This is a genomic window from Nostoc sp., from assembly GCF_036917395.1.
Lineage (GTDB): Bacteria > Cyanobacteriota > Cyanobacteriia > Cyanobacteriales > Nostocaceae > Nostoc.
Genome location: NZ_JBALDI010000016.1, coordinates 1 through 57,671 on the forward strand (window position 1 = coordinate 1; position 57,671 = coordinate 57,671).

Here is a 57,671-nt window from a genome sequence, read left to right on the forward strand (position 1 = left end):
TAATCCTTCTTTCTATTCACTCTACTTTAGTTCCTATGTACTACTAAAGAGACTTTTTATTGATGTGTGACAGTTAGGGTGCGGAAGGTGGGATACAATGCCATTGTTAGTCGAAACAATCGCATTGTTAACCGATACAATCGCATTGTTAGCCGATACAATCGCATTGTTAATCGAAACAATCGCATTGTTAACCGATACAATCGCATTGTTAGTCGATACAATCGTATTGTCAGTCGATACAATCAAATTGCAAGAGATTACCAGCACTTACGCACTTGTACAGTAACTCTTTATTTATCGCTGTGCCTTGCTTTGTGTCATCTAGAGTGTGAAGGCTGGAATCTCTAGCGTTCAGACTAGAATCAGCACAGAAAACTTACAGGCTGCATCAACACAAATTGTTGCAAGTCTAAAGGGGGTAAGGCCCGCCCATTCGATTTGCTGATGGCCGTAACAACAACTGGAATGCGCCTCCAGCCGAGACAAGGCACTTATAGGAACACGTCCCCATGTTGACTGTCGGTTCGCTGATTATAATAGCGCTTCTGTGTTGAGTCCAAATACAGACCTAACAAGAACAGCCCCTTCCCTACTTGCGTTGGGGAGTAAGATTCAAAGCCTCTCTCCTTTTCCCTACTTGCGTTGGGGAGTAAGATTCAAAGCCTCTCTCCTTTTCCCTACTTGCGTTGGGGAGTAAGATTCAAAGCCTCTCTCCTTTTAGGAGAGAGGTTTGGAGAGAGGTCAAAATATACGCTATACACAAAGCATCCAAAAAAGGCAATGATTTGCAAAGTAGCACATTAGTTTCCTGGCGCTAGAGTTCCAGAATTCCCAACGGGTGCTTCGGTGTATTCGCAAAAAATATTCAAGCCGATTTTGAGGATATATAAAACAATAACAGTTGCGAGCGCTGGATCAATTGGCAAACCGTGTGCCGTCGCTACACCAACAAGGGAGATAATCAACCCTGTCAGCAAGGGCGAACTCCCTGGATTCTTCGTGTAATCTTTAAGTTGACCGCGAAAACCTTCATCGCCACAGAGTTCTTCACGCAATACCTTTAGTGTTACTTGCCAAAGTGATTTACTTTGCTGCATCAACGGTTGTCCATTTTTCTCAGTCCACAAATCCTCAAAAGCGGTTTCAACTTTGCCATTGTGTTTTTCCAAGTGATTCAATGCGTGCTGTGCAGGGTCGTAATCTTGTAAAATCTTCCGTGCAGCATTCATTTCCGTATGACTTAATTGACCATCCATCATTTATCCTCATTTTTTAGTTTGTCATTAGGTATGGGGCATTAGTTATTATTCTCCCTTGCTATTTTGCTTCCCCACTCCCCGCAAGGGTTGAAACTACGTCAAAATTTAGATAAATGCGATCGCACTTACCGACAATGCAGATTACCCAAAGTCTCCATACAGCAATTCTTGTCACTGACTTAGAACGCTCCGAACACTTTTATGGCAAAGTATTGGGATTATCTAAAATAGATCGTTCCCTGAAATACGCTGGTGCATGGTATCAAGTCGGCGACTATCAAATTCATCTGATAGTCGCACCTACTGTCCCCACTGAAAACCCAAACGAAAAATGGGGACGCAATCCCCACGTCGCCTTCTCAGTAACTGACTTAGACGCTGCTAAACAGCAATTCCTCAATCATAATTATCCCATTCAAGCCAGCGCTTCCGGTCGCGCTGCCCTATTCACTCAAGACCCTGATGGAAATATTATTGAGTTGAGTCAGCAATGAGAGAAAGTGGGGAGTGGGGAGTGGGGAGTGGGGAGTGGGGAGTGGGGAGTGGGGGAATTATTGAAAAAGTCTCTACCTTGTTTTGTCCCAATGACCAATGACCAGTGACCAATGACCAATGACTAACGACTAATGACTAATGACTAATGAAAATCATTGCCTACTCTTATACTAATCCGTTATTAGAATCTGCTCCCGATCAAGCTGATTGGGGATGGGAGGTGGATCGGGTTTATGAAGATTTGGGTAAGTCAGAGTCCTCCAGACACGCTACGCGAGAGTCCTCCAGACACGCTACGCGAACGCAATTACAACAATTATTTACCGATTGCCAAACCGAACCAGCAGATTATCTCTTGATTCGTCGGTTGGAAGAATTAGGGGATACTGTAGAGGAAATTAGCGATCGCTTGAATGAACTCGAAGCAATGGGAGTAGCGATCATCGCCACAGAACAGCCCTACACTTCCGAAAATTACCCTCTGGGCGCTAACTTACTGAATTTGCTACACGCAATCCAACGTCAACAACGTAGTCGTCGCATCCGTGAAGGACACGCCCGTAATCGTCTCGATGTTGTACCGCCACCTGGCAAAGTTCCCTACGGCTATCGCAGAGGTAAGGGAAAATATACCATTGACCGCAGTACTTCACCAGTAGTCAAAGATTTTTTTGAACACTTTTTACTCTATGGTTCTCTGCGGGGTTCAGTTCGTTACTTGGCGAAAAAATACGCTAAAAAAATCTCTGTCACCACAGGAAGACGCTGGCTAACTAATCCAGTTTATCGCGGCAATACAGCTTACCAAAATGGTGAAATTATCTCCAATACCCATATTCCGATAATTTCTAAGGAAGAAGCAGCCCAAGTTGACCGACTTTTACGCCGTAACAGCCGTTTACCATCCCGAACTGCTAGTGCGCCACGTTCTTTAGCTGGGTTGGTTGTCTGTGCTGAGTGTCAGTCACACATGACAGTTACTCGTGTCACTCAACGCAATCAAGATAAGGAGTATCTTTATTTACGTTCTCCTAGCTGTCCTCAAAGTCCCAAGTGTAAGGCTATTCCCTACCAAGAGGTTTTAGAACATACAATTGAAACGGTTTGCCGTGACTTACCCTTAGCTGTAGCGGGGATGAATTTTCCTCAATTGGATGTAGTGAAGAATAGTTTAGGGCAAGCGATCGCTCGTCAGCAAGAAATACTTGCTCAGTTACCCGCTTTAATTGAAACTGGAATTTTAGATGTTGAAACAGCAAAGTTAAGAGCTTACAAACTCCGCACAGAAATTTCTGCACTCGAAGCAAAGTTGGCGACTCTTCCCCCAGTTAACTTGCGTTCTGTTGCTCAAGCTGTTTCTATACCACAATTTTGGTTAGATTTGTCGGAAACTGAGCGACGATTTTACTTTCGAGAATTCATCAAGCAAATTGAAATTACTCTTCAAAATAAAGAATTAAAACTACAAGTTATTTTTATTTTTTAAGTTAAAGGGGCGGTTATACCAATTCTGTATGAAGATGCGCCATATATAAGGAACAAACCGCATACTCCTACAAAAAAGCAAGCTACGCGCAGCGTCTCCAAGAGTTGAACGCATAGACACAAAGTGGTGAAGCAGCGCGGTCTTCTCCCAAAGGGAGAGGCTAGCGCCAAGGGGGTTTCCCCCATGAGCGACTGCTGTTAGCGCAGCGGTAGCGACGTAGGAGCGTCACCCGGAGGGCTTCCCACAGGGTAGGACACAAAGAAAGAAATAAGAAGCCAATAAAATTTGGCGCAGCCTCACAAAGAAATGGTATTAAACCCCTTGTAAATTGACCAACAGTCTGATTCCATTGCCCTAGCTTAAGTTGATTATTTCAGAGACGGTTGATCCTTAGTATACGCAACAGGTTTTGGCCCGGCATTTCGCACATTGATAATTTTATTGAGGATATCAAACCAAAAAGGCGCACCCATAGCAATAGCTAAACCACTCAGTATCCAACCACAAATTAATTTAAAAACCTGCCAAATTCTGATGTAAACACTATTCAAGTCTCTATTATCTAATGGCTCAAACTGTTGATTGATATTTTGCCATCCAATGGGTACAGAAGCATTTCCTAATAGTCTCTCGATTTCCTTTCTGGCTTCTGAGTCCTTGATATAATTGGTTTGCTCACTTGCACTTTGAGTAATGGTAGAGCGGATAACTGAATCCCGCGACAGTCTTTTTATCAGGTGAAACGAATCAGTATTGGTTAATATCGCAACTGATATTCCAATTAAAATTGCAGTTCCTTTGGCATTACGTTTATAAACACCACTAGCTCGATCCATAGAGCGATCAAACCATGTTTCGACTTCATTTTTAAACTGATTCGCTTCTTCTGTGAGGTCGTTAATCTTTATCCTGCTACGTTTAGCAATCACACCAAGACTCGTAATTAAATTATTAGGTACGTAATCAGGTAGCTCATTATTAACAAAATCTATAAAGTTTTGGTCAAAATCTCCATAAACTTGTTTAATTTTTTTGTAACTTTCACTATTAGGATCATTAATTCCTGTTTTAAGTTCTTTGTAAGATGCTAATATCATGTGCAAGTTAGTTTGAGATTCATCACTAGGATGTTTCACATAATTAATTAACTGGGGAATTTTTAAAGCATCTAATAAGCTAATTGCAAATGTTTCCGAAGGCAGATAGGAAGGGCCACTTTGTTTTTCTCCTAGTGCTTTGTTTTTACCAATATTTTTCCTCCCTTCCCGTAACTGCTTTTCTACTTTATTTTTGGCTTCTTGATTCAATGTATTAATCAAAGGATCGCTATAAAGTTTCTGTACCAAGTTTTTTGCTTTGATAATATCTGAATCTTCACTTTCGCTACCACCTGCTAAAAGTAATTCAATTGAATTTTTTAAATGTTTAGCTCTCCATTGTAATAATGTGGTAATCAACTCCTGAATTTCAGAAGCCAGCAAGCTCAAAATCAAGTAAATAAAAACTAAGCCAAGAGTAACATCCACAACAACAGGTAAATTCATTGATAGGCTCCAATAGTTTTTTAGGGGCTTTTTTTTGTAAAAAATGCTATTAGCAAATTGTATAGCACACATATTTCAATGAAATAATCGCTTAATGAAATTTAAGATACTAAAACTTGCTAATTTGGAATAATTTTAATCAATAATTATCTCTATAAGAATCATAAATTGTTTGTGAAAGTTGAAAATCTTGTATTTAGTCCTCTTGAGAGGAATGCAAGCTATTAGCCTCAGAATTTATTTTCAGGCAGGATACTAACAAAGTGGAAGATTAAAATATGTTAGTAATTACTATCTAAAAAGATTACAACTAATTTATTTAAGTGTTCAGCACGCTATTGAAACCCTGTAGCAATTGTTTCATATTTTTTAAATTAAGCCAAATGAAAACTAAGTAGATAAAAATTAAACTAACCGTCACATTAAGAAGAAAATATAAGTTTATTTACGGATTACACAAGAGGTAATAAATAATTTATATGTTGTATTATTTTTATCATTGCTCAGCTTAAATGTTCTTTAAATAACCAAGATAAATTTTTCAAAAAATAGCGCTAATTAAAGAAAGTTGAGTTAATCTTGGAAACTAGCAATTGTTAATAACATACGTTGTTACTGGGTGCAACATTGGAGATTTGCTCTGGTCTCTATGTAATCAAACCAGCAAGTAAAATGATTAACATAGAATATGCAAGAAGGAAGCTTTATTTGGAGTCATCTAGAAAAACAGCATCGCACGGTTGGCAAATGGATTGATTGGGTATGGCTAATAGTATTGCTGTTGGCAGCAATGTTACTGTTTAGCATCAATCTGGGAGGATTGCCGCTGCGAGATTGGGATGAAGGGACTGTGGCACAGGTTGCTCGTGAAATTTGGCACGCTCCAGCAGGTTCAATGCGTTGGCTTTACCCAACGCTAGGAGGCGAACCATACTATAACAAGCCGCCTTTGATGCATTTGCTAATAGCTTGGGCTTATTCTTTAGGAGGCGAAAATGAGTTGACAACGCGCCTACCTGGAGCAATTTTTACAGCGACATCTGTACCTTTACTGTATTGCATTGCTCGAGAGATATTTCGCCAACGTTGGGCAGCAATTTATAGCGCCTTGATTTATCTAACAATGTTACCTGTGGTGCGTCATGGGCGGCTGGCAATGTTGGATGGGGCGATGGTAAGTTTTTTGATGGTGATGATGTTGTGCGTGTTGCGATCGCGCCGGGATTTACGTTATTGCCTTGGTGTTGGTATTAGTTTTGGGTTGATTTGCCTGACTCAAGGATTATTAGGCGTATTACTAGGTGCGATCGCGATCGTATTTCTGTTTTGGGATACGCCACGACTGCTCACCTGTTACTATCTGTGGATAGCAATCTTAATTGGTATTCTGCCTGTAGCTGGTTGGTACAGTGCCCAACTAATTCACTATGGTTACACTTTTGCTCAAATTGGCCTTGCAAACCCATCACTAGACCGAATTAGCTCTGTTGTAGAGGGGGATTCTGAACCACCTTGGTACTATGTTATTGAACTTCTCAAGTACACATGGCCGTGGTTATTATTCTTACCGCAAACTGTCCGCTTAACCTGGGAAAATCGTAACCTTAGCTGGGCAAAACTAGTAATGGCGTGGAGTGGTGTTTATCTGCTGGTAATTTCTTTCATGATTACCAAAGTTCCCTGGTATCTATTCCCGATTTACCCTAGTTTAGCCTTAGCTTTTGGTATCCAATTATCAGAGACAGAAAATTCGCCTTTACTCACATCCTATCCCCGTGCTTGGGTTGCTGGTTTGGCAATCCTTGCTGTAGTCGCTTCTGCTGGTAGCATTTATTTCAGTTGGGGTACAACCCCGAAAACAGACTTACAACTGATTTTTGCCGCAGTAGCTTTAACTATGACTTTAGCAGCTATTTTGGCAGAGCGAGGCGACGGGCAATTTCTGAAGATTTTGTTTTGGGGAAGTTATATTTCGCTGCTACTGTTAATGAAATCTAACTACTGGGTTTGGGAATTATCTGAAGCTTATCCAGTTAAACCAGTCGCTGCCATGATCGTGCGGGCAAATCCAGCTACGAGGAAGATTTACACATCTTTTCCCTACCATCGTCCCTCGTTGGATTATTATAGCGATCGCACCATCATTCCCGCTTCTGTTGGCGAACTGGAATATTATTGGCACTACAACGGCCAACCCTATTTCCTGCTTCATGCATCTGCTTTGAACAATCTCGAATTAGAGTCGATGAAGCTAATTGACCAAGCTGAAGGCTGGAAGTTAGTTACAAAAGATACAAATCGATTGTAAATGTCGGGCATGGGGCAGAAGAGGCAGAGGAGAAAAACTTACTACAATTTCTCCCCCGCCCCTCATCTTCCTCATCTCCTCCTGCGTTTACGATTACCTACCCAAGCATGTATGGGAATATCAGTACAATTTCGCCATAATAGCTAGGTGCATTCTGTTGCTGATTGATTTCCGGCGTGAAATAGTCCAAAAATCCCATAATAGGCAATTTCAGGACTTAGGCACGGGTCATGGAAGAACGAACCACAGAGACACAGAGTACACGGAGGAATGAGAGTTTGAGAGGTTTTTCACGTAAGTCCTAAATTTAATAGATTATTGAAGGCAGAAATGCGCCTGCTGGCTCGTTGTACAGTCCCATACTCATCAATGTCATTGGTCGAACTACGTGTAATCCTTTCTCTAAGCACCAGTGCAATAACTCAGTATTGCGGGTTGGCAATAGAAATCCTGATTCGGAAATTACTGTTGCAGCGCCGAGGAGGGCCTTGAGGTCTTGATTACTCTGTGCAACTGCGTGTCCATCAAAGCCAAGTACAGTTGTGTATCCTGTAATGTTACCGTTATGTTCAACTACTGTAAGCGTTTGTTGCTCAATTGCATCAAGTAATTCGAGGTGACGAACATGACCATGAACTTGAAAACAGAGTTTGTTGCAGATATCAATATCTGCTAAGGTTGCTGTACGAACCACATACCCTAAAACTTCAAGTTGAAGCGTCGTACCTTTTAGGACTGCAAGCGGTTCTCGTACATGAAATCCGAGCTTGGTATATAAGGATAATGAACTACTATTATAGGCAGCTTGCACTAACCTCACACCTGCAAACTTCTGCTGCCGTGCGTAATCTAAAACGTATTGCATGAGATGTTTCCCGATTGAACGTCCTTGTGTCATCGGGCTTACTGAGAGTGGCCCAATTCCCGCAATTGCTCCATTACTCCAGAGGAAATTGCTGCCGACAATATGTCCATCTAGTTCAGCTACAACCGAGTAAATATTTTGACGCTTAAGTAGAGAGGAAAACGACTCAATTGTAGCTTCGACTGAAGCCCAGTCTATGGGAAAATTATGTTGGTCATTGAGTATCTTAAAGGCTTGGTAACAGATTGAACCGCAGTCATGGGCGTCTTCAATTCTTCCCTCTCGTAAAATGAAGTTTGTGCTTTTCATAATTGGTAGACTAGCCGTTCCAATTTTGTTGCTTACCAGATTTATCAAACTGCCTTTTCAGCTTATTTTGTCCCTTACTATGAGTCGTTGTGGGCAATGTTTTCATACCTTGTATTACCATCCGGGAAATTATAGATCCTCTGGTATCCAGATTTTCTACATTGTTTAGCTAGACTTATAGGATCTGCTGTACCCCGCAAAAAATTAAGGAATCATCGCTACCTTAATAACCTGACGCGCCTTCATCTCACAAAACACTTGTTCTAAATCTTTTAATGGCCGCTGTTCACTAATAAGTAACTCAAAGGGAATTTTGCGACTAGCGATCAGTGCCAGCGCCTCCCGCACATATTTTGGTGTATTATGAAATACGCCTTTGATGGTCAGTTCGCTGTAGTGTAGCTGTTCTGTATTGACGATAATGCTGGTATCTCGTGGACATCCACCGAATAAGTTGACTGTTGCACCAGGACGGGCGCAGGCGATCGCAGTTTCCCAAACACTTGGTACACCAGTTGCTTCAATCACCACATCTGCGCCCCATCCTTGGGTGAGTTCTTTCACCACACTGGGAATATCCGGGATTTGACGATAATTAAAGGTCTGGGTTGCACCCAATTTCTGACCAATTTCTAGCCTGTGCTTATTACCTCCCCACAGCAACACCTCAGCTTGACTACTCAACGCCGCCACAAACATCAACCCGATCGCCCCATCTCCTAAGACGACTACTTGATCTTTGGCTTTGACGTTAGAACGGGCTACACCATGCAACACACAAGCTAGAGGTTCTGTCATCGCTGCCAATTCCCACGGCAACTCATCAGGAATCTGTAACAAATTATGCTGTACTATAGCTGCGGGAATTTTCAGATATTCCGCAAAAGTCCCATTATTCCAGGTCAGATTCGGACATAATGAATACTCTTGGCGTTGACAAAAAAAGCACCGACAGCATGGGGCAGAATTATTAGCGACGATGCGATCGCCTACTTGCCAACCACTGACACCTGCGCCCAAGGCAACAATTCGCCCAGCAGCTTCGTGACCAAACAGCGTCGGCGTTTTCAGCATTTTGGCATGACCACCACGCCGCCAGACTTTCAAATCTGTACCACAAGTTGTTGCCGCCCCCACTTGAATCACAACTTCGCCAGTCGCCGGAGTGGGGTCAGGAACTTCCTCTAAGCGGAAATCTTCTTGACCATAAAGTAACGCTGCTAACAAAGCTTTAAACCTATCAATTAGCTCCACCTGATTTTACCAGTTGAAGCTAGTTGATAGGTTTAAACAAATCAGTCTTAATTTCTAGTAGGCTTTTATTAATCTAAAATGCCGTGAAACTAGGAATTCACCACTGGCTGAGGAACCACTCCGGTGTTCCGGGTTTCCACATTCGGCAAACGAGTAACACTTAATAGCGGTACTTCTTGTCGGCACGACAGGCAAAACCAATATAGTTCACCATGACGGGCATGACGCAGCAGGGAACCACCGCAGCATGGGCAGGTGTCGGCTCTCGTACTCATACCAATGTTCTCCTTAAAAAAAGTTATTGTTTAAACTAGATAAAAAAGCAATTGATTAAAACTGAATGTTAGCTGCATGAATGCGGCCATTCGATTCTATGCGGTCTTTAATAATTTGTCTGTAAACAGCTTCATATCCGTTAACCATTTGGCTAACAGTAAAGTTGTTTTCTACATATTCTCGACAGGTTTGACGATTGAGTTCCAAAGCTAATGGAATCATCGCTGCCATTTCTGCATAGCTTTTGCAGACAAAACCTGTTTTACCGTGAGCAATCACCTCAAGTACGGAGCCGAAATTCATGGCAATCACTGGTGTACCAGCTGCCATTGATTCAATCATTACTAACCCAAAAGGTTCTTGCCAGTTAATCGGGAAAAGAGTTATGGCTGCATTGCCCAGAAGTTCAGCCTTTTCGGTGTGGTTAATTTCGCCTAGATATTCAATTTGTTGACCATCTATATGGGGGACAATCTCTTGTTCAAAAAACTTAGAATCTACAAGATCAACCTTTCCTGCCATCTTCAAGCGCCAACCACTCTGTTTAGCAATAGCGATCGCATGTTGTGGCCCTTTCTCTGGCGAAAAACGACCTAAGAATGCTAAATATGGAGGTTCTGACGGTTGGGCTACGAATGGGTAATCTGCTAGCTCAATTCCGTTATAAACCGTACCAATATAATTCAGATCGATTTGACGCTGCGAGTTACTAATACTGATGTATGGTTGCTTTTGGTGGTAGCTAAATGCGTGACGGTTGTCCTTTGTAAAATTACCGTGCAGGGTGTGCACTGTAGAAGTTGCTGTTATCAAACTCGCTAAAGGTAGTGCCGAAATCCCTACATGAGAATGGATAATATCGAATTGGGTAGCACTTTGGTAAACTTGGCTCAGTTCTAACATTTCGTACACTGCATACTCTTTGACACTTGGGTCTAAGCGCAATGCCTGCGGATAAACTGCTTGTAAATGAGCCAAAGTTTGAGAATCGCCAGAGGCAAATAAAGTTACCTCATGACCGCGACGAACAAGTTCATCAGTTAAGCGACTCACTACCAGTTCGATTCCTCCATAATTTGGAGGTGGAACCCTCTCCCATAAGGGGGCAACTTGAGCGATTTTCATAAGTTTTTTTGGTTCAGTCTATGAAATTGTCCTCATCCAATAATGAGTTACATGATTATTGTATGAGGAAAGAGAATTTGTACTTACTCTTTTGACATTTAAATTAATCTAATAGGCTACCAAAAGCGCAATAACGGCTAACCGTACCGCAAATTCTCTACCGACAAATTTAAGAACAATCGGCAAAAGTCAACTAAAATCTATACTTCTAGCCTATAGCAAATCAATTACTTGTTGCATCTGTCTTGGGTATCATAATGAGTTAGAATATTTGGTAGCATAACTTACAAAATTGAATATTTTGTAGCTGATAATACTAAAATCTTCAATGGGATCAAATCATTAAAGCTTCGTTTAAACGTAATTGGGAAATGGAACAGAAATTATAAATATTAAGTAATTGTACAAAAATTACATAATGTGTAATTAGTAATTTGCAAAAATTTTGATAACTAACTAATGAAAATCGCTACTTGGAACGTCAACTCAATTCGCACTCGCCTCGAACAGGTTACCGATTGGTTAACTAACAATCCGGTTGATGTTCTCTGCTTGCAAGAAACCAAAGTTGTAGATGCCGAGTTTCCGCGATCGCCTTTTGAGCAGTTGGGCTATAACCTTTATATATCAGGACAAAAATCCTATAACGGCGTAGCCTTGATTAGCCACCAGCCACTTATAGACGTAAGTAGCGGGTTTAGGGCGATTTTGACCGATTTACACCCTGAATGGGATGAGCAAAAGCGGGTAATTACAGGTGTAATTAATGGTGTTCGGATTGTTAACTTATATGTTCCCAATGGCGCAGCAGTCGGAACTGAAAAATATGAATACAAACTGCGCTGGTTGATAGCGCTACGCGAGTATTTGCGATTGTTGGTGCTGTCACAACCTGCGATTTGTGTGTGCGGTGACTTCAACATCGCCTTAGAAGACAAGGATATTCACGAGCAAGTGAGTACAGAAAATCACATTATGGCAACAGAAAAAGAGCGCCAAGCTTTACGGGATGTTCTGGAACTAGGATTTGCCGATGCTTTTCGCAAATTTACCACAGAAGGTGGAAATTATAGCTGGTGGGATTATCGCGCCGCTGCCTTCCGTCAGAACTTAGGTTGGCGGATTGACCATCACTATCTCACACCTATGCTGTATGAGCGTGCTAAAAGTTGTATTATCGATATTGCACCCAGAAAATTAACCCAACCCAGCGACCATACGCCGGTAATTGTAGAATTTTGAATGGGGCATTGGGCATTGGGTAGAGGCGCAAAAAAGATTAGAGTTTTTATGCTTGTTCACGAGTATCAAAGACTCGTCCATGAGTATCAAAGACTCATTAATGGAGTTCAAACACTCGTCCACGAGTATCAAAGACTCATTAATGGAGTTCAAACACTCGTCCACGAGTATCAAAAACTCATTAATGGAGTTCAAACACTCGTCCACGAGTATCAAAGACTCATTAATGGAGTTCAAACACTCGTCCACGAGTATCAAAGACTCATTAATGGAGTTCAAACACTCATCCACGAGTATCAAAGACTAATTCATGAATCTTAATTTATACCAATTTATAGTTATAAATCATTCTCCTGTGCCCCTCTACCTCCCCATTCCCGGTCAATCAATTTAAGGGGTAATATATATCCTTAGAACTTGGATTAAGATAAGGATGCTGTAAATCTATTAGGTGTTGTGTAAAGTGTTGGTCAATCATCCTCATCCGCTCCTCCATTGCATTCTTACCTTTTTGCCAAGCTTCTAATAAAGCATTAGCGACAATTTGGCAGCGGTTCATCCCAAAACTTTCCTGTGCTGCAAATTTTTGGATTGGTTCTTCGGCTAAACCTAATCCTGGTGCTAAAAATTTGGTAAACAAGGGAATTTCGGGCTGGAAATGGGATTGATTTTCTGGATAAATAGCCTGAAGGATTGTGCGAATTGCTGGATAGTCGGGGAGTTCAAAGTAGAGTAGCCCCGAATCATAGCGTCCGTATGCACAGGGATTATGAAGAACCTGAAAGTTAAAAGGAATCGAGGCTGCATTGAATTGCAGTGTCAGGCTTTCCATGAGAGCGATCGCACCAGATGGCGTAAAGTTAAAGTAAATTCGCCCTGCTCCCAAATCAGCATCGGGGTTGCTCTGGCGTTGCTGTCCGACATTACTAACTGCCAAGTAAGAGCCATTTTGCAGTCGATTTTTGGGCATCCAGATTGCTACCATGTCACCCGCTTTGGTAGATTTTTTACTGGATTCTAGATGGCAGTCTGGCTCAACATAAAGTGTTAAACCGCCTTTAGTCACTGCCATAGTACCATCAGGTTCTTTCCGCAATACCTGCCATCGAGGGTCAAAGTAACCGATGCCGTGATTACTGGCGTGCAGATGTTCGTAAAAGTCCCAATCAATTTCCAAAATGGAATTATCTGCTAAATTATGCTTTGGCGGGTGATTATTACTATCAGTATTGACTGCCAAAGTACTTTGCAGGGAGCCATTGTAATAAATTCCATAAAGAAAGTTTCGCAGCAGGAGAGTGAGATATTTCTGTTGTAAATCTACAGAATTGTGCTGAAATCTGTCAGCTATTTTAGTTGGCAGAGCAAAGGGTTGATAATTGGGATGGTAAATACAAAAATTTGACTCAATCTGGATATTCTTAGCAATATCAAATAGAGAATTTAGCGGTTGATTGATAGAGTAATTTAGCATTAATCCATTCAGAACTCAAACTTTAAAATCAAAAATTATGAAACAACTCTGGGGCAAAATATTCTGAGATTTATGATAGGGGAAATAATCCGCAGAACCATTCAAAACATCTAACTTTATTTGAAACCCAGCTTTTAAATTGTTCTGCTCCCTGCCATTAACAACCGCGAAGCCGAGTCTTTTCGTAATAAATCCGAAGTAGCTGTGGCTCCTTTACAGGCTGAGGAAGTTTATGGATTTTTGCCACAGGATTCAGGATTTCTGACTCTGATATCCCGAAAATAGTGAGTATAGCTTGCTGTGGCATAATGAGTAAACTTTTAGCCACTTGCAGCATACAGATATCAGCATTATTAAAGGATTTGCGGCAGGTAATCATATCCTGAATTTGATGAATCAGTGCTAGCCCCGCAAACTGGATAACGCGCAAAATAAAGTCACTGCGGTATTCCAAAATCATCGGGAAAGCATTTATATAAGCTCTAATTAGGGCAACAATTGAAGGTTGTAAAATCTCTAAAGGTGTCAACGCCAGATGTAGAGATTCTTCTAACTCAATGGTAGGGTCTACTACGAGGCTCTTGAGCCAAATTCCTAAATAGCTTGCTAGTAAAGTTCCTAAATCAAAGGCTGGATCTCCCCAAGAACAAGCTTCCCAATCAATTAGTCGTACTAGGCAATTGTCTAGTTTCTCCCACCTGGAATGAACCAAAATGTTGTTCAATTTTAGGTCGTTGTGAGTCAAGCAGCAAGGATTCCAGTCATATGCCAAATCTGCGATCGCTGATTCTAAACTCTCCGACTGCTGGTAGAGTAGATAGAATTTCAGCGCATCGGTGGGAACCGTTCCAAAAATCTCCGGCCCAATTGACTCTAACCCTTGCGCCGGATTGTAAAAGCCATAGCGAAACTCTCCTTCGGGAGCAGTTGCCATAAAATCCCTATATTCTCGGCGGTTATAGGTTGCCCGATGGAGTCCTGCCAAACTAGTGCCGATCGCAGAAGCAATTTGTGGTGGAAAAATCTCATTGTTGTGGTAGAATATCGCAAGCTCCAGATATTCACTCAGGTAATTGCGGACGAGGATAGAATTTTCTTCGTCAAAATGTACTACCAATGGTGCAATCGCAGAAATATTGCCAAGAACTGGAAACTGCTGGAGCAACCGATGAAACAGCCACTCCTGAAACAAATCATGGGGCGCAGCGTCTTTGTTATTAACGTTACGTTCTTGTTTAATGAGCAGTTTGCGATTATCTGCTAGAGTCACTAGTAAATTGAAATTGTTCTTACTACTTCCTGGCAACTCAGATTTGTCTGATGCGCCATCTTCTGAGCTACACAGCCCCGCATCTTGCAGATACTGGATAACGTTATGAGAAGACAGTGATAATACCATGTATTATTTCCTACTTCATTAAATTACTTAAACTTATCTATGTTGGTATTTGCTTGTACTTAGCAGTTATCGGTAGATAGTAACTAGGGTGTGAATAACAATAAAGATTTGTACAATCTACTAATATCCCATCTTTGGGATAAAAACCTGCCAAAATGGCACCAAGTCCTTTACAATTACTTTAAAATTTGCTCCCAGATAGCGTGACATCTTTACACTTTATCAACATAGTTATTTAGATACATCTAGAGCAAGTTTTATGGTAGAGCCTTTTGATGTAGCTGCATCTCCAGGTTTGTGGCGCAGAAGCATCCCCAGCAAAAAACTGATTGGCGGCAGATGTTGTTCGGTGTTTAGTAGTGATCCTGAAAGCAGCAAAGAATTTCAGTAATCCTTTGCAGAAGGAAGCATGACATTCAACGGTATTATTTTTATTTATCATCACAAAGCCAAAAAAACCGGACTTTTTAGGCAATTAGTAATTATTTTTTTCTTTAAGTTTCAGAATTTATGTCTGAAAACCTTGTGCTTACGTCATTTGTGCCACCGACAAATTGTAGATAACTATAGGCGATCGCAGATAACGGCTACATGAGTGCATCTTATGTAACTGTACTTCTGTCAAGTATGTTAAAAGACTTGCAAATAAAAAACCTTCCTCAAGAGCCTCAAGAGCTTATCTCAACCCTATTGGAAGCCCATCCCACAAGAGTTAACTCCTAGTTTCGATATCGTACAACTGGCATAAGGTGGGGAGTTTTTGCTTGAGGCGATCGCGCACATTCTCTGGAAATATCACTACACAATCGAGAGCTACTGGTAACACAAACGCAAATAGGGACTGGGATTTTGCTGTTTTTTGTGATGAAGAACAGCGTGAGGCTTATACGCAAAATAATAATGAATATGACGATATAGATCCGAAGCAAGTTTTTAAAGCAATTAGTTTCGCATTACAACAATATCCGCTTTCCGTGCGACAAATAAATAACTATTTGATTTCATTGGATATAGATAATGACTAAAAAAACACAAAAAGTTTTTTGTCATCTCCCAAAAATAACTCAAACTACCTAGCTCTTTATTTCAGTTTAAAAGGATTTTACTATAGTCTTTAACCTTTTCTCCAGTCACAAATTACGCTACAATCTTTAACCCCTGCTAGTTCTGTACGCTCCCCATATCCATCATGAAACACTATCAACAACAAACCAACGCTTTCCCCAGCGATTACCTAAATAACTTGTGGGGAGAAATTCAAGCTTGTTCTTACTTTGCTATCAACAACCTCAACCGTGATTTTGTTGCCACTAAAGGATTTTCCGTAGTATTTCAGCGTTCTGGATTAGCAAAAGTAGAACAGCAGTTTCCCTACTTCAAGCCTTACCTAGATTTAGCTCTCCAGCCGAATTGTAATGCTTTTTACCTTAATCCTTTACAGCTAAAAGAAGGCTCCCGTGTCGATCCGCATATCGATCGCTCCTTGCGTTCTTACTCCAAAACCATTGAACCACCTGCGGTTGTCAGTGTCCTCTATGTGCGAGTACCTCCCGATATGGAAGGAGGAGAACTGGTATTGCGATCGCACAAACGCCAACTTGGGCAAATTAAGCCACAAATCAATACTCTACTTTACTTTCAAGGTGATTTAACCCATTCTGTTAATGCTGTGAAAACCCCAGGTAATCGCTTAAGTTTAGTTTGTGAACAGTATAGTTTGAGTGAAGCTGAACTCCAGGAAATTCCAGAGTTCACTGTAGAGTCAAGAAGCACTCAGTCTACAACCAAAAAGAGAAAGTATGCCTCATAGTTTAGTATTGAATTTACTACTTCTCTACGAGAGGCTCCGCCAACGCGAACATGTCTATGCGTTCTTCTTTACGAGACGCTACGCGTAGCTTGCTTCTCCGTAGGAGTATGCGGTTCGTTTTTCTTTCTTGTACTTAAATTACGCCGCTTTAAACATTGACGAGATAAAGCTGAAAGTCTTTGATGATGTGGAGCATCTTGAAATCAGACACTAATTGGCTATGAGAGCCTTGTTGATAACACACGAGTGCGTTTTTCACCCGAAAGCTTTATGTCTAATGTTTTGGGACATTTTCTGACGGCGAACTCAGGTTAAAAAATAAAAAAGGTAGGACTTCCTACCTTTTACCCAAAAAAAGCATTTTGTAACCAAATACCAAATTAAATATCACACACGCTTTTGACGTGTCTATTGCAAAACTATGACGAGCGTATGACACTTAATTTGTAATGGACTTCGCTATTCCTCCCAATTGCAATCCAGCCGGATAGCTACCTTCCTCTTTGACCCGCTTAATTTCAGCATCCGTTATTCGCAAATTTAATTTCTGTGCCAACGATCGCACAATATCTCCCCGGTCAATTACACCAGCTACGGCACCAGCGGGAGAAAGCACGGTAATTCGAGGTAACTGCTCATTTTCTAGCTTGTTAATGACCTCAGCTATCGTTGTTGCTTCAGCAACAGTGGGTATTTCTGTCAGGGGATGCACAATGCTGTGTAAGGTTTGGGTTTCCCATTCGCTCCTTTGGGTCAAACGAAAATCGTCAATGGAAACTAGACCCCGGTAACGTCCATCAGAAGCAGCAAAATAAACCTGTGAGGGAGCGGTTTCCAATAGGTATAAATCGGCAAAGGAACGTAATGTCTGGTCAGCATCAACAACGCGAAAATCACGCGTCATCGCATCAGCCGCCACCACCTTGAGCAAGCTTTCTTGCAATGTAGTCACATTGTCATAGCTGTTAGCGTTGCGGACAGCAAACCAACCTAACAGCGCAATCCACAAACCAACTACTAACTCTCTGGTCAAAAAATCTACAACAAATCCTAGAGCGATCGCACCATAACCCAATATTTGCCCAGCCTTTGCCGCCCAGTGTACGGCTTGAAAACGATTACCTGTCATTTGCCATAGTGCTGCTTTTAACACTTGCCCTCCATCTAAAGGTAAGCCTGGAATCAGGTTAAATAGAGCCACCACCAAGTTAATTCTCGCCAAATCTCCAACCATAACACTGAGTGGACTAGTATCAGGTATTACAATTACTCCCAACCGGAGCAGGAAAAATAGTATGATACTCACCGAAGGCCCAGCGATCGCTACTTGAAAGGCTTTGAAAGGAGTTTTAGATTCTTCTTCAATAGCAGCAATCCCGCCAAACAGAAATAGGGTAATTGAATTAACTTTAATGCCTTGCGATCGGGCTACCAAGCTGTGACCCAACTCATGTAGCAACACCGAACCAAATAGCAACAGTGCCATAACTATTCCAGCACTCCAAGCTATGACGTTTCCCCATTCCTGATAAGCTACCCCAAAATTGAGAGTTGCCAACCCTAAAATCACAAACCATAACGGGTCTAAAAACAGGGGAATTCCAAATAAAGACCCAATTTTCCAATTTGTTTGCATTACATTGTCCTAAAACTAGATATCGCCAGTAGTTTTTATACCGAGATACTACACATAGTTGTATACACATTTATATTGAGCATCAATTCGGTAGTGCCGACGTGACGAAATGCTCTTATTTCTACAATAGACAATTAATGCCTGTGAGCAAAACTCTAGAGTGGGGCATGGGGGAGCCACTGCGTTGGACGGGTTTCCCGGCTTGTTCGCGTAGCGTCTCCCTTAGGAGAAGCAAGTGGCGTCATCGGGCATAAGTTATTTCTTCCCTACTCCCCCTGCCCAAAATCGTTTTTAGGAGTTTTGTATTGATCGTGGCGTTACTTGTAACGCCTTTGTCATTGCAAAACTATAGACGACCGATGTTAGTCAGTCCTAAAACGATGCCAATACCGATAACATGACCAAAAGCCATCGCTGCAACGAATGTTGGAACACTGATCGGCAGGATAGGGAACTTGGGGCCAACTAGGGGTTTTTCAATCCTAGTACTTAGTAAAAGCACTACTAAGCTGCTGATGCTGATGATGATCCCAACTGTAGGATTCCACGCAGGTGTTGCGGGAACAGATGCAGCGGCTGCTACTAAAATAGATAAAGTCAAGCTTTTGTCTCCTAAATGGAAAAGTTTATCTAGACCTACAAGATTATAAAATTACCAAGGCCCAAAAGTTTTTTAGATAGTTTAGACTTTTCAAATGATTATTTTAAATTTGTTAGATTTTCATGCGTGTTAAGATTTGCGGCATCACTCAACCACAGCAGTCTATAGCGATCGCCTCTCTGGGCGCAACGGCATTAGGATTTATTTGTGTACCAACCTCACCTCGCTACGTTACCGTATCCCAAATTCGGGCAGCAGTAGCAGAACTACCGGCAAATATTGACACAATTGGTGTTTTTGCCAACGCTAGTATCCCCGAAATCAGTCAGATTGTTGCTGATTCGGGGTTGACTGGTGTCCAGTTACACGGAGATGAATCACCAGACTTTTGCTACCAGTTACGTCAATCTTTATCCAATATCGAAATTCTTAAAGCGCTCAGAATTGGTAGTCTTGAGCATCTTGACACAGCAGATAATTACATAAAATACGTGGATACTTTACTACTTGACGCCTACCATCCGCAACAACTGGGTGGTACAGGCAAAACCTTAGATTGGACGATGCTAGAACAATTTAGCCCTAGTTGCCCTTGGTTTTTGGCTGGAGGACTAACAGCAGATAATATTGTGGAAGCCCTGAGTCAGGTTAATCCTAGCGGCGTTGATTTATCTAGTGGTGTGGAACGTTCACCTGGAAATAAAGATTTAGATAAAGTAGCCAAGTTGTTTGAGAAATTGGGGAGTAGGGAGTAAGGAGAGCAGGGAGAGCAGGGGGAGCAGAGGAGAAGTTGTAGTAAGTCTTTCCCCTTTGCCCTTCTGCCTCTTGTGCCTAATGCCCACTCCCCATTCCTTAAAAGAACGCTGCTTGGTGGCGAATCAAGTTAAAAAATTCTTCACGGGTTTTCTGCTCCTCTTGAAACACACCAACCATTGCGCTAGTCACAGTCCAAGAACCTGGTTTCTGGACGCCCCGCATCACCATACACATATGGCTAGCTTCCATCACAACGGCGACACCTTGAGGTTCTAGAATGGTTTGGATTGCTTCGGCAATTTGGCGGGTTAGCCTTTCCTGTACTTGCAAGCGGCGAGAATACATCTCAACAATGCGAGCCAGTTTACTCAGTCCCACAACTTTTTGGTTGGGGATATAAGCAACGTGTGCTCTACCCATAAATGGCAGCATATGATGTTCGCACAGACTAAAGAAATTAATATCTCTAATTAGTACCATCTCGTTATGTCCCTCATCAAAGATGGCATCGTTAACGAGTTCTTCAAGGGATTGGTTGTAGCCACTGGTAAGAAACCGCATTGCCTCGGCCACTCGCTTGGGTGTTTTGAGGAGTCCTTCGCGTTCGGGGTCTTCGCCAACTCCCAATATTAGTGTCCGCACGGCATCCTCCATTTCCTCCATCTGTTCCTCTTTGGGTGGGAATACATCCGCTTGTCGCCCGTTATTAGTATTGCGATCGGGTCTAGGAGTTATGGCTTCTGCCAAATCGGGAATTAGAGGTGATTGAGAGTAATTGGAACCGTTGGAACTAGCAATAGTCATGATTGAGTCTTGGTTATAGTTTGAATTTAGTTAGGAGTTGTGAATTATGAGTTAAAAATTCTAATTCTTAACTCCTAACTCCTAACTCCTAACTTCGCAATTAGAGTGCGCCAGCGCTGGGCATTAGGGTCAATTCATCAATAACTACCTGTTGTGGCAACAGAACTGTGTAAAGAATTGACTGAGCCACAATTTCCGGGGTTAACATCTTGGAACGGTCTAAGTTGGCATGGACTGTTTCTGTGTCCCAAAGTTCGGTATTGACTGCCCCAGGACAAATAACCGTGACACGAATGCCGTAGGTGCGTTCTTCTTGTGCCAGGGTTTGAGAGAGGGCGATCAAACCAGCCTTGCTGACGCTGTATGCTCCCCAACCGGGAAACAGTTGCTTGGCGGCAATTGAGGCAATGTTGATAATTGTGCCTGTACCCCGATCGCGCATTGAAGGCAAAATCCCTATAATGCACTGAAACACGCTGGTAAGATTCAAGTTAATTACCTGCTGCCAGTCCTCTAGGGGGGTTTGGCTCAAAGTAGCTGTATATGCTATGCCAGAACTGTTTACCAGAATGTCTATATCACCAAAGTCAAGGGCGATCGCTTGGATCTTTTCTTTTACTTCAAAGACCCGCTCTAAATCTACAACATAAGCTTTCGCTTCCACCCCAGTGTGCTGTACAGCTTCTCTTACCGCCTCCAACTTATCCAAAGAACGGCTGACTAAAGCCACATCTATTCCCGCTTTTGCAAAGGCTAAAGCCGTTGCTTTCCCAATTCCACTACTGGCCCCAGTAATCAGGGCGCGTCGTTTTTGCTCAACACTCATGGTGTCTCCCAATTTTTGGGCAGTTCCCAAAGCCTATTACCACCCCATTATTCACACTTCTCGGTTTGGATAGATTAAAGGAATCTAAAAATCTGATGATTTTCATTCAGCAACTGCTACAATGCAGTGCAATAGTCGGTATTTTATGGGTTTTTCCAGTAAAGACAACAAATCATCGCCCGTTAAATCACACCGTCGACTCAAATTAGATTACTTAATAATATAAAAGCTATTCAATCAACTTGAGTATATTTGCCAAACATGCGAATGCCTATGGCTAGATTGTTAAAAATCTTTAAGCACATAGGCAATTATAACATTGCTGCTCGGCTAATCTTAGTGGGCAACTTCTGTAAAAACACCAATTTTGCGGAATTTATCATACCGCAGTTGGCGGCGTTCTGGAGCGGTTAAACGATTGAGTTCGTCCAAATTTTCCAGCAGCACTTGCTTGAGAGTGGTAGCGGCTTTTAAAGGGTCAGAATGAGCGCCACCAGTGGGTTCAGGTAATATTTGGTCGATAATTCCCAACTTTTTCAGGTCGTGGGAAATAATTTTCAGAGCAACAGCGGCTTGGGGAGCCTTAGCGGCATCTTTCCACAAAATGGCAGCACAGGCTTCGGGAGTGGCAACGGTATAAACGGAGTGTTCAAACATTAGCAGGCGATCGCCTACACCAATACCGAGTGCGCCGCCAGAACCGCCCTCACCGATGACTGTGCAGATAATTGGCACATCTAAGCAGAACATTTCCCGCAAGTTGTAGGCGATCGCCTCTCCTTGACCTTGGTGTTCTGCTTCCACCCCAGACCAAGCTCCTGGCGTGTCGATAAAGGTTAGTATTGGCATACTAAACTTGTTGGCGTGTTCCATCAACCGCATCGCCTTGCGGTAGCCGCCAGGGTAAGGCATTCCAAAGTTACGGGCAATATTGTCTTTGGTATCGCGACCTTTTTGATGACCCAACATCACCACAGGTTGCCCACTCAGACGACCGACACCACCAACTAAAGCCGGATCGTCACCACCACAGCGATCGCCATGCAATTCCATCCATTCATCACTAATAGCCTGAATGTAATCGAGAGTACTGGGGCGACGCGGATGACGAGCGACTTGCAATCGCTGGGACGGGGATAGACTAGTGAAAATTTCCTCACGCAGTTGCATGGCGCGTGCTTCTAGTTGACGAATTTGACCAGAAACATCGACACCATTTTCTTCTGCAAGTTGCCGAATTTGATCAATTCGGGTTGCGAGTTCTGCTAGGGGTTTTTCAAAATCTAACAGTAGCGGTTTACGCTCGGTAGTTGCCATCGTAGGGGTTATAGTTACGAGTTATGAGTTATTTCTATCAGGACTGAGCAGTGAGAAGTGAGGAGCCAGGAGTGAGGTTTGAGAAGGTGTGGACTTATGAAAGTTATTAACTCTTAACTCCTGTACAGACGCGATTAATCGCGTCTCTACTCCTAACTCTTAACTGTTAAACCAGCAGTGGTCTAAATCCATGTTTTACTGACACCCGACCAATCTGCTCCATTTTGTCTACGGTAATCTGATTTCGCCCCCACGAAAAGTTCGTGTATAACTTCTCAAATTCCAACAGCATTGATTCGGCAAAACAAGCAAACAACTGGCGGGCTGGCACGTCCATATTGACTATTTTCATAATTTTCCAGTCAATATCCAGGGAATGTTCTACAATTCCACCATTTAACACGTGTACACCAGGATACTGAATTTTCGTTGCTAAGTTTTTAGGATAGCCACCATCAATCAACAAACAGGGTTGTTTCAAAGTCGTGGGGTCAATTTCCACGCCTTTGGGCATACTCGCAACCCAAACTACAACATCAGCTAGGGGTAGTGCTTCTGTCAAACCGATGATTTTTCCCCGCCCCAGTTCGCCTTGCAACTCTTTGAGACGTTCTTGATCACGGGCTATCAACAAAAGTTCTTTAACATCTGTTCTCGCATCTAGCCAGCGTGTAACTGCACTACCAATATCACCAGTTGCTCCACATATAGCAACTGTCGCGTTTGATAGATCAATTCCCAGTTGTTTTGACGCTTCTTCCACCTGCTTACAAATAATGTAGGCAGTGTGCGTGTTTCCTGTGGTGAAGCGTTCAAACTCTAGTTTGATGTTGCGGACTTGGCTAAACTGCTCTAACTTAAAATTTTCAAAAATAATCGAGGAAAATCCGCCTAAAGCTGTGATGTTAATACCGTGCTTTTGTGCATGGGCCATAGCGTTGAGGATTTTGCGCGTTGCAGCTTTGATGCGGCGACTAGCTAGCATCTCCGGCAGAAAGCAAGATTCTACATACCGTCCTTCAATTTGTTGCCCAGTTACACTAGTGACAATAATGCTATCAACAATTTGCGGCGGGGCGCTGCACCAGAAGTCTAGCCCTTGATCGGCATATTCTGGGTATCCCAATTCTTGAGCTACCGCTTGAGCGTGTTCTAAACTAGTCAGATGTCCAATTAGACCAAACATGTAATAATTATTAGGCTTATGCTGTCTTGAGCGCGTGTAAATTTTGTGGAGTTAGGAGTTAGGAGTACGATTCATAATTTCTCACTGATCATTCCTCACTGGAGGCGGAGCATTACCGGCTCCGCTTCTAACTTTTTATTAAGCGGCTATGAGTCCGTAAGCTGACAAGCGCATAATATCGCGAGTCGTGAAACCGATGTTACTCAATGCTTCACCATACTGAATCATAAAATCTTCTACTAAAGCATCTTTTTCCATTGCCATTGTGTGGGCATCACCCTCTACTTGGTTGAGCATTCTCCAGACGATGGGTAGGTTCTGGCGATTTGCTTGCTCTAGTTCAGCTTTGGATTCTGTAAAGTGTTCTTTCAACCAAACTTCTCCAAAGTTGAGGTGGCTATATTCTTCTTTTACTACTCCCTCAGTGATTTTACGGGCAAAATCATCGGCAACAGGGATGTAAATGTTATATGCAGCGATCGCAAAACATTCAATAATCAAAGACTGAATTAACAGACAAGTAACGACGTTACCGGATGCTGCCGCTGTTTGGAAATTTTGGTGTAGTCCAGAGAAAAACTCCTTGGCGAATTGCAAATCTGGAGTTACTTTCAAATTGCGCCCACAAGCTTCAAATCCTTTCTTGTGGCGACTTTCCATCTTAGAGAGGCGAATCAATTCATCATGAGATTCCGGCAGCAGTTGGGCTAGTGTGATGTAATTCTCATGGGCTTCTTGTTCCCCTTCAATCACGATCGCATTAATCCGGCTATAAGCATCTTTGTATGTTTCGCTCTTGAAATCTAATCCTTTAAATTCGTCTGTAAGCTGCTGCATGGTATGTTTACTCCTGTAAAACTGAATTATTTGATACCAGGATTCAATCTACCCTCTGAACTGAGGGTAACAATCACTGTGGTTTAATTTAACTTAACAAGTAGACTATGTTTATAGATTAATTGTTGCTGGGGGCAATGCTCTAGTACTAGCGAAACAAATGCTTTGCATCTTAAGTAATGTCCAAGCCAAACCCGAATCTGAAATCTGGGGATTTTTTGAGCCTAGTAGTCTTACTGCTAGGGGCATTTGTCGTTCTACTCCCTCTATTTGTAGTCTTTCTCACCTCCTTTGCACCGCCGGTAGCCAGTCTGGGAAATTTATCCAAAAATAACTGGTCTTTAGCTAATTACCGCGTTGCATGGCAACAGGGAAAATTTTTGCTGGCGTTTGCTAATTCTACCTTGGTAGCGATCGCTGTGACGGCGTTTCAGATTGTCACTTCTGCTTTGGCTGGTTACGCCCTAGCACGGCTAAAGTTTCGGGGACGCCAAGCGCTGCTATTGGTGGTTTTAGCAACTTTGGTGATTCCCTTTCAGTTATTGGTGATTCCCATCTTTTTGGTTTTGAAGTGGGGACACCTGATAAATACCTATGGGGCGCTGATTTTACCCACTGCTGTCAACGGCTTTGGGATTTTCTTGTTACGTCAGTATTTCCAGACAATTCCGGTGGAGTTAGAGGAAGCCGCAGCTATAGATGGGGCGAACCGACTGCAAATTTTGTGGCGAGTGATGTTACCTTTAGCCCGTCCGGCGTTGGTGACGCTGTTTTTGTTTACCTTCATCGGCGAATGGAATGATTTGTTTAAGCCTTTGGTGTTTACCACACGTCCCGAATTAAGAACGGTGCAACTGGCGTTGGCTGAGTTTCAAGAGCAATTTACGAATAATTGGCCTTTGATGATGGCGGCGGTGACGATCGCGACAGTTCCAGTGATGGTATTATTTCTCATCGGTCAGCGTCAGTTTATTCAGGGTATTGCTGCGACAGGGATTAAGAATTAGTAAAGCAAGTTATCCGAATTTTATATTTTGCGGAAAGTTTGAGCAAAGATTTTCACCACTCAGACTTCTCTCCATCCCGCAAGAAGTAGTTAGATATTTTTTTATTTGCAGGTCTCTTATAGATCAGCAATGCCTAAAGGAAATCCAGCAGTCAAATATTAAGTTTGATGACACTATGCGTAATTATTATTAGCCAAGCTGAAGCAACAATTATACATATCCTGTAGGAAATGGAAACAGTCATGAACCCTGAAACATTACAGCAGTTACAAGACGAAGTTCAACAGAAACTGCTTGAAAGCGTTAATAACGCTGGCTTATATGCAGTGCTTGAGAAGTACGGAGTATTAGATGATAGAGCTCTGGTAGTTCAGTGGCAGTGCAATCTTGATCCAAATAAAATCAAATCTGGTAATGCAGGCACAGAACAGGAAATTGTGCTAACGCAATATTCCTGGTGTATTCCTTGCCCAACTGGCAACCCTTACGGTTGTAACTGCTAAATAGTTTAGTCTCCGTACTATAAAGAGTTTATTATAGTGAGTATAAAAATGCTAAACTTTGCATTTACTAGTTAGGCTAAAGAGATAATCCTAAGTATCACCATACCTAATTAGCAAAGAGCAGTATTTCAATATACTCTTAGTTTTTGGGTGCAAGTTTGTGATGTCTCGATACCGAAGCAGTTGGTGCTGGGAGTTAGGCATAGTGAGTACTTTAGCAATTGCTGGAGTGCTCACTTTCTTTGAGAGTTTTGCCTTAGCCCAAATACAAAAAGATGGCACACTTGGATCTGAAAGTTCAATCATTACACCAAAACTAATCGATGGTCAGCCTACAGACCAGATTGATGGTGGGGCAGTTCGTGGTACAAATTTGTTCCACAGCTTTGAACAGTTTTCTGTCTCTGCGGGAAGGACAGCCCACTTTAACAATGCAGGAGATATTCAAAACATCATCAGTCGGGTGACAGGCAATTCTATTTCTAATATAGATGGCATTCTGAAAGCTAACGGCACAGCCAACCTGTTTCTAATTAATCCTAACGGCATTGTTTTTGGGCCCAATGCTTCTTTAAATATCAACGGTTCATTTGTTGCAAGTACAGCGAGTAGTCTGAACTTTGCTGACGGTACAAAATTTAGTGCTACATCTCCTCAAACTACACCCTTACTGACAGTAAGTATTCCCATTGGTTTACAATTCGGAGCAACTGCGGCTCCCATCCGCAATCAATCCCAAGCAAAACCAGGTGGCGCAACTAATTACTTTGGAAAAGGCGTTGGTCTACAGGTGCAGCAAGACAAAACGTTGGCACTTATAGGCGGTGATATAACGCTAGATGGGGGAAATATCACAGCAAACGACGGAAGCGTTGAGTTAGGAAGCGTCGCTGGTAATAGTCTGGTCAGTTTAAGTCCAACGAACCAAGGTTGGGCATTTGGATATGAAGGTGTTCCAAATTTCCAGAACATCGAATTAATCAAATCGAACCAAATTTCATCCACCATCGATACTCATGGAGACAGTGGTGGCAATATCCAGATGCAAGGGAAGCTTGTGTGGATAGCTGGCAGTTTCGTAATTCTAGCTTATCCCTTGCAAGATCAGTCAGGGGGGAATGTGACACTGAACGCCTCAGACTCTGTAGTAGTTGAGCAAGATGCCCAACTGTTTACTCAGAGTTTCTCCACCGAAAACTCTGGAAACATAAATGTCACTACTAAAAAGTTGGTGGTCAGAGATGGAGGACAATTGTACGGGCAATTGACCATAAACGCCTCAGATTCCGTGGAACTAATCGGCGGCACCTCCATTCCTGTCTTGCGAGATGGTAGTGATTTAATATCGAGTGGATTATTTAGTGCAACTTATAGTGATAAAAACGCTGGCAGCATCACAATTAATACTGGAAAGTTGCGTATCGAGGGAGGGGCAAGAATATCAACAAGCTCTGAGGGCATATATAAGTATATCATTAACCAACTTATACCAGCAAATACAGGAAAAGCAGGAAATTTGACGGTAAACGCCTCTGAATCAGTAAAACTAATTGGAACCTCACCAAATGGTTCTAGACTCAGTGGGTTGTTTTCTGGAACTGAAGGGCCTGGAGATGGCGGAAACTTGACTTTAACTACAGGGCGATTGATTATCAAGGATGGGGCTGCAATAACTGTGAGCAGCCAAGCTAGAAAAAATGTAATATATATCGGAGATCCAAATAACTTAGGGAAAGCAGGCGATTTAAATATAACCGCTCGTTCCATACTTCTGGACAACAAAGGGAAACTTACATCTGAAACCGAATCAGGTCGAGGCGGGAATATTACGCTACAGGTGCGGGACTTATTATTGATGCGCCGCGAAAGTAAAATAACCACTAACGCAGGTACAGCAAGGCTTAGTGGAGATGGCGGTAATATCATCATCAATGCACCCAATGGCTTCATCGTCGCGCCTCCCTCTGGAAATAGTGATATCACTGCCAATGCCTTCTCTGGCTCAGGTGGTAAAATCACAATCACCGCTAAGAACATCTTTGGTTTTGTGCCACGCACAGGTGCAGACGTAGAGAAGCTTGATTTAACAGGCAAAAAAAACCCGAATAACCTACCAACAAATGACATTACGGCGTTTTCTCAGCAAAACCCTTCATTAAATGGCACAGTCCAAATCAACTCACCAGATGCTGACCCCAGTAGGGGATTAGTGGAACTACCCGTAAATTTGGTTGATGCTTCGCAGCAGATTGTTGCTGATTGTAATTCGGGTGCAAAAATAGCCAGGAGTTCATTTATTAGGACTGGGCGTGGAGGACTAATAGCCGATCCCACGCAGCCATTGATAGCTGATGATGCGGTGCTGGCAAATTGGATCACACTCTCTCCAGAAAGTCAGAATCGTGCTGGCGGTATTCACAAAAGAGCGGTTGTTCAGGTGCAGCAAAATACAGAAGATAAATCACAGAAAGTTAATTCTGTCAATGAACCTACTCAAATTGTGGAAGCCCAAGGGTGGGTTATAGATGCTAATGGGAACGTGGTTCTGGTTGCTCAAGTACCCACGGCGACGCCCCATAACTCTTGGCTCAACACTGCATCTTGCGCTGCTAATTAAAAATTGAGATTCTCGTAATTTTTGTTAGTGCGATCGCACCTCCTACTAAACTCAGCTATGGGTGCAATCGCTAATTCGCTATCACCTTCATGCAAGCGATCGCACCTCCTACTAAACTCAGCTATGGGTGCGATCGCTCATTCGCTATAACCTTTATGCAAGCGATCGCCCTTTGTAATAAATTAAGCTGTGGGTGCGTTGGCGTAGCCCACCAAAGGTATCGCAGATTTCATCATCCTCAACACCCACACAAAAAACATATTTGATTTTGTGGCGGGATGAGAAAGATGAAATGGGTAATGGTAAGGCTTTAGCTTGTGGGCTTATGCAAACAGTAAGCAGAGTGTGAGAGTTGAGGAGGTATCAATTACTCAATCCTCTTGAGTGATCAACGGTTAGTAGCCAGATTTATGAATGCTTTAAGGAAATCCACCAGAAATATATGAAGTTTTATTACACAATACGAAATTATTACTAGCCAAGCTGAAGTCATAATTATCGGAGTTCGCAAGAGCAATAGATAACCTAATGCTTTCGTGCCACTCTAAACTCTGTATCGTTGATTCCTTCATTGCCAAACTGTACTAATTAAAGTCACGTTAATTTAGTACATCACAAGATAAGTTCACACATTTACCAGTCTGCAAGGAAAGTAAAATTTATGGAATCTCAAACTTCACAACAAGCATCTCTGGATTCTCAAAAGTTAGAGCAGTTACAAGACGAGATTCGGCAGGAAATGCGCGATATAATCCAGAATTCAAAACTAACTAAGGTATTAGAAAAGTACGGTATTTCAAAAAAGAATGCCTTGAAAATTGAATGCAGTATTAATCTAACTAAAACTCCATTGAATGATACGAACTGTTCATTCTTAATTCCTGGCAAACATATCGTATTATCGACATGCTGCCTTGAAGGTGAAATTTGTGTGAAGTGCAAACCATAATAGTTAATAATTATAGGTTGTGTTTCGCTGTTACTCTACCCAACCTACGCAAATTTAGGTTTGAGTTTTTAACTGAATATATTGAGCTATAACTCCTATTGCTTTGCTGGGAAATTCTTATCAAACTACTACGTTTGTCTCAACATAACACAACCTTTATTGTTTACCAAAGTCCCATTTGTTAATATAGGTGAAGTGTAACCATTGTTCATTAACTGGTAGTACTTTTGAGCGGTGCAATATCCTGTATGAGTAATCTTTGGAGCTTATTTAAAAGTTTAGGAGTTGCAATAGCTTGTGCAATAGCTTTCTCTGGAAAGTCTGTTATTGCTCAAATTATCCCAGATGATACTCTATCTCCTCCTTCTCAAGTTATACCACAGGGCAAGACCACAATTATTGAAGGTGGAACTTCAGTAGGAAGCTATTTGTTCCACAGTTTTAAAGAGTTTTCTGTAGGTAATGGGACTACTGCTGAGTTTAGAAATGCTGAAAGTGTTGAGAATATTATTAGCCGAGTAACGGGGAAGTCTCCTTCTAATCTTGAAGGCATAATTAAAGCTCAATACAAAGCCAACCTGTTTCTAATTAATCCCAATGGGATTATTTTTGGTCCCAATGCTTCTTTAAACATCGGTGGTTCATTTGTTGCAAGTACGGCGAGTAGTCTGAACTTTGCCGATAGTACTCAGTTTAGTGCTACAGATCCCAAAAGCGTACCTCTGCTGAGAGTAAGTGTTCCCATTGGTTTACAATTTGGAGCAACTGCTAATCCCATCCTCAATCAATCGTCCCACCAAGTAAAATCAGATAGTACAAGTTCTCCTATAACCGTTGGTCTACAAGTAGAGCCTGGCAAAACCTTGGCACTTCTGGGCGGTAATATAACTCTAGAGGGCGGCAGTTTAACAGCAGAGTCGGGACAAATTGAGCTAGGAAGTGTTGCTGGTAATAGTTTGGTCAATCTTAACTTAACAGACCAAGCTTGGGCTTTGGGATATAAAGATGTCCAAGATTTCCAGAACATTCAACTAATTCAGAGGCAAGCTGATGACGGTTCTAAAATTCCATCTATTGTAAGTACGACTGGCAATAGTGGCGGTAATATTCAGGTACAGGGTAAGACAGTAGAACTAGCTGGCTATGGTGTGCGTTTGGCAAGTCAGACTAGGGGTAACATACCTGGCAAAGACTTAACAATTAATACAAGGAAATTAATTGTTCGAGATAGCGCTCAAGTAGGTACTTCTACTATAGGCGAGGGTGCGGCAGGAAATTTGATCGTGAATGCCTTTGAATCTGTAGAGCTGATTGGTAGCTTTGTCAGACCAGATAATAAAACTATTGTTAGTACATTGTTTAGTACAACTGGCGCTGAGGGAAAGGCCGGTGACATAACGATCAAAACTGGGAGATTACTTATTCAAGATGGAGCAGAGATATCAGCAGATTCTAGTGGAACGTTACAGAACTCACAACGGATATCAGCTACAGGCAAAGGAGGTAATATAGCTGTGAACGCTTTCGAGTCCGTAGAGCTCATTGGAACCACAGCACAAGGTGACCCTAGCATCTTGTCTGCTACAACTTTCGGTCTTGGCGAGTCTGGGAAAATTACAATTACTACAGGGAAATTGATTGTCCGGGATAAAGCTGAAATAAACGTGAGCGTTTTAGGGGATGGACGCAACCTAGGAAGAACATCAGGTGACATCAATGTAAGCGTTCGCTCCATCCTGCTCGACAACGAAGGAAAACTCAAATCTGATAGTGAATCAGGTAAGGGCGGAAATATTTCGCTACAGGTGCGGGACTTATTACTGATGCAGCGCAACAGTCAAATAACCACTAATGCCGAAGGTAATGGAGATGGCGGTAATATCACCATCAATGTATCTAATGGCTTCGTTGTCGCCCCTCCCTTGGGAAATAGCGATATCACCGCCAATGCCTTTTCTGGCTCTGGTGGTAAAATCACAATCACCGCTAAGAATATCTTTGGTTTTGTGCCACGCACCCGTACAGACTTAGAGAGGCTGTTAAACACTAAAGACCCAGAGCAACTAAAACCAAGTAAGGTTCAAACGAACGATATCACTGCATTTTCTCAGCAAAACCCTTCATTAAATGGCACAGTCCAAATCAACTCACCAGATGCTGACCCCAGTAGGGGATTAGTGGAACTACCCGTAAATTTGGTTGATGCTTCGCAGCAGATTGTTGCTGATTGTAATTCGGGTGCAAAAATAGCCAGGAGTTCATTTATTAGGACTGGGCGTGGAGGACTAATAGCCGATCCCACGCAGCCATTGATAGCTGATGATGCGGTGCTGGCAGATTGGATCACACTCTCTCCAGAAAGTCAGAATCATGCTGAGAGTATTCCGAAAAGAGCGGTTGTTCAGGCACAGCGAAATACAGAAGATAAATCACAGAAAGTTAATTCTGTCAATGAACCTACTCAAATTGTGGAAGCCCAAGGGTGGGTTATAGATGCTAATAGGAACGTGGTTCTGGTTGCTCAAGTACCCACGGCGACGCCCCATAACTCTTGGCTCAACACTGCATCTTGCGCTGCTAAGTAGACATGAGTTCGATAAACCTCTCCCTATCTTAAACTAAAGTTCAAGCCTGTTCCTCTTTGAGTTGGAGAGGGACAGGTTTTGGTAGTAAAACCTCTTAGAGGTCTTTGTCTGAAGTTGTTTTAGGATGAACGCAATCAGCAATTGCGTAGGTGTAGCCAGCCGTAGGCATCGCGAAAATCGCAAATGCGTAGGCGTAGCCCGCCGCAGGCATCGCCGAAATCGCAAATGTACATAACTTACGCATTGACAGATGAGACAATCAATGCAACATAGAAAATCAGAAAAGAATAAGCGATGCCTACGGTGGTCACTTAGCTAGGAAACCACAGAAGTCTGTTAATGAGGTCGATGTGAGCAAATTATGGAAGAGTGCTGATAAGTTCCCCTCTATCGTTTCCCAGTGGTCGCGAGTGCGAGTGACGGGAGGCAGCGAGACGAGTAAGAGAAAATGTAATGATTCCAATCATCAATTTAAAGATTAAATATCCTACCTTCCCACTTTTTGACATTTCTTACCAATGGCAATGAGAAGAATCACCCTCACACCTTACAGGGTATGAGGACAATAGGGTATTGATACCCTTGTTTTTTGAATGCTAGTTTAAACTATTTGCTTGCTCAACAGCTTCCTTTAACTCTTCAAAGGTAATACTACCGTCTTTGTCTGAATCATAATTTACTAGTAATTCCTGGGGACTAGTGGTATTTGTTTCTGATGAGATGATTGCACTTAAACCAGGACTTAAAAAGAGATCATTAATGGAGATTTTGCCGTCTTGATCCCTATCTAAGGTATTAAAAAGAGTTTGAAGCTCTTGCTCGGTTGTCATAAGTTTCTATCTGAATTAATTTTTTAATTTAATATCTCAAAATTTTGACAAAGACGCAAGGAAAGTTAACAGAACTTACGCATTGACAAATTAGACAATAAATGGATTTCTGTAATTAGGAAAAGAATAAGCGATGCCTACGGCGGGCTACGCCTACGTTAGTCAGCAGGAACTTGAAAGACGACTGGCGTCCGGCGAGCCACTCTTGTTGCATATGGCGTCAGAGGCTTTGAATTTTTCCCCCTTCCTGAAACGGGAAGGGGGTTAAATCTGTTTGCATACCTGTACCTCACCAGATTGAAAATGGCTATATCTAGAGGCTTTACCGAATTTGACTAGAGAAAGAGCCTCTAGATGGGCATTCCCATCCTCCGCATGGGAACGAGATCATACTCCTAACTCGTCTCCTGAATTTGCAAACGAATAGTGTGTTCAGTCGCACCACTAAGTTGCAATTCCATGATTTCACCACCCAGAGGTTCCAAGCAATTGAGGAGCGATCGCAAGTTGGGTGTACTTGCGCCAGTATCTACATATAATCGATCTGCTAAATTACTGATCCGTTTCCAAGTCATGTAAAGTTTAGCGATCGTTTGTTCAATTTGAGATGCTTGATTTACCAAATCAGCAGCAATGCTCAAACAGCCGACTCTTTGCGCTTCTTCTAAGGCTGTTTCAATGTCAACATCTTCCTGCGTCAACGCCTGCACTTGAGCCGCCCCTTTGAGATATTTCGCCAAGTTACGCGCTTCATTAGTTACCTGTTTCAGGGTATCCACATCAGGGTTAGCAGCAATTTCCTTTTGAATAAATTTTTGGTGCGATTCTGGCAGTTTTTCCATTTCCTTCACCAATGGGGCGATGTAGCGTGGGGGAAGGGTGTTATCTGCTGCTTTTTCCTTAACTGCTTCCGGTAGCAAATCTGAGGACATGGCTGTCCATTCATCGCTGAGTTGACGTACTTCCCGCCTGGTGATGCGATCGCCTTTTTGTGCAGCTTCACTCACCATCTGTTGCACTTGGGGCGATGCTTTGGAGGTTTCAACAAAAGCCCGTTTACTGAAGTTGTTCACAGATCCTGGGTCAAGTTTACCGTCTTCGATCAGAGTATCGGCACTATTCGCCAATTGAATCCAGGCATAAGCTTGACTTTTGCTGATTTCCCGCTCTTTTAGCCATCGCAGAAAGCCAGTACCGCGTCCGTCACCACCGACTTTCTCTCTGTCGCGGATAGCCCGTAAAATTCGCCCCCGCCAGATTTCAGTTTGCAAATCAAAGCGATCGCATACCTGCCAAGCTATTTCTAGCTGCTCTTGAAAATCTGACTCTAGAATCTGTTCATCTTCTGGATCGGGCAGTTTAAAGGTAATATCTGCTGGCTGCTGTAAAGCAGCAGCAAGGTCGTTGATGGAGTCGGTGTCTTGCACGATTGATGACTAACTAGTGGATGCGATCGGCTTATTATGCCACAATCTGTGAACTCTCACTTAAGGGGAGTACGGTATTTTGAGTTACAACAAATATAGTAGGAAGGGGTAAACCACCTCTGGAACTCAATTTTGGATTTGGGATTTTGGATTTGAGATTTTGGATTTGGGATTTTGGATTGAGCCACGTTACATGAATTCAGGGGCTATCGAGCAATAATTTTAGATTTGTTCTCGCATTTTAATTCTCTTGCTTTCAGACTTTTTTAAATTTTGGACTTTCCTGCGGAACGCTACGCGTAGCAAGATCCCCGTAGGGGTATGGTGTGAGCGCTTAGTCGAACGCTTTTGAATTATTCAATTCCATTATCTAAAATTTAAAATCTAAAATCTAAAATTCGATGAAGTCTTTAATTAATCAGAGACAATAAAAATAAAACGATGAACCAGGTAGACTACCTCCGCATTAGCTTAATCGATCGCTGCAATTTTCGTTGTCAATACTGTATGCCAGAGGGAGTAGAACTGGACTATATTCTCAAACAACAGCTGTTGACTGATGAGGAACTGCTCACCTTAATTCAAGAGGTATTTATTCCAGTCGGCTTTAATCAGTTTCGTTTGACTGGGGGTGAACCCTTATTGCGTCCCCGTGTGGTGGATTTGGTCAGTGCGATCGCTTCTCTTCCCCAAACTCAAGACCTCTCAATGACCACCAACGGGTTTTTGCTGGCTCCGATGGCACAAAACCTTTACAATGCAGGTCTGCGACGAATTAATATTAGTCTTGACTCTCTTGATCCCGACATTTTTGACCAAATTATTGGTAATCAGGGTCGTTCTCGTTGGCAACAAGTTTGGCAGGGGATTCAAGCTGCTCATAACGTCGGATTCGACCCACTGAAGCTGAATGTGGTGGTAATTCCTGGCGTCAACGATCACGAAGTTCTAGATTTAGCCGCCCTGACAATTGACAAACAGTGGCACGTTCGATTTATTGAATTTATGCCCATTGGTAATGTGCATTTGTTTGGCGATCGCGGTTGGATATCTTCAGCCGATTTACGACAACAAATCCGCGATCATTGGGGCTTGACAGAATCTCAAGTTCGTGGTGCTGGCCCTGCTGATATCTTTAAAATTCCCGGTGCGAAGGGGACACTGGGATTTATTAGTCAAATGTCAGAATGTTTTTGCGATCGTTGTAACCGGATGCGCCTGAGTGCCGATGGCTGGCTGCGTCCCTGTTTATTGAATGAAACTGGTCAAATAGATTTAAAAACCGCTCTGCGTTCTGGTATCAGCACCGCTCAATTACAAGAGCAGGTGAGGCATTTACTCGGAATCAAGCCAGAAATTAATTTTAAAGAGCGCGATTCTGGCATTTTAGGTACATATACCCGTACCATGTCGCAAATTGGTGGATAAAAATAGTAAGGAGTTAGGAATTATTGTCTTTCAACTCATAACTCCTGTACAGACGCGATTAATCGCGTCTCTCCTAACTACAAACGCGATTAATCGCGTCTCTCTTACGCTTGTCGTGAGTAGTATTCCACCACAAGTAGTTCATTAACTTGTAATGCCACCCATTCCCTTTCAATAACACTGTTGACTTTACCAACCAACTTATTTTTGTCAAACTCTAAATGACTGGGGAGGTTAGCCAAACCGGGATATTGCAAGTTAGCTTCCACCAACTTCCGTGATTGTGCTCGATCCCTGACTGCAATTACTTCGCCAGGACGGCATTGGTAGCTGGCAATATTAACCACACGACCGTTAACAGTTACGTGACCGTGATTCACCAGTTGACGAGCTGAGGGGATAGTCGGGGCTATACCCAAGCGGAAAACGGTATTATCCAAGCGCATTTCTAGCAATTGCAGCAGCACTTGTCCAGTAGAACCAGTAACACGTCTGGCTTTCCGCACATAGCGCAGCAATTGCTTTTCAGTCAAACCGTAGTTGAAGCGGAGCTTTTGCTTTTCCTCTAGACGGATAGCATACTCAGAGCGCTTCTTGCGGTTCTGACCATGCTGACCTGGTGGGTAAGCGCGTCTAGCGCTTTTACGAGTCAATCCTGGTAAATCGCCCAAGCGGCGTACAATTCTGAGGCGTGGCCCTCTATATCGGGACATGAGTTTCCTTAATCTAATCCTGTTTAAACTTTACCCAGACGTTCCATTCTGACATTCCCCTGATTTATCATCAAGGGATTCTTGGTTTTTTGAAGCTGCTTGCCTTGGTATGACGTATCCTACCAAAGTAGAGGCATCAACTTTATACGCCAGTTGCTTTAAGTCGGTAAATCCGACATACTGGCTTCCAAGCCTGAATTCCGACGTGCCCCGCCGGACTCCTGCCAATAAGTTTTTTGTGTTTATTTAGTTTCGTAGGCTACTCAATCATCAGATTGGTTCACGCAGTATTCTTACTCTGAAATACTTTTTACGTTGCCTACTTATCTTTCAAACAGTTATATTAACACAATTTTGGGCATAATTAATTATGTCTATACCTTGCTGCCGCTGAAATTCTTTAATTGCAGAGGATTTTTAAAATATTTGAGTTAGCATAACCTTGGGTGTTTGGAGAATGGCAATGTCACAGAGCAAAAAAGTGGTTAATAGAGGTAAGAACAAACAAGCCAGTTCCACCTCCAGGATTTTAACAGTATCAGTTTTGGCTATAGCTGGATGGTTGACAACCAGCTTACCTCAGATTGCTGTTGCTGCCTCCTACAGCAATGATTATAGTGTCTGTGCGGGTCGCCTCCTAAAAGTAGGCGTCACGGCAGAAACTGCATCACAAGGTTGTGCAGGGGCACTGCGTCCAAGGGATTTGGCTTCTTGCGTGGTTAAAATTAATAAGAAAACCCAAATTGCCGCGACAGATGCGCTTTCTTATTGTGGGAAGGCCCGGCGTCCTGAGGAGTTAGCCACCTGTGTAGTTGGCGCCAGCTTAAGTACTAAGGAAGCAGCTAATCCGGCAGTTTTAGATTACTGTGGACGTAGTTTGTTGCCCGTGCGCTTTGGCCAGTGTGTGGTTGGCTTGGGTAGTCAAATCGACCTTCCCCCTGCTCAGGTGTTAGATACTTGTATCAGTGCTAGTGATAGTGTTGTTGGTGCTTCATCTTCGTCTACACCGCAGACTATAATACCTACGGGTTCAAGCCCAAGTCTCGAAACTACCCCAGTTCCAACACAACCGATTGTTCCGACACAACCGATTATTCCGACACAACCTGGCACTAATTAAATTACAGTGTTTTGTAATTGTTAGGACTTACGCATCAAGTACGAAATGTAGGAGCAAATCATGAATTGCCCCTACGGTAAATCAAGGTTTTCACTGCATTTTTGCGTAAGTCCTGATTGTAATTGACTGAAAATACAGGTTAATTAGTAGGGTGGGCATTACAATGCCCACCCTACTATGACTTGAACAACAATATTTTATTTTTGTATACAAAACCTGCCATAATTACTTTTCGCTTGCAAATTATGCAAACTAAATACTTACAATACAAAAATCACAAAACTGCTTGTGACTTTTGTACTACTAGAACACCAATTCAGTAATCCTTCGTGGAAGAACCTCTCCCCCAACCCCTCGATCTTGGCGTAAGCCTGCCGTTAGGCATAGTACAGAGGGGAATTTGGCTTGCTCAAGGGAGATGGGGGGTTAGGTTTTTGATTAGTGAATCGATGCTCTAGTACAGTATTACAGTGCAAATAGACCAACCATACCCCTACTTTTAAACTTTATCATTACTAACATTTTTTGAATCTTCTGCTTCGTTGCCATTCCGCCTCGGAATTTCTTCTGAGGCTAATAAGCTTGCACTCCTCTCAAGAGGAATAAATACAAAATTTTCAGCCATCTACATGGCTATCCAATGTAAAAGGGAAAATTTCAGTCCACTTGAGTAGACTTTAGCTATCAGCCAAAAACTTAAGTTCTTGGCGGGATTCGATCAGTGCAACAGTTTGACTGTTACAAAAATGTGGGTAATCACAAGACTTTTAAGCAAGGAACAAAACCAGTGAAAAGCTTACTTTCTAAGCTTTTCAAATTTTGAATTTTGCGTAGCGCTATTAGTCTTCTCTTTCGCCAAAAGCCGTCTGTAAAATCACTGGAATACCTCCGTCTTGGTGATATTTATCTCCCCAGGCACGGATAACTTCATCCAATTCTTCCATAGCCTGCTGCATTTTTTCTGGGAGGATATCAAGTTCTTCCAGCAAGCGCATGGCATTTCGTCGCCGTTCTGCCCAATCTTTCATCATTCGGAAATACCGAGCGGTATCTTCCACCATGATGTAAGTGCGTTCTTGATCGTCTGCTGGGGCATAAAAAGGACGGGTAAGAGCGTAGAAGGGCATTCCCCAAGGAGAATCAATGCGTGTTACAGTTCCTGAGTAGAGCAGACGGCGCTTGATATGCTCACCCAAGGCTTCACTCAAAGGCATTTGGTGTTCGGGGGGCAAGTCTTCTTGCGATCGCTTATGCAAAAACTCAATCAAATCCAGAAACTCAAAGGAGCTAACTAACTGGGCATCAGGTAGATTACTTGGCAGTTTCTGCTCAATTTGTCTTTTTTCTTCACTTGTCAGACTGCTACCAGGAACGCGCGATCGCCCCGGTTGCCAAGGATATTTTTCTAGCCAGACATAAGGCAATTGAATCAAATAGCGAGGTTCCTGAGAACCCAACATTTTTAACAATTTGCCTTCTGTTAGTGCCTGTCTGACTTCTTCTACAATAATTTTTACCCGTTTTGGCTCCAAGTGGTGCAAATGCCCTGTCATCCGCAGGTTTTGTCCCTGCTCCAAATAGGTCATGTAAATTGCACACTTTGCTGCCGTTGCGGCTGCGTCTAAAAATGCCCCATGCCTGTGACCACTCGTCCGCATGGCACTAAAAGCCAGATAAAGCATGATCTGATCCATCGCACTGGGGTCAAGACGTTTGATCAGATCTATGTCGTTACTCATATTACAGACAATTGAATAGCACGTTTACACAGTTTTTAATCGAATGAAAATAGGTAGTATACACTTGGCTGAAGGCAATGTCTTTACTCCAAACTATATTAGTATGCGATAACTCTTAAATCAGTGGTAGCGCAAACTACCATTTTCGCATATTCTCTGGTACAAAGGCAGATGAGAGTGGTTGTTACTATAACTGTCTCTGCATCTGACCAGAAAATTAGAGATATCACAAAGTTCAGCTTGACGGTGGTTTACTTCCCAAAAGTCAACTGTGTTGTAAGTAATCTACAAAGCCTTTAAGTTTTCTGGGGTTTTTCTCATCTTTCAAGAGCAACAATGTCAAGCCGCTTACACCTAATTATGGCACTATGCCGACTTGGAGTAAAAATTAGTTTATGCGGTTCATTTGGGATATCTGTTACTCTAAAAAGATGGTTTTTATTCAGCTTTGGCGAATTATTTATAGTACACAGGTGGCTAGAAATAATTGGGATTGGTCTAAAAAGAAATCGCTCATCAGGTGTAGCCACATTCAGAGGTTGAGCCACACAGATCGTTCTCAACTATCATCCCCTTTACAACCTCAAGTCATATCTCGGCAGTATAAGCCATAGGCTTGAGGGAAGATAGTAGACCTCAAGTAGAGCAAATAATTCCAATTTCAAAATACCTGTTGTTTCTTAAAATCTCGTTCTTGATCATATCATTGTTTTTCTCTTTTGCATAAATTTATGTTTTTTTGATTTGAGAAATGAGCCATACTTAAGTAAGTTGCATTCGCCTAAATCAAAGTTTGATGATATTTCTAAATATCCTACTAAGTCCCAATTTTATTTCTCCTTTTTTGTTAATTATTTGACACAGAAAGCCGCGATTCAATTCGATTTAATCGCATAGCCATTAGGCTTTCTTGATAATGCTAATCGGCTAAAAATTTACTTATTAGCCAGATATATAATAAAACAGATTGGATTCCACTTGATGATTATTTAGATAATTTTTCTCAAGGGATTTATATTTTTTTCATGAAAGAATATTATCCTTTGATCATTTAACTAATTCCTTGGCTACTTTCAAGTATATTTTTACCCCGCTGTTTTATATCTTTGAAGGACTTGAATGGCGTAGACAGTTTGTTGCCATAAGAGCAAAAGAATCCGCAGCAAGCTACGATATAAGCATTCATTTTCCGGGCATCTGGGCAATCGTAGACCAGATTGACTCCTAGAAAACGGCAGAAATAACTAGAAAGGCACAAATAAACGTAACTATGTGAATAAAAATGAATGGGGCTAAAACCCTCTTCCCTTCTGGCTTCTGCTTCCTACCTTTACCTCGTCTCAACTACAAATTTACGCCGACCTACCTAAAGATACCATCTCATCAAGCTCAAGAGCATAGAAATGAGGCATTTTAAATTTTGCGTCGATTGCAGAGGTTACCGGAGAATAATTTTATTAGCCTTTTCACAGGCGATCGCTCCATATATTCATGTAGCTACAACAATCTCTCACGCTTAAAAAACGGGTTAGTCTAGTTCGCGGTGCTGCTTTTTCATCTCCAAGTTCAAAAACGTGTTGCAATCGCTTAAACTCCTTGTAAATCTTTCCTCTGAGCAAATACTCATGCTCATTTGCTTAAGTTAGTATTACTCGTACTGCTTATATATACGTGTTTTCCCTACCTGTATCAGGCTAAATTCATAAAAATATATTACAAGTCAAGTTATTCTGATTACTGCTTATATATAAGTGTTTTCCTCACCTATATCAGGCTAAGTTCATAAAATATATTATTAATAATTAATATTAATTGCTTATAGCGCTTCTTGTACCCTGCCTGAAGCCGCTACGCATCGATGAATCAGGTACAAGGTAGGGGCGCAAAATCCCAACCCGCCGATTTGTTAAGTTGACACCAATCCACATCTGTGCAGCCCTACATGCTCTACTTCACATAATTGAAAACTGCTATACAGTAAAGACGTTGCATTGCAACATCTCTACACGCATCAAATCTCCACTTAATCTGATTACTACTCCGATTTATTTATAGATAGGACTTACACAGAATAGATCCGCCAATTCCCTTAAAAAGTTGGCTCTTTAAAATCCCCTTTTTTTAAGGCTACGGTCTACACACAAGTCCTAAAATCCTTGCCTGGTAAGATACAAGCCGTATATTGGTAAGGTTTTGAGTTGATCAAACTGATTATCAATAGTCTAGGCTTATTGATAGAGGTTTAACAGAAAATCAAGGATTTTAAAAATAATTTTCCGTTCTTTTCCGTCAATTTGATTGCCCACTCGACTTGTGTGTACACGGTAGCTTTTTAAGGGGGGATCAAGGTTTCAGGTTTTCAATGCGTAAGTCCTGATAGATATAGAAATTTAGAATCTAAAATATATAGAAGACCTGCGATCACATTAGTTTAGAGATGTTAGTCGAGTTGAAACCCCCCGGATTTATCCGTGGGGTAGTTCAGGTAAACTGATTGAACTCGCCATTTAATTCGTGGAATTAGAGGATTTAACCTGATTTCGCATTGTTTCAAAGCTGAAAGCAGCCGCGCCAAAGGTTACTAACAACACTCCCAGAATTTGCACAAAATCCAAATTTTCTTGAATGATTAACCCAGCGAAAATCACGGTTAAAACTGGGATGGTACCACCGATGAGCGCCGCTCGTGAGCCACCTAGTTTACTAATACCAACATTATTGAGCAAATAGCCTGCAAGAGTCAGCACACCCAAAATAAATGCGCTTAAAACCAGTTCCAGCATCTTAGAGGGGTCAACTACCAAGTTCCAAAAAGGTAGCATCAAGCAGATAAAGCTCAACAACAACATGGTAGCGAAGTTAATTAAAGTAAAAGTCACGGGATGCAGTTTGCTAGCACAAACCCGCGTCAGAATTATATAGGCAGCAAAAGCCACACCCGAAAGAATAGCGGTGCTGCTTCCCATTGAAGTATTATTCGTACCGATGGTGGAAGAACCCCCTAAAACCAACAATTCACCGCAGCAAATCGCGGCGATCGCACCGATGCGGAATATGGTAGGGCGATCGCGAAATAGAAACCACGACAATAAACCACTAACCATCGGATAGACAAAGAACAGTGCGATCGCCATTCCAGTTGTGACTTGAGCGATCGCAATGTATATGAGTACCTGAGACAAAAACAAAAAGCACCCACTCACAATCGAGAACAGCAAAATCTGCTTGGTAGCTGCATTGGCAGATGTGGGATTTCCTCGGACTGAATTAGCCAAGCTTTCCAAGTCTTGCCATAGTCTTGGATGCAATATAGGAGACAACAGTACCATCAGTGGTACTACCACCATAAATCGTAGCGTCAAAATTAACAAAATATTGCCTAAAGTCGGCGGTAGCAACCGCTCTACTTCTAATACTCCAAAAATCTGGGAACCTTCGTGGAAAATTACCTTAATGGCTATGTTGTAAAGCGACGATACCACTGCCGATAAGACAATCAGCAAGAAACCGATTTTTTGGATGGGCGATAAGCCTGAGGAATTAGGCGATCGCGGTTGTGGGGGTTTTGATCCCGGCGGCGGCTCTAGTGTAATAGAAGGTGAAGATTTAGCTTTGCTCTGTGACCCGTTCCTGCGGAGGAGAGAAATTGGTTCAGCAGCGTTTCTCTTTTGTGAAGGTTGTATTGCTCTGGGGTGTAGCACGGATGCGATCGGAGCCTCTGATGTAGTTTCGCTTTCCGGTAAGTCCTTATTGAAGATAGAAATTGGTTCGGTGGCATTGTCCTTTGGTGGCGGAACGACAGCAGCAGTCGGCTCTGATTTAGTTTCCTTTTGAAACAAGTCCTTGCTGGGCACAGAAGTTGGGTTCGCGGCGTTTTCTTTAACAATCGTCGGCTCTGATTTAGTTTCCTTTTGAAACAAGTCCTTGCTGGGGACAGAAGCTGGGTTCGCGGCGTTTTCTTTAACAATCGTCGGCTCTGATTTAGTTTCCTTTTGAAACAAGTCCTTGCTGGGGACAGAAGTTGGGTTCGCGGCGTTTTCTTTAACAATCGTCGGCTCTGATTTAGTTTCCTTTTGAAACAAGTCCTTGCTGGGGACAGAAGCTGGGTTCGCGGCGTTTTCTTTAACAATCGTCGGCTCTGATTTAGTTTCCTTTTGAAACAAGTCCTTGCTGGGGACAGAAATTGGGTTCGCGGCGTTTTCTCTAACAATCGTCGGCTCTGATTTAGTTTCCTTTTCTAAAAATTTATTAGGGATCGGGGAAATTGGCTCAGGGGAATTTTTTACTACTTCGCCAAACGGTGGCGGGGATGTCTCAAAAGAACTGTTTTTCTCTGGCTCCGTAAACTGTAAAACAGTAGGTGTACCTGCTGTTGCTGGTTTGCGTGAAGTTTCTTCTATAGTTTTTTCTAGTTCTCCATGCAGGCGATTAACAAACTCCGCCAAAATCGTTTCCCCTTGCTGCTGCTGGCTATACATCCGTGACAACTGTTGGGAAAGATTACTTTGATAGTTCTTCATCTCCTGTTGCAGCGAGTTAAAGGTAACAGTAACGGTGTCATCCAGGCTGTCAAACATGTGTTCGACTTTTTCATTGATTTCACCTACTACAACATTGCTGCTGACTTGGGCGGATTTCAGCGCAGCTTGATCATAAGACTTGCCCTCTATGGTTTGGTTAGCTAAAGTCGCCAGAGAGGATTGCAGTTGTGAAGATATATGCTTTGCCAGAACTTCTGCCAGTTGACGAATTAACACTTGCTGTTCAGTAATTTGGCGCACTTGTTGTAAATGCTCTTTTTCCTCTAGCAAGCTTTGAATGTCATCAGATAACCGATTTTTTTCTGACTGAAGCCGCTTTACGTCTTCTTGCAACACTCTCAGGACATTCTGCTGAAGATTTTCTAAATCTTCAACTACAGCCCAAAGAGCATTTTCTGCTGCTCTAGATAGCTCGCCTCTGACTCTCGGGTTTTCTGGTTGCTTCTCGAATCGCCCCATTAGCTTCTAACCTCTAACATCTTGACGATAAAGCTGCTTCCCGTACAATTTCTTGGCGCTCATCTTAATTTCCTGTATTTTGCCAGATAAATTAAAAATTTTAACAGCACTTCCGCATTTCAACGTAATTTTGTCGTACTGAACACAACTTGGCAAAGCATCAAATTTGCGATAGTGCTTAATCCACGGTGTTTTGTTCAGCATGTTTAATTTACATCAATTATTCGCCAATGAGATTTTTACTTTGAAAGAAATCTCACTCCAAATAAATATTTATTGTTTTGCTGCCAATAGTAATTATCAAAGACTTGCAGATGCGTGCCCTACAGCCACAAAATTGTCTGACTTGCGAAACTAGCTGTAAATTTGTGTGGAATGTAACTTGTGTGACAGTTTACATCTCTAAATAGAGATTAAAGTATCTTTCTGTGGAAATTCAAAGTTACGCTATCCCCTGCACAACATTCTAATGAATCAGTAGCAATTCTGCAAAAACCCGCTTTTTTGGCATTGTTGCAGTCTATGTTTTGCTGTGAGTAGATGCAGTAAAGGAAAAGTTAGCAAAATAGTAATAATTCTTACAAAAATAAAATCCGAGCGATGCTAAAGATGGCAGCGCACAGGCCAGCACTCACGGGGATTGTAATTAGCCATGCGGCGGCAATGCCTTGTAGTGTTTTGAACTTAATCGACTTGATATTTTGCACTAGTCCAATACCAACTACACCGCCGACGAGAGCGTGGGATGTGGAGACTGGTAAACCTAGCCGAGAGGCGATAAGGATGGTGGTAGCAGTAGCAAGTTCGGCACAAAATCCACTACTAGGTTGCAAGGCAATAATATTTTCGCCAATAGTGGCGATGACTTTTTTACCCCAGACAGCTAAACCACCAACAATACCAGCACCACCAAGGATTAAAATCCAAATGGGGATAGTGATACCATCTGTAGGTACGCTACCAGTGCGATCAATGTAGACGATCGCAGCTAAAGGAGCGATCGCATTTCCCACATCATTAGAACCATGAGCAAAAGCTACAAAGCAAGCACTTAGCAGTTGGAATCGTCCGAATAAGCGCTCAACTGGATTTGGGATTTGAGGTTTTGGACTTCGGCTTCGCTCAGTCGAACGATTTTGGATTGATGGTAATTCCTGAGTCTGGGGTGGAAATTTTTCCTCCACTTCCCCCGAATCTTCCAATTGTCGCCAACTAATGATTGTGAGTCCAACTGCTGCGATTGCACCCGTTAAGAGTGGGATATCGTAAGCAGGGATTGGAAAACCAAGCTCAATTACAAAATTGGTTAGCGGTTCAGTCAGCGATGGTAATACAATTACGCCGAATACACCTAGCAATATAGTACTCAACCAGGGAATCCACTCTTGTAACTGCACTAGTTGATTGGGTTGATCCAAAATCCAGTGCTTGATTTGACTGTAAAATAAAGCGGCGATCGCACCACTAATTAATGGCGTTAAAACCCAGCCAATGGTGATCAAGCCAATTGATGACCAATCAATTGCACCCACTCCCAAAGCTACCCAACTAAATCCGGCGATCGCACCAACAACTGCATGAGAAGAGGATACTGGTAAACCGCGTGATGTAGCAATTTGCAACCACACACCACAGGAAATTAACACCGTTACCATCCCAACAACGAATATTTGGGGCGTAGCAGCGAATAAAGCGGGATTAGCAATTTTCGTCGCTAGGGTTTGGGTTACCTCATGCCCAAACAATACAGCACCCGTAAACTCTAATACCCCAGCAATTATTAGTGCCTGTTTGAGGGTAACAGCTTTGGAACCTACAGAGGTTCCCATTGCGTTAGCAACATCGTTTGCTCCGAGATTCCAGGCGACGTAGAAAGCTAGTAGGGCTACTACAACTTGGGTAATAAGCATTTTTTTGAGTTTAACAAAAAGACGAGGGAGCAGGGGAGATAACAATTCAAAATTCAAAATTCAAAATTCAAAATTGAAGAGATCCCCCCCATCCCCTTTTACGGATAGATTAAGATTTTATAAGTATCCGGTGTGGGTGCGATCGCAACTTCCACAGCTGCACCCAAATCTTTTAATGGATAGCGATCGCTAATCAACGCTTGCACGTCAATCCGCTGATTAAATACAATATCAGCTGATAGACTCTGAAGCCGATAAGATGAGCTGTAACTGCCGATCAAGTCAATTTCTCTACGATAGAGGATATTGGGGTTGATGGAAATTTCCACCTCATCAGGAAATTCGGCGAAAAACAAGATTTTGCCACCTTTACGGGTACAATCAAGTGCTTGAAAGAAAGCTTTATCACTCGGAACAGCTAGCAGGGTAACATCAACACCCAGTCCACCAGTTAGGGCATGGATTTTTGCTGGTAAATCGGGATCACGAGCATCAAAAGCCGCCTCTGCACCGACACTCAAGGCTTTTTCGATTCTAGAGGGCAGTAAATCGGTGGCGATCGCTTTTGCTCCGAAATACTTTGCCAACATGATAAACATTAACCCAATTGGCCCAGCACCAGTAACTAACACAGTTTGTCCTGGGGCAATTTGGGCTTTTTTCACAGCTTTCAAGCAGCAGTTAGTCGGTTCTACAAAACTCGCTTCTTCAAAACTGATGCGATCGGGGATAGGAATCAGTCCACCATTTTGGACAATATGTCCGGGAACCTTGACATAATCAGCAAAACCGCCGCCACTGGCGTTAAAGCCTGCGGTTGTGGAGATGTTTTTGTAAACATCGCACATGGAGAAATTATCATTTAGGCAGTAGGTGCAACGCATACAGGGGATGTGGTGCATCACCGCTACTCGTTGTCCAACTTGCCAGCCTTTGACATTATTGCCTAGTGCTGCGATCGTGCCGGCAGTTTCATGTCCAAAAATGCGCGGCGGTTCATACAGTGGATAACGAATTTTTTTAATATCTGACTGACACAACCCCACTACCCGCACCTGTACCAGCACTTCATCTGGTTCTACGGTTGGAACTGGGATATCTTCGTAAGACAGTTGATTGACGCCTCTAAATACTTGTGCTTTCACGTTGGTTTTTCACCGCTCAACGATACTAGATGTAACATTAGCAGTCAACGTTAGGCTATCAGATTTGTGATTTCTGTCTACATAAACGAAATATCCGAAAAAAATAAATTATTTTATCTGAGTCCAAGCTATCTGGGAAGAATATGTTGAAACTCCAGCGAGGTTAAGGGATAGTTAATCAGACATACACGGCTGATGTCTTAGCTGTCGGTAGAGGAACCGGAGGAACTGCGGCTGCTATCCAAGCGGCACGACGGGGAGCCAAAACTATTCTGGTGAGATAGTCTAGTAATCTGTCAAGTTTAATTTGATCGGTTCGTAATTGGCGCTGTCTTCGCTTTAGCGCAAACTACGAACAATCCGCACCCCTCAATTATTTATTGACAGACTACTAGGGTGTGTTACGGCTTTCGGAACGCTGTTAACGCTGTATTATTTTTGAATATTTTCTCAAGATTTTCTCTAAAACGGTAGCAATGACTATTCGCCATGCAACTGAAACTGACTTGCCTGCTATTGTGGCAATTTATAATGCTGCAATTCCTAGCCGCATGGCAACCGCTGATTTAGAGCAAGTATCTGTGGAAAGTCGCCTTCCTTGGTTTAAGGCGCGATCGCCTTCACAACGCCCACTTTGGGTAATCGAAGTAGAGGGAGTAATTGCTGGATGGCTTAGTTTCCAATCCTTTTATGGGCGGCCCGCCTATAGTAGGACTGCCGAAATTAGTATTTACATAGCCCCTGACTTTCATCGATGTGGTTTGGGACGACAACTATTAGCACAAGCAATTAGCGAAAGTCCTAGTTTAGGTTTAAAGTCCCTAGTATGCTTAATTTTTGCCCACAATCAACCCAGTTTAAAACTTTTTGAAACATTTGGTTTTCAACATTGGGGACATTTACCTAAAATTGCCGAAATTGACAGTGTTGAATGCGACTTAGTGATCATGGGACTCAGAATTATTGACACTCCCACAGCTTGAAGTTTTGGGAGTGCAAGGTTTCAGTGAATCTGTTTATTGCCGATACATCTACTCAAATACAACGGCGAAATTCGCTATCTTTGTCTATAAAAGTTATTCCACAAGAAGGGCAAAACTCCTACTGATAATTTTATCCGGTATGGATAATAGAGCATACAGTCCTCAATCTATTGATACTATATTTCATAACTCTAACTTAAAATACCTTTTGCTCTGGCCTGTTTCATCCAACTAGGAAATTCGTTTAACAGTCTTTCATACAACTGCTCATCAGTTATTTTTCTTAAATCATCAACATGAAAAAAATCAGCATTATCAAGGATGCGACCACCCATTGTATCTAACCTTTCCAAAATTCCATAATTAGAACCAGCCAAGCCAACAAATTGCCAAAATATAGGATATTTTGCTGCCTCTATAATACTTTTTTTAATCTCTTGCTCATCAGTCACACCTCCATCGCTGAGAAATACAATCAATGTAGACAATTTACTAGGTTGTTCTTGAATATACTTCTTGATTACATCTTTTAGTACTGAACTTTCATTGTTTCTACCACCTAATTCGAGCATAAGAGAGGGCATTTTAAAAACAAGTAAAGCTCTCTTAGCTTCACCACATTCTTTATTAATGTAACCCTCAACGTTCATCTCTGTTACTGATTTTGTCCTTTTGGATTTTGATCCGAAAAACCAAACATCTAATGTTTTATTATCATCTAGCCTACTAGCTACTGGAACTATTCTTTCAAGAAACGCTTGTACCGCACCAGAATTATATTGATGGTTCATAGAGCCAGAAATATCTAAAACCAAGGCAACTCTTGCTGCATCTTGACTAATACCTCTTTTTTTTAGGACAATATCAACTTTGGCTTTTAACAAGCTGATATCAGCTTGTTTTGTGATATCAATATAAGAAGTTACTACAGGAATGTTAACTTTAGGCTCCACTTTCTTTTCTTCCTGTTTAGTTTCGACAACATACTTATCTACAAAACTTTGTAAACCAGTATTATAGCCTTCTCCCACTGCCTGAAATTTCCATTCACCTTTATTTTTATATAACCGGCCAAATTCTAAAGCTGTCTCTTGAGAAAAGCCCTCTCTCAAATTGTAACGAGCTATAGACCTTCTTGTTTCTTGGTTATAAACTTTGATGAAGGCATTTCTAATTTGGCTAAAATTTTTATTTTTTTCCTGTCCGTCGTGAATAGTGACAACAAAAATTATTTCCTGAATAGATAGATTAACTTTTGTTAAATCAATATAAATTGTCTCATCATCTCCGTTACCTTCCCCAGTTCTATTATCTCCTGAGTGCCTGAGAGAACCATCAAAAGATTCAAGGTTATTATAGAACACAAAATATTTTTCATCAGGAACTTTCCCCTCGGCACCTAACATGAACACAGAAGCATCAATATCATAGCTTTGTCCATTATGACTTGCTTGCCAACCTAAGCCAATGGCTACCTTCTTTAAATCAGGAACTTCTTTAGAAAGATTAAACCTGCCACCTTTATTTAATTCAATTTCCATTTTGGATACATCCTATAAATTAAAATTCTGTTACTTATTTGACGCAAAAAAAGGGAGTAGCACCAATGAATACTCCCTTTTTATTAACTAATGAGATAGCTACTAAGCGGCGTATCGGTCTACAAAATTTTGAAGCCCTGATTTATAACCAGCCCCGACAGCTTGGAATCTCCATTCCCCATCTTTTCGATAAAGCTTACCAAATTCAATTGCAGTTTCGGCAGAAGCATCTTCATCTAATTCATACTTAGCAATTTGTTTTTCTGTGGCGTTGTCATAAATTCTGATAAACGAGTTTCTGACTTGTCCAAAGTTTTGCTTTCTTTGCTCTGCTTCATGTATGGTGACGACAAAAACTATTTCTTGAACTGAAGCATCAACTTTGCTCAAATCAACTTTAATCGTCTCATCATCTCCTATGCCCTCTCCTGTTCTGCTATCTCCTTCATGTTTTACAGAACTATCTGGTGACTGTGAATTGTTATAAAATACAAAGTATTTTTCGTTAGGAATTTTTCCGTTAGCACCTAACATAAATATAGAAGCATCAAGGTCAAAAACTGAACCTGTATCTGTAACGTTGACATCCCATCCTAAACCAATTCCAGCATTTTTCAAGCTTGGTGCTTCTTTTGAAAGATTGATTCTTTCGCCTTTACTGAGGTTAATTGACATAATAACTACCTATTTTTTCAAAATTAATTTTATTCAGAGTTTTTATTGAGTTACTCAACTCAATAAGCAGTTAAGCATAGACTCTCATAAGTCCCTCTAAACCATTAACCTTAATGCCATTACCAATAGCTGCCATTTTCCACTCATTATTATGATTGTAAATTTCAGCCAGGACCATCCCGGTCATTCCTTTGTATTCAGACCCATATAAATGATACTTGGCAATTTCTTGATTGTTAGATGTATTGACCAGCCGCACAAAGGCATTTTGTACCTGTGCAAATTCTTGTTTACGAGCAATACAGTCGTAAATGTTAACTGTAAAAACTAGTTTGACAATCTCTTTTGGTAGTCGAGTTAAATCTACAATAATCTGCTCGTCATCACCTGCTCCTGCACCCGTGAGATTATCACCCAAATGGGTAATAGCTCCTGATTTGTGGGATAAATTTCTAAAGTAAATAACGTTACTTGTATCTGTTATTTTGTCCTTTTGATCTAAACAGATTACAGAAGCATCCAAGTCACAGTCTTGAGTATTACTGAAAGCCCCAAAAAAACCACCAGCAGAACGTTTTGCTACATCCCAGCCTAGTCCGCACATCAGCTTTGTTAACCCAGGAGCTTCTTTAGAAAGTGAGATATGTTGCCCTTTTTTGAGGTTTATTCCCATGTGATTATCTTGAATATATTGAGATTGCTAATGTTTTCAGCTATTTGATTGGGTAGCTGTTTGTATCAGCATTTATTCAGGGTTGGTTCTAGCTTTTGAACTTTGTTAATGTTTACTACTTTTTGTGCGTTCAGATTGGTATGAACAATCATGATGCATTAAAGCAAGTAACACTCAATTAAGCTAGCAATTTTTATTGTGTAATTCTGGTTTTTTGTCAGAGTTAACAAATGAGTTTATCTATTTCGAGTTGAGTAATAACACGCCACATAATTGATGGCATATCATATTTGTTATGCGCTCTATCGTAGTCACCTTTAAAAAGCAGTGTAATCAGGAAAAATACGTAATCTCAAAAATTCTGACATTTCTGCCACATATTTTTTTGTTGGTAGTACTGATATAATCGTCGTTATAAAGTGGACTACAACTGCGCTAAATTATTAAACATTATTATCTTTGGGTTAATGCCCAAGTGATAGCTCGGAGTCTAGAGCCTTGTTGTGAATAAGTTACAGCAGAACCAATGTTCTGATCATCCTATACTGCGATCGCTTCAATTAGTTACCATAGTAGGCAAATGTAGAGACGCGAAATTTTGCATCTCTAAACATTTGTCAACAACGCTGTAACTGTACTAGTAACAGAACAATTTCATCAATAGCTTGATGCACAACTGTTGCAGGTTGCTCCGATTGATTGACGAGAATACTAAAAACCAACGGCTCATATTTAGGTGCATTCACATATCCAGATAGAGAAATTACACCTGTTAAAGTACCTGTTTTTGCTTGCACAATGCCCTCAGCAGGTGTATCTTGAAAGCGGCCCTTCAAGGTTCCACTTTTACCCGCCACGGGTAAAGATGCGCGATACACATATGCTGCTGGTGTTCTTGCTATTCCTCGCAAAGTTTGCACAAAAGCTTCTGGTGTTACTAAGTTACGACGTGATAAACCCGAACCATCCACTAAAACATAATTTGCTGGATCAACTCCCAATTGAGTTAAACTTGCTTTGACAACTTCCAAACCTATATCAGCGCTAGTCTGATTTTTAACTCTGGTTTTTTTCACAGCTAATGCTCTCAGCAGTGCTTCAGCATAAAGATTATTACTATTCTGAAGAGTTTCCATTAATAATTCAGATAAAGGTGGCGACTCTACAAATGCTATTTCTTCTTGATTAACACCACCACTTACTACTAATGTTTGCCCCAAGGTAATTTTTTCTGTTACCAAAGCAGTACGAAAGCGCCGTAAGAAGTAATAATTAGGGTCAACTACAGGTAAATCTATTAATGACGGTTCAGAATTTGTTGTCAGTTGTCCTTGAATTTGTAATACTGTTCCTGATAATTCGCGGGTAACGTTAACGTAGGTTGGTTGATTTTGGGCAACGGTTACTGACTGATTAATTGTCCGCCACTGTTTCGCCTCGCCAGCATCAGTCCACAGCACTTGTAAAGATTTACCTACAGCTTGCGGTACAAGTTTTAAGCTAAAAATATTTTGATTTAGAATAAAGCTGCTGACTGGTGCGCCATAGTCTGACTGCACATCTTCCCATTGCCAGGTGGGGTTAACAATATCCCCTTGAATATAACTATCATCAACTATCAATCGCTGAATTTGGGTAATACCTTTCTGTTTTAGCTGCTGTGCCAATGTTTGCAGTTGAGTATCACTTAAGCTGGGATCTCCCCTACCAACAACACGTAAAACACCATTGCCATTCTGATAAATTGAGGTGCGAATCCGAAAATTTGCACCCAATTGCTGCAATGCAGCTGCCGTTGTCAGCAATTTGAGATTAGACGCGGGAGTAAAATATTTCTGAGCATCCCGACTGTAAAGAGTTGTCCCGGTTGACAGGGGTTGCACCAAAATTCCCCAGCGCCCCCGACTGAATAAGGGACGATTGATTACAGCATCTATAGCTGTTCCTAATTGGCTAGAGCAAATTGATTTTGTGGTAGTTGTTGGTGCAACTGGGGTTTGTGCTTTAGCTGCCGGCTGGGTAACACCAATTTGAGTCCCCAGAAACAGCAGCATTAAGCTAAGAGAAATTTTCCTGGTCATCACATAGTTCTTAAAACTACCTGATGATAATACCTTGGTGTGACATTTTTTTTACGTCAGTTTGACTGGAGGAAATTAACACTATTCTTCCTCTTCTTCCTCTTCTTCTTCCTCTCCTTCTTCCTCTCCTTCTTCCTCTTCCTCCTCATCTGCCCCGAATACTTCGTCTATCAGTTCTTGTGCTCGCTTGTCTGAAATCTTCAAGGCTCCCTGAAGCTCAGAGATATAATCTTGTTCTGTTTCGGGTACTTCCTCATCAATCCCTACCACCAAGATAGCGGTGATGTATGCAGCTTCGCGATAACCTTTATTCGGTAGGGATGCGATCGCCTGCTCGATTAAAACTTCAGGTTCTTCTTCCTCTAGCAAGCTGGCGACTTTCTCAGTCAACTCTTCATAGTCTTCATCAGAGTAATCTTCAAATTGGGAAACGCTACCCAGCATTTCACTCAAACCATATTGTTCTTCTATGGTTATGCCTTCACCATCAGCAGCTGCGGAAAACATTCCAATAACTGCGATCGCAACTTCTGGTTCTAGAGCAACTGAACTGGTGCTACGTCCTTTGGGCAACTTGCGTTTAGACATAATTATCCTCTAAAAGTTAGGTGATATTTCAGGAAGTAATACGTTGTGGTTTATAATTCTTCCTCGATTTATGATTCCCAAAAGAATGCAGAAATATACATTGGGATGAATCTTTTTTCATAAAAAATACGCAGATAATATCTTCATCCGCGGATGAAAACGGTTAAGTTGCCTTGAGCGAGCAAGGTTTTTAGTACTTGTGTACGCCACCTCTGCCTAAGAGGATGTTTGAAAAGTTATGATTGATGTATCAAATATTCTTTTACCCCACCCTAACCCTCCCCGTATGTATTGGGGAGGGAACGAGAATCTCTTGTTTCCCCCCTTGTAAAGGGGGGATTAAGGGGGGTAATCCAGGGAATAATAAGCACATTCCAGGAATATGAAAACGTTGATGACAAAACTGTATAACCAAACCTCAGAAAAGCAAAAACGGCAAACTCTCAGAAACAATATGCCCCCATCTGAAAAAATAGTTTGGGCAAAACTTAGAAATCAACAAATTGAAAGCTGTAAATTTCGCAGACAATACAGTATTGACAGATTTGTAGTGGATTTTTATTCTTCGGAATTGAGACTTGCCATAGAAATTGATGGTGATAGTCACTATCAAGATGGAGTTCGGTGAATATGACTGCGATCGCCAAGCATTTTTGGAATCAAAAGGTACGAGGATTTTGAGATTTACAAATCAAGAAGTTTATCAAGATATTGATGGTGTAGTGGATAAGATTAGGGAAGTTATTTGTCGGTTGAGGTAAGTTACCCCACCCTAACCCTCCCCTTATAAAGGGGAGGAAACTAGATTTCTTTTTTCCCCCCTTTCTAAGGGGGGATTAAGGGGGGTAATTCGACTTGTGTGTACACCGTAGCTTATAAAGGGGAGGGAATTAGATGTTCTAGTTTCCTCTTTATAATATTATTTTGGCGATGCCTGCGGCTGGCTACGCCTACGCATTTGTTGATTTGGCGTTCGCATTTGTTGATTTAGCGTTCGCATTTGTTGATTTGGCGTTCGCATTTGTTAATTTAGCGTTCGCATTTGTTGATTTAGCGTTCGCATTTGTTGATTTGGCGTTCGCATTTGTTGATTTGGCGTTCGCATTTGTTGATTTAGCGTTCGCATTTGTTGATTTGGCGTTCGCATTTGTTGATTTGGCGTTCGCATTTGTTGATTTGGCGATCGCATTTGTTGATTTGGCGATCGCATTTGTTGATTTGGCGATCGCATTTGCTGATTGCACTTATTCTCAAACAACAAATCGATATAAAAAATGAGTAAAAATACAGACAAACTCGTAATTATTTCGTTCAACTTTTAATGAAATAAATCCACAAAACTACCCATCTCAGGCAAAAGGATACTCCACTATGTTGAAAAAGGAATTATTAAAAAAAGGATATCTCATGTCTTTAAGAACTCGTGGTTCTGCTGCTGTTGACAAAGCCCAACTTCGTCTCGCCTTGCTTAAATCCCTTGAAGAAAATCTGGATTTAGGACATGGATTAACCATTGAAGCCTACAACCACCTCATCAACACTACCCGTGCGACGTTAGAAGCTCATAATACGCTTGTGTCCAATCTTGAAGAATCGCGTAAGACAGTAACCCAGATGGATAAAGCCCTCTCCGAAATGTCTGAACGAATGCTAAGTGGAGTTGCAACTATCTACGGCAGAAACAGTATAGAGTATTCCAAAGCTGGCGGTTCTAATGGAAAAAGAAATAAACAATCTAGTTCAAAAGTTGCTCCAGTTGTTGCGGTTCTTGCTAGTCAACCTGCTCAAGCTGCAATTGCGAATGCGTCAATTAATGGTAAAAGCACAACTCCTTTGCTGCAATAATCCACTTACTGCATAAATATAGTGCCGTGTCAAGCCTAAATTTGTGCATTAAATGTTAGTTGGGTTGACGTAAGGAAACCCAACATGGATCATGTTCAGGACTTACGCGTATGGAAGTCGCTAACCGCAGATTATTTTGCGTCTTTTGACACGTCGGTTTGGTGCAATTGAGCTAAAGATGCAACAGCAGATTCGCACATTATCCTTAACTCAACTAGAAGAGTTACCTGAGGCGCTGTTGGATTTCTCCAGTCAAAGTGATTTAGTGAATTACTTAAGAGGTTGTTTGAAAAGTGTCAGCTTAAGCCTTAAATGCAACTAAGAGAAGTGATCGCAAGTCCCAGAACCCTTATTATCTCGTTCAACTTCTCGATAGCCAGAGTAGTCAAACATACGTTGGATGACTTTTCAAACATCCTCTAAGATATATCTTTTTACCTCAACCTAATCAGAAAGATTAAGCAACATATACGTAAAAGGAAAGGGGGCAGGAAGTAGGGCGAATTCCAGCATCTTTCTCCCCTTTTCCTGCTCCCCAGCTCTGGTCAGAATTATCAAAAAACGTTACAACTTTGTCCCACACTCAGCGCAGAAGTTGTGGGTGGGAGCATTTTTTGCATTGCAGTTGCTACAATAAACTGGCTCTGCTGCTGCCTTCGGCGGTTGCTTCTGCAAGCCAACCATTTGAGCGTTGCTCTTGCCAGGAGCTACCATTGGATAGCAGTTTTCGTCTCTGGTGACGTGGACATTCAAGATGACTGGGCCTTTGTGTGCCAGCATTTCGGCGATCGCATTTTTCAATTCACTGCGATCGCTGATTATCATGCCCTTAATCCCATAGGCTTTTGCTAACAACTCTACGTCTGGCATCCCTACTTCCATGTTTGAGCATGAGTAACGCTCACCATAGAAGGCTTGCTGCCACTGGCGCACCATCCCTTGCCAGCCGTTATTGATAATTATTGTCTTGACATTTATCCCATACTGTGCAAGTGTACCAAGTTCCTGCAAACACATTTGGAAACTGGCATCACCGCTAATACAGATGACTTCTTCATCAGGAAACGCCACTTTAGCGCCCATAGCCGCAGGTAAGCCAAAACCCATCGTTCCCAAACCAGCACTAGAAATCCAGCGCCTTGGGCCATTCTTCAGGAATTGTGCTGCCCACATTTGATGCTGTCCTACATCTGTGGTGTAGAAAGCCTGGGGTGCTTGGCTACTTACTTCTACGATCACTTCTTGGGGGGAAATGCTGTCGGGATGGTGCGGCACTATTAGAGGATACTCTTCGCGCCAACGGTTAACTAAATTTAGCCATTCTTGGTTTTGATTAGGTGTAGCCTTGACGCCTGCTTCTTTGCATCGACGCAATAAGTCTACCAACACATTTTGTACATCGCCGACGATGGGCACTTCAGGAACGCGGTTTTTGCCGACTTCTGCCGGATCGATGTCGATGTGAATTACTTTGGCGCGAGAGGCGAATTCGTCTAACTT

General features: G+C 41.9%; 51 protein-coding genes and 1 pseudogene (1 of these 52 running past the window's edge). 24 read left to right on the forward strand and 28 right to left on the reverse strand.

Annotation, left to right across the window (positions count from 1 at the left end; genetic code table 11):
* Nucleotides 1–97 precede the first annotated feature (97 nt).
* On the forward strand, nucleotides 98–289 hold the full coding sequence (locus tag V7K46_RS08575) for a hypothetical protein (RefSeq protein ID WP_335112119.1): 192 nt from the start codon (nucleotides 98–100) through the stop codon (nucleotides 287–289).
* 514 nt (nucleotides 290–803) lie between these two features.
* On the opposite strand, the gene V7K46_RS08580 is transcribed toward V7K46_RS08575, so the two are convergent.
* Nucleotides 804–1,259 carry a hypothetical protein gene (locus V7K46_RS08580; protein ID WP_335112214.1) on the reverse strand — a complete coding sequence of 152 codons (456 nt, stop codon included), beginning with the start codon at nucleotides 1,257–1,259 and terminating at the stop codon, nucleotides 804–806.
* 137 nt (nucleotides 1,260–1,396) lie between these two features.
* Between V7K46_RS08580 and V7K46_RS08585 the strand changes: the two genes are divergently transcribed.
* Nucleotides 1,397–1,756: a VOC family protein gene (locus tag V7K46_RS08585; protein WP_335028724.1), complete on the forward strand. Its 360-nt coding sequence runs from the start codon at nucleotides 1,397–1,399 to the stop codon at nucleotides 1,754–1,756.
* A 146-nt stretch (nucleotides 1,757–1,902) separates the two neighbouring features.
* Nucleotides 1,903–3,243: a recombinase family protein gene (locus V7K46_RS08590; RefSeq protein WP_335112120.1), complete on the forward strand. Its 1,341-nt coding sequence runs from the start codon at nucleotides 1,903–1,905 to the stop codon at nucleotides 3,241–3,243.
* Between the two features lie 368 nt (nucleotides 3,244–3,611).
* Here V7K46_RS08590 and V7K46_RS08595 read toward each other — a convergent pair whose 3' ends face one another.
* The gene (locus tag V7K46_RS08595) at nucleotides 3,612–4,787 is read right to left on the reverse strand and encodes a hypothetical protein (protein WP_335112121.1); all 1,176 of its coding nucleotides are present in this window, start codon (nucleotides 4,785–4,787) and stop codon (nucleotides 3,612–3,614) included.
* A 688-nt stretch (nucleotides 4,788–5,475) separates the two neighbouring features.
* On the opposite strand from V7K46_RS08595, the gene V7K46_RS08600 reads away from it, so the two are divergent.
* On the forward strand, nucleotides 5,476–7,095 hold the full coding sequence (locus V7K46_RS08600) for an ArnT family glycosyltransferase (RefSeq protein ID WP_335112122.1): 1,620 nt from the start codon (nucleotides 5,476–5,478) through the stop codon (nucleotides 7,093–7,095).
* 307 nt (nucleotides 7,096–7,402) lie between these two features.
* Here the strand turns inward: V7K46_RS08600 and V7K46_RS08605 are convergent, their stop codons facing one another.
* The 4 genes from V7K46_RS08605 to V7K46_RS08620 all read right to left on the reverse strand — a co-directional run bounded on the left by V7K46_RS08605 (nucleotide 7,403) and on the right by V7K46_RS08620 (nucleotide 10,924).
* Nucleotides 7,403–8,269 carry a GNAT family N-acetyltransferase gene (locus V7K46_RS08605; RefSeq protein WP_335112123.1) on the reverse strand — a complete coding sequence of 289 codons (867 nt, stop codon included), beginning with the start codon at nucleotides 8,267–8,269 and terminating at the stop codon, nucleotides 7,403–7,405.
* 204 nt (nucleotides 8,270–8,473) lie between these two features.
* Nucleotides 8,474–9,496, reverse strand: coding sequence for a zinc-dependent alcohol dehydrogenase (locus V7K46_RS08610; protein WP_335112216.1), 1,023 nt, complete (start codon nucleotides 9,494–9,496; stop codon nucleotides 8,474–8,476).
* Nucleotides 9,497–9,612: 116 nt separating this feature from the next.
* Nucleotides 9,613–9,798, reverse strand: a complete 186-nt coding sequence (locus tag V7K46_RS08615) for a hypothetical protein (protein WP_335068168.1) — start codon at nucleotides 9,796–9,798, stop codon at nucleotides 9,613–9,615.
* Nucleotides 9,799–9,853: 55 nt separating this feature from the next.
* Complete coding sequence (locus V7K46_RS08620) at nucleotides 9,854–10,924, reverse strand: glycosyltransferase family 4 protein (protein WP_335112124.1); 1,071 nt, start codon at nucleotides 10,922–10,924, stop codon at nucleotides 9,854–9,856.
* Between the two features lie 459 nt (nucleotides 10,925–11,383).
* On the opposite strand from V7K46_RS08620, the gene xth reads away from it, so the two are divergent.
* Nucleotides 11,384–12,166: an exodeoxyribonuclease III gene (gene xth / locus V7K46_RS08625; RefSeq protein WP_335112126.1), complete on the forward strand. Its 783-nt coding sequence runs from the start codon at nucleotides 11,384–11,386 to the stop codon at nucleotides 12,164–12,166.
* Between the two features lie 48 nt (nucleotides 12,167–12,214).
* On the forward strand, nucleotides 12,215–12,487 hold the full coding sequence (locus V7K46_RS08630) for a hypothetical protein (RefSeq protein WP_335112128.1): 273 nt from the start codon (nucleotides 12,215–12,217) through the stop codon (nucleotides 12,485–12,487).
* A gap of 64 nt (nucleotides 12,488–12,551) precedes the next feature.
* Here the strand turns inward: V7K46_RS08630 and V7K46_RS08635 are convergent, their stop codons facing one another.
* Nucleotides 12,552–13,640 carry a T3SS effector HopA1 family protein gene (locus V7K46_RS08635; RefSeq protein ID WP_335112130.1) on the reverse strand — a complete coding sequence of 363 codons (1,089 nt, stop codon included), beginning with the start codon at nucleotides 13,638–13,640 and terminating at the stop codon, nucleotides 12,552–12,554.
* 157 nt (nucleotides 13,641–13,797) lie between these two features.
* On the reverse strand, nucleotides 13,798–15,039 hold the full coding sequence (locus tag V7K46_RS08640; RefSeq protein WP_335112132.1) for a phosphotransferase family protein: 1,242 nt from the start codon (nucleotides 15,037–15,039) through the stop codon (nucleotides 13,798–13,800).
* Between the two features lie 259 nt (nucleotides 15,040–15,298).
* Here V7K46_RS08640 and V7K46_RS08645 point away from each other — a divergent pair, with 259 nt between their 5' ends.
* The 3 genes from V7K46_RS08645 (at nucleotide 15,299) to V7K46_RS08655 (ending at nucleotide 16,849) form a co-directional block, all read left to right on the forward strand.
* The gene (locus tag V7K46_RS08645; RefSeq protein WP_335112134.1) at nucleotides 15,299–15,430 is read left to right on the forward strand and encodes a hypothetical protein; all 132 of its coding nucleotides are present in this window, start codon (nucleotides 15,299–15,301) and stop codon (nucleotides 15,428–15,430) included.
* Nucleotides 15,431–15,803: 373 nt separating this feature from the next.
* On the forward strand, nucleotides 15,804–16,064 hold the full coding sequence (locus V7K46_RS08650) for a hypothetical protein (protein ID WP_335112136.1): 261 nt from the start codon (nucleotides 15,804–15,806) through the stop codon (nucleotides 16,062–16,064).
* A gap of 164 nt (nucleotides 16,065–16,228) precedes the next feature.
* Complete coding sequence (locus tag V7K46_RS08655; protein WP_335028737.1) at nucleotides 16,229–16,849, forward strand: 2OG-Fe(II) oxygenase; 621 nt, start codon at nucleotides 16,229–16,231, stop codon at nucleotides 16,847–16,849.
* 439 nt (nucleotides 16,850–17,288) lie between these two features.
* Here the strand turns inward: V7K46_RS08655 and V7K46_RS08660 are convergent, their stop codons facing one another.
* Together V7K46_RS08660 and psaK are read right to left on the reverse strand one after the other, a co-directional pair.
* Nucleotides 17,289–18,485, reverse strand: coding sequence for a site-2 protease family protein (locus V7K46_RS08660; protein ID WP_335112138.1), 1,197 nt, complete (start codon nucleotides 18,483–18,485; stop codon nucleotides 17,289–17,291).
* A gap of 346 nt (nucleotides 18,486–18,831) precedes the next feature.
* On the reverse strand, nucleotides 18,832–19,086 hold the full coding sequence (gene psaK, locus V7K46_RS08665; RefSeq protein WP_335112140.1) for a photosystem I reaction center subunit PsaK: 255 nt from the start codon (nucleotides 19,084–19,086) through the stop codon (nucleotides 18,832–18,834).
* Between the two features lie 122 nt (nucleotides 19,087–19,208).
* Here psaK and V7K46_RS08670 point away from each other — a divergent pair, with 122 nt between their 5' ends.
* Nucleotides 19,209–19,841 (forward strand): phosphoribosylanthranilate isomerase, encoded by a 633-nt coding sequence (locus V7K46_RS08670; RefSeq protein ID WP_335112142.1) that lies wholly within the window; start codon nucleotides 19,209–19,211, stop codon nucleotides 19,839–19,841.
* A 97-nt stretch (nucleotides 19,842–19,938) separates the two neighbouring features.
* Here the strand turns inward: V7K46_RS08670 and folE are convergent, their stop codons facing one another.
* The 5 genes from folE to V7K46_RS08695 all read right to left on the reverse strand — a co-directional run bounded on the left by folE (nucleotide 19,939) and on the right by V7K46_RS08695 (nucleotide 24,812).
* Nucleotides 19,939–20,646, reverse strand: a complete 708-nt coding sequence (gene folE / locus V7K46_RS08675) for a GTP cyclohydrolase I FolE (protein WP_335112144.1) — start codon at nucleotides 20,644–20,646, stop codon at nucleotides 19,939–19,941.
* Nucleotides 20,647–20,746: 100 nt separating this feature from the next.
* Nucleotides 20,747–21,472, reverse strand: a complete 726-nt coding sequence (locus V7K46_RS08680; RefSeq protein ID WP_335112146.1) for an SDR family oxidoreductase — start codon at nucleotides 21,470–21,472, stop codon at nucleotides 20,747–20,749.
* A 336-nt stretch (nucleotides 21,473–21,808) separates the two neighbouring features.
* The gene (locus tag V7K46_RS08685) at nucleotides 21,809–22,789 is read right to left on the reverse strand and encodes an acetyl-CoA carboxylase carboxyltransferase subunit alpha (RefSeq protein WP_335112148.1); all 981 of its coding nucleotides are present in this window, start codon (nucleotides 22,787–22,789) and stop codon (nucleotides 21,809–21,811) included.
* 166 nt (nucleotides 22,790–22,955) lie between these two features.
* Nucleotides 22,956–23,975, reverse strand: coding sequence for a long-chain acyl-[acyl-carrier-protein] reductase (locus V7K46_RS08690; RefSeq protein ID WP_334973947.1), 1,020 nt, complete (start codon nucleotides 23,973–23,975; stop codon nucleotides 22,956–22,958).
* Between the two features lie 138 nt (nucleotides 23,976–24,113).
* Nucleotides 24,114–24,812 (reverse strand): aldehyde oxygenase (deformylating), encoded by a 699-nt coding sequence (locus V7K46_RS08695; RefSeq protein WP_335112150.1) that lies wholly within the window; start codon nucleotides 24,810–24,812, stop codon nucleotides 24,114–24,116.
* 179 nt (nucleotides 24,813–24,991) lie between these two features.
* Between V7K46_RS08695 and V7K46_RS08700 the strand changes: the two genes are divergently transcribed.
* From V7K46_RS08700 to V7K46_RS08720, 5 genes are all read left to right on the forward strand, one after another.
* Nucleotides 24,992–25,819 carry a carbohydrate ABC transporter permease gene (locus V7K46_RS08700; protein WP_335112152.1) on the forward strand — a complete coding sequence of 276 codons (828 nt, stop codon included), beginning with the start codon at nucleotides 24,992–24,994 and terminating at the stop codon, nucleotides 25,817–25,819.
* 242 nt (nucleotides 25,820–26,061) lie between these two features.
* Nucleotides 26,062–26,322: a hypothetical protein gene (locus V7K46_RS08705; RefSeq protein WP_335112154.1), complete on the forward strand. Its 261-nt coding sequence runs from the start codon at nucleotides 26,062–26,064 to the stop codon at nucleotides 26,320–26,322.
* A 163-nt stretch (nucleotides 26,323–26,485) separates the two neighbouring features.
* Nucleotides 26,486–28,939, forward strand: coding sequence for a two-partner secretion domain-containing protein (locus V7K46_RS08710; RefSeq protein ID WP_335112156.1), 2,454 nt, complete (start codon nucleotides 26,486–26,488; stop codon nucleotides 28,937–28,939).
* A 661-nt stretch (nucleotides 28,940–29,600) separates the two neighbouring features.
* Nucleotides 29,601–29,888, forward strand: coding sequence for a hypothetical protein (locus tag V7K46_RS08715; protein ID WP_335112158.1), 288 nt, complete (start codon nucleotides 29,601–29,603; stop codon nucleotides 29,886–29,888).
* A gap of 248 nt (nucleotides 29,889–30,136) precedes the next feature.
* Entirely contained in the window at nucleotides 30,137–32,473 is a 2,337-nt protein-coding gene (locus V7K46_RS08720) for a two-partner secretion domain-containing protein (protein ID WP_335112160.1), read from the forward strand.
* A 596-nt stretch (nucleotides 32,474–33,069) separates the two neighbouring features.
* On the opposite strand, the gene V7K46_RS08725 is transcribed toward V7K46_RS08720, so the two are convergent.
* The gene (locus V7K46_RS08725) at nucleotides 33,070–33,303 is read right to left on the reverse strand and encodes an EF-hand domain-containing protein (RefSeq protein WP_335112162.1); all 234 of its coding nucleotides are present in this window, start codon (nucleotides 33,301–33,303) and stop codon (nucleotides 33,070–33,072) included.
* 395 nt (nucleotides 33,304–33,698) lie between these two features.
* Nucleotides 33,699–34,730, reverse strand: coding sequence for a hypothetical protein (locus tag V7K46_RS08730; protein ID WP_335112164.1), 1,032 nt, complete (start codon nucleotides 34,728–34,730; stop codon nucleotides 33,699–33,701).
* Between the two features lie 441 nt (nucleotides 34,731–35,171).
* Here V7K46_RS08730 and moaA point away from each other — a divergent pair, with 441 nt between their 5' ends.
* Nucleotides 35,172–36,158: a GTP 3',8-cyclase MoaA gene (gene moaA / locus V7K46_RS08735; protein ID WP_335112166.1), complete on the forward strand. Its 987-nt coding sequence runs from the start codon at nucleotides 35,172–35,174 to the stop codon at nucleotides 36,156–36,158.
* Nucleotides 36,159–36,262: 104 nt separating this feature from the next.
* Here moaA and rpsD read toward each other — a convergent pair whose 3' ends face one another.
* Entirely contained in the window at nucleotides 36,263–36,871 is a 609-nt protein-coding gene (rpsD, locus tag V7K46_RS08740) for a 30S ribosomal protein S4 (RefSeq protein ID WP_334804775.1), read from the reverse strand.
* A gap of 463 nt (nucleotides 36,872–37,334) precedes the next feature.
* On the opposite strand from rpsD, the gene V7K46_RS08745 reads away from it, so the two are divergent.
* Nucleotides 37,335–37,991: a hypothetical protein gene (locus V7K46_RS08745; protein WP_442939814.1), complete on the forward strand. Its 657-nt coding sequence runs from the start codon at nucleotides 37,335–37,337 to the stop codon at nucleotides 37,989–37,991.
* A gap of 839 nt (nucleotides 37,992–38,830) precedes the next feature.
* Here V7K46_RS08745 and hetR read toward each other — a convergent pair.
* From hetR to V7K46_RS08765, 4 genes are all read right to left on the reverse strand, one after another.
* Nucleotides 38,831–39,730 carry a heterocyst differentiation master regulator HetR gene (gene hetR / locus V7K46_RS08750; RefSeq protein ID WP_273765150.1) on the reverse strand — a complete coding sequence of 300 codons (900 nt, stop codon included), beginning with the start codon at nucleotides 39,728–39,730 and terminating at the stop codon, nucleotides 38,831–38,833.
* 2,507 nt (nucleotides 39,731–42,237) lie between these two features.
* Nucleotides 42,238–44,730: an EamA family transporter gene (locus V7K46_RS08755; RefSeq protein ID WP_335112170.1), complete on the reverse strand. Its 2,493-nt coding sequence runs from the start codon at nucleotides 44,728–44,730 to the stop codon at nucleotides 42,238–42,240.
* 578 nt (nucleotides 44,731–45,308) lie between these two features.
* The gene (locus V7K46_RS08760) at nucleotides 45,309–46,640 is read right to left on the reverse strand and encodes an inorganic phosphate transporter (RefSeq protein WP_335112172.1); all 1,332 of its coding nucleotides are present in this window, start codon (nucleotides 46,638–46,640) and stop codon (nucleotides 45,309–45,311) included.
* A 98-nt stretch (nucleotides 46,641–46,738) separates the two neighbouring features.
* Nucleotides 46,739–47,785: a zinc-dependent dehydrogenase gene (locus tag V7K46_RS08765; RefSeq protein WP_335112174.1), complete on the reverse strand. Its 1,047-nt coding sequence runs from the start codon at nucleotides 47,783–47,785 to the stop codon at nucleotides 46,739–46,741.
* 170 nt (nucleotides 47,786–47,955) lie between these two features.
* Here V7K46_RS08765 and V7K46_RS08770 point away from each other — a divergent pair.
* A pseudogene (locus V7K46_RS08770) lies at nucleotides 47,956–48,063 on the forward strand (FAD-dependent oxidoreductase); the annotation flags it as partial.
* A gap of 198 nt (nucleotides 48,064–48,261) precedes the next feature.
* Nucleotides 48,262–48,768, forward strand: coding sequence for a GNAT family N-acetyltransferase (locus V7K46_RS08775; RefSeq protein WP_335112176.1), 507 nt, complete (start codon nucleotides 48,262–48,264; stop codon nucleotides 48,766–48,768).
* A gap of 191 nt (nucleotides 48,769–48,959) precedes the next feature.
* On the opposite strand, the gene V7K46_RS08780 is transcribed toward V7K46_RS08775, so the two are convergent.
* From V7K46_RS08780 to V7K46_RS08800, 5 genes are all read right to left on the reverse strand, one after another.
* The gene (locus V7K46_RS08780; protein WP_335112178.1) at nucleotides 48,960–50,309 is read right to left on the reverse strand and encodes a VWA domain-containing protein; all 1,350 of its coding nucleotides are present in this window, start codon (nucleotides 50,307–50,309) and stop codon (nucleotides 48,960–48,962) included.
* A 102-nt stretch (nucleotides 50,310–50,411) separates the two neighbouring features.
* Entirely contained in the window at nucleotides 50,412–50,984 is a 573-nt protein-coding gene (locus tag V7K46_RS08785) for a TerD family protein (RefSeq protein ID WP_335112180.1), read from the reverse strand.
* A gap of 70 nt (nucleotides 50,985–51,054) precedes the next feature.
* Nucleotides 51,055–51,657, reverse strand: coding sequence for a TerD family protein (locus V7K46_RS08790; protein ID WP_335112182.1), 603 nt, complete (start codon nucleotides 51,655–51,657; stop codon nucleotides 51,055–51,057).
* A 617-nt stretch (nucleotides 51,658–52,274) separates the two neighbouring features.
* Nucleotides 52,275–53,738, reverse strand: coding sequence for a D-alanyl-D-alanine carboxypeptidase/D-alanyl-D-alanine endopeptidase (gene dacB, locus V7K46_RS08795; protein ID WP_335112184.1), 1,464 nt, complete (start codon nucleotides 53,736–53,738; stop codon nucleotides 52,275–52,277).
* An 81-nt stretch (nucleotides 53,739–53,819) separates the two neighbouring features.
* Nucleotides 53,820–54,326, reverse strand: a complete 507-nt coding sequence (locus V7K46_RS08800) for a tellurite resistance TerB family protein (protein ID WP_335112186.1) — start codon at nucleotides 54,324–54,326, stop codon at nucleotides 53,820–53,822.
* Between the two features lie 394 nt (nucleotides 54,327–54,720).
* Here V7K46_RS08800 and V7K46_RS08805 point away from each other — a divergent pair, with 394 nt between their 5' ends.
* The 5 genes from V7K46_RS08805 to V7K46_RS08825 all read left to right on the forward strand — a co-directional run bounded on the left by V7K46_RS08805 (nucleotide 54,721) and on the right by V7K46_RS08825 (nucleotide 56,493).
* Entirely contained in the window at nucleotides 54,721–54,954 is a 234-nt protein-coding gene (locus V7K46_RS08805) for an endonuclease domain-containing protein (protein WP_335112188.1), read from the forward strand.
* Nucleotides 54,941–55,087, forward strand: coding sequence for a DUF559 domain-containing protein (locus V7K46_RS08810; RefSeq protein WP_335112190.1), 147 nt, complete (start codon nucleotides 54,941–54,943; stop codon nucleotides 55,085–55,087). The genes V7K46_RS08805 and V7K46_RS08810 overlap by 14 nt, the downstream gene beginning before the upstream one ends.
* Before the next feature lie 169 nt (nucleotides 55,088–55,256).
* Nucleotides 55,257–55,604, forward strand: coding sequence for a hypothetical protein (locus V7K46_RS08815; protein ID WP_335112192.1), 348 nt, complete (start codon nucleotides 55,257–55,259; stop codon nucleotides 55,602–55,604).
* 93 nt (nucleotides 55,605–55,697) lie between these two features.
* Nucleotides 55,698–56,171, forward strand: coding sequence for a hypothetical protein (locus V7K46_RS08820; RefSeq protein WP_335112194.1), 474 nt, complete (start codon nucleotides 55,698–55,700; stop codon nucleotides 56,169–56,171).
* Between the two features lie 136 nt (nucleotides 56,172–56,307).
* Nucleotides 56,308–56,493, forward strand: a complete 186-nt coding sequence (locus tag V7K46_RS08825) for a DUF4351 domain-containing protein (protein WP_442939815.1) — start codon at nucleotides 56,308–56,310, stop codon at nucleotides 56,491–56,493.
* 242 nt (nucleotides 56,494–56,735) lie between these two features.
* Here the strand turns inward: V7K46_RS08825 and ilvB are convergent, their stop codons facing one another.
* Nucleotides 56,736–57,671 carry the end of a biosynthetic-type acetolactate synthase large subunit gene (gene ilvB / locus V7K46_RS08830; protein ID WP_335112196.1) on the reverse strand. The gene runs 978 nt beyond the window's last position, so the window shows 936 of its 1,914 coding nt (coding positions 979–1,914); its start codon lies off the right edge, out of view; it ends in the stop codon at nucleotides 56,736–56,738.

Excerpts from the sequence above, each read along its gene's own strand:
- V7K46_RS08685 (WP_335112148.1), bottom strand. The coding sequence starts at position 22,789 with ATGGCAACTACCGAGCGTAAACCGCTACTGTTAGATTTTGAAAAACCC.
- V7K46_RS08705 (WP_335112154.1), top strand. The coding sequence starts at position 26,062 with ATGAACCCTGAAACATTACAGCAGTTACAAGACGAAGTTCAACAGAAA.
- folE (WP_335112144.1), bottom strand. The coding sequence starts at position 20,646 with ATGACTATTGCTAGTTCCAACGGTTCCAATTACTCTCAATCACCTCTA.
- V7K46_RS08780 (WP_335112178.1), bottom strand. The coding sequence starts at position 50,309 with ATGGAAATTGAATTAAATAAAGGTGGCAGGTTTAATCTTTCTAAAGAA.
- V7K46_RS08645 (WP_335112134.1), top strand. The coding sequence starts at position 15,299 with ATGGTAGAGCCTTTTGATGTAGCTGCATCTCCAGGTTTGTGGCGCAGA.
- V7K46_RS08715 (WP_335112158.1), top strand. The coding sequence starts at position 29,601 with ATGGAATCTCAAACTTCACAACAAGCATCTCTGGATTCTCAAAAGTTA.
- V7K46_RS08695 (WP_335112150.1), bottom strand. The coding sequence starts at position 24,812 with ATGCAGCAGCTTACAGACGAATTTAAAGGATTAGATTTCAAGAGCGAA.
- V7K46_RS08805 (WP_335112188.1), top strand. The coding sequence starts at position 54,721 with ATGACAAAACTGTATAACCAAACCTCAGAAAAGCAAAAACGGCAAACT.
- V7K46_RS08600 (WP_335112122.1), top strand. The coding sequence starts at position 5,476 with ATGCAAGAAGGAAGCTTTATTTGGAGTCATCTAGAAAAACAGCATCGC.
- V7K46_RS08640 (WP_335112132.1), bottom strand. The coding sequence starts at position 15,039 with ATGGTATTATCACTGTCTTCTCATAACGTTATCCAGTATCTGCAAGAT.
- V7K46_RS08785 (WP_335112180.1), bottom strand. The coding sequence starts at position 50,984 with ATGTCAATTAACCTCAGTAAAGGCGAAAGAATCAATCTTTCAAAAGAA.
- dacB (WP_335112184.1), bottom strand. The coding sequence starts at position 53,738 with ATGACCAGGAAAATTTCTCTTAGCTTAATGCTGCTGTTTCTGGGGACT.
- V7K46_RS08680 (WP_335112146.1), bottom strand. The coding sequence starts at position 21,472 with ATGAGTGTTGAGCAAAAACGACGCGCCCTGATTACTGGGGCCAGTAGT.
- V7K46_RS08615 (WP_335068168.1), bottom strand. The coding sequence starts at position 9,798 with ATGAGTACGAGAGCCGACACCTGCCCATGCTGCGGTGGTTCCCTGCTG.
- V7K46_RS08775 (WP_335112176.1), top strand. The coding sequence starts at position 48,262 with ATGACTATTCGCCATGCAACTGAAACTGACTTGCCTGCTATTGTGGCA.
- V7K46_RS08810 (WP_335112190.1), top strand. The coding sequence starts at position 54,941 with ATGGAGTTCGGTGAATATGACTGCGATCGCCAAGCATTTTTGGAATCA.
- V7K46_RS08605 (WP_335112123.1), bottom strand. The coding sequence starts at position 8,269 with ATGAAAAGCACAAACTTCATTTTACGAGAGGGAAGAATTGAAGACGCC.
- V7K46_RS08630 (WP_335112128.1), top strand. The coding sequence starts at position 12,215 with ATGCTTGTTCACGAGTATCAAAGACTCGTCCATGAGTATCAAAGACTC.
- V7K46_RS08720 (WP_335112160.1), top strand. The coding sequence starts at position 30,137 with ATGAGTAATCTTTGGAGCTTATTTAAAAGTTTAGGAGTTGCAATAGCT.
- rpsD (WP_334804775.1), bottom strand. The coding sequence starts at position 36,871 with ATGTCCCGATATAGAGGGCCACGCCTCAGAATTGTACGCCGCTTGGGC.
- V7K46_RS08585 (WP_335028724.1), top strand. The coding sequence starts at position 1,397 with ATGCAGATTACCCAAAGTCTCCATACAGCAATTCTTGTCACTGACTTA.
- V7K46_RS08595 (WP_335112121.1), bottom strand. The coding sequence starts at position 4,787 with ATGAATTTACCTGTTGTTGTGGATGTTACTCTTGGCTTAGTTTTTATT.
- V7K46_RS08635 (WP_335112130.1), bottom strand. The coding sequence starts at position 13,640 with ATGCTAAATTACTCTATCAATCAACCGCTAAATTCTCTATTTGATATT.
- V7K46_RS08760 (WP_335112172.1), bottom strand. The coding sequence starts at position 46,640 with ATGCTTATTACCCAAGTTGTAGTAGCCCTACTAGCTTTCTACGTCGCC.
- V7K46_RS08725 (WP_335112162.1), bottom strand. The coding sequence starts at position 33,303 with ATGACAACCGAGCAAGAGCTTCAAACTCTTTTTAATACCTTAGATAGG.
- V7K46_RS08800 (WP_335112186.1), bottom strand. The coding sequence starts at position 54,326 with ATGTCTAAACGCAAGTTGCCCAAAGGACGTAGCACCAGTTCAGTTGCT.
- V7K46_RS08820 (WP_335112194.1), top strand. The coding sequence starts at position 55,698 with ATGTTGAAAAAGGAATTATTAAAAAAAGGATATCTCATGTCTTTAAGA.
- V7K46_RS08755 (WP_335112170.1), bottom strand. The coding sequence starts at position 44,730 with ATGGGGCGATTCGAGAAGCAACCAGAAAACCCGAGAGTCAGAGGCGAG.
- V7K46_RS08655 (WP_335028737.1), top strand. The coding sequence starts at position 16,229 with ATGAAACACTATCAACAACAAACCAACGCTTTCCCCAGCGATTACCTA.
- V7K46_RS08790 (WP_335112182.1), bottom strand. The coding sequence starts at position 51,657 with ATGGGAATAAACCTCAAAAAAGGGCAACATATCTCACTTTCTAAAGAA.
- V7K46_RS08590 (WP_335112120.1), top strand. The coding sequence starts at position 1,903 with ATGAAAATCATTGCCTACTCTTATACTAATCCGTTATTAGAATCTGCT.
- moaA (WP_335112166.1), top strand. The coding sequence starts at position 35,172 with ATGAACCAGGTAGACTACCTCCGCATTAGCTTAATCGATCGCTGCAAT.
- V7K46_RS08700 (WP_335112152.1), top strand. The coding sequence starts at position 24,992 with ATGTCCAAGCCAAACCCGAATCTGAAATCTGGGGATTTTTTGAGCCTA.
- xth (WP_335112126.1), top strand. The coding sequence starts at position 11,384 with ATGAAAATCGCTACTTGGAACGTCAACTCAATTCGCACTCGCCTCGAA.
- V7K46_RS08690 (WP_334973947.1), bottom strand. The coding sequence starts at position 23,975 with ATGTTTGGTCTAATTGGACATCTGACTAGTTTAGAACACGCTCAAGCG.
- V7K46_RS08670 (WP_335112142.1), top strand. The coding sequence starts at position 19,209 with ATGCGTGTTAAGATTTGCGGCATCACTCAACCACAGCAGTCTATAGCG.
- V7K46_RS08620 (WP_335112124.1), bottom strand. The coding sequence starts at position 10,924 with ATGAAAATCGCTCAAGTTGCCCCCTTATGGGAGAGGGTTCCACCTCCA.
- V7K46_RS08660 (WP_335112138.1), bottom strand. The coding sequence starts at position 18,485 with ATGCAAACAAATTGGAAAATTGGGTCTTTATTTGGAATTCCCCTGTTT.
- V7K46_RS08580 (WP_335112214.1), bottom strand. The coding sequence starts at position 1,259 with ATGGATGGTCAATTAAGTCATACGGAAATGAATGCTGCACGGAAGATT.
- V7K46_RS08815 (WP_335112192.1), top strand. The coding sequence starts at position 55,257 with ATGCCTGCGGCTGGCTACGCCTACGCATTTGTTGATTTGGCGTTCGCA.
- hetR (WP_273765150.1), bottom strand. The coding sequence starts at position 39,730 with ATGAGTAACGACATAGATCTGATCAAACGTCTTGACCCCAGTGCGATG.
- V7K46_RS08745 (WP_442939814.1), top strand. The coding sequence starts at position 37,335 with ATGTCACAGAGCAAAAAAGTGGTTAATAGAGGTAAGAACAAACAAGCC.
- V7K46_RS08710 (WP_335112156.1), top strand. The coding sequence starts at position 26,486 with ATGTCTCGATACCGAAGCAGTTGGTGCTGGGAGTTAGGCATAGTGAGT.
- V7K46_RS08575 (WP_335112119.1), top strand. The coding sequence starts at position 98 with ATGCCATTGTTAGTCGAAACAATCGCATTGTTAACCGATACAATCGCA.